52 protein-coding genes (1 of these 52 running past the window's edge) are annotated in these 57671 nt (G+C 61.8%); 23 read left to right on the plus strand and 29 right to left on the minus strand.

Annotated features, from left to right (window positions below; genetic code table 11):
- Positions 1-372 (minus strand): hypothetical protein (locus AB5Y64_RS16815; RefSeq protein WP_368204306.1); only part of this gene is annotated, 372 nt, incomplete at its 3' end.
- Positions 373-413: 41 nt separating this feature from the next.
- Here AB5Y64_RS16815 and AB5Y64_RS16820 point away from each other — a divergent pair.
- The 3 genes from AB5Y64_RS16820 to AB5Y64_RS16830 all read left to right on the plus strand — a co-directional run bounded on the left by AB5Y64_RS16820 (position 414) and on the right by AB5Y64_RS16830 (position 3203).
- Positions 414-995 (plus strand): TetR/AcrR family transcriptional regulator, encoded by a 582-nt coding sequence (locus AB5Y64_RS16820; RefSeq protein WP_042864251.1) that lies wholly within the window; start codon positions 414-416, stop codon positions 993-995.
- A gap of 72 nt (positions 996-1067) precedes the next feature.
- Entirely contained in the window at positions 1068-1925 is an 858-nt protein-coding gene (locus AB5Y64_RS16825) for an alpha/beta fold hydrolase (protein ID WP_326511018.1), read from the plus strand.
- 117 nt (positions 1926-2042) lie between these two features.
- Positions 2043-3203: a patatin-like phospholipase family protein gene (locus tag AB5Y64_RS16830; protein WP_113977725.1), complete on the plus strand. Its 1161-nt coding sequence runs from the start codon at positions 2043-2045 to the stop codon at positions 3201-3203.
- 27 nt (positions 3204-3230) lie between these two features.
- On the opposite strand, the gene AB5Y64_RS16835 is transcribed toward AB5Y64_RS16830, so the two are convergent.
- Positions 3231-4991, minus strand: a complete 1761-nt coding sequence (locus AB5Y64_RS16835; RefSeq protein WP_161470571.1) for a cation:proton antiporter — start codon at positions 4989-4991, stop codon at positions 3231-3233.
- Positions 4992-5184: 193 nt separating this feature from the next.
- Here AB5Y64_RS16835 and AB5Y64_RS16840 point away from each other — a divergent pair, with 193 nt between their 5' ends.
- The gene (locus tag AB5Y64_RS16840; protein WP_244812586.1) at positions 5185-6111 is read left to right on the plus strand and encodes a GGDEF domain-containing protein; all 927 of its coding nucleotides are present in this window, start codon (positions 5185-5187) and stop codon (positions 6109-6111) included.
- 30 nt (positions 6112-6141) lie between these two features.
- Here AB5Y64_RS16840 and tilS read toward each other — a convergent pair whose 3' ends face one another.
- Positions 6142-7488 (minus strand): tRNA lysidine(34) synthetase TilS, encoded by a 1347-nt coding sequence (gene tilS, locus AB5Y64_RS16845; protein WP_368204292.1) that lies wholly within the window; start codon positions 7486-7488, stop codon positions 6142-6144.
- Between the two features lie 129 nt (positions 7489-7617).
- Between tilS and AB5Y64_RS16850 the strand changes: the two genes are divergently transcribed.
- The 4 genes from AB5Y64_RS16850 to AB5Y64_RS16865 all read left to right on the plus strand — a co-directional run bounded on the left by AB5Y64_RS16850 (position 7618) and on the right by AB5Y64_RS16865 (position 12884).
- The gene (locus tag AB5Y64_RS16850; RefSeq protein WP_279976616.1) at positions 7618-9648 is read left to right on the plus strand and encodes a M13 family metallopeptidase; all 2031 of its coding nucleotides are present in this window, start codon (positions 7618-7620) and stop codon (positions 9646-9648) included.
- 112 nt (positions 9649-9760) lie between these two features.
- Positions 9761-10198 carry a PliI family lysozyme inhibitor of I-type lysozyme gene (locus AB5Y64_RS16855; protein WP_010673427.1) on the plus strand — a complete coding sequence of 146 codons (438 nt, stop codon included), beginning with the start codon at positions 9761-9763 and terminating at the stop codon, positions 10196-10198.
- A 349-nt stretch (positions 10199-10547) separates the two neighbouring features.
- Positions 10548-12275 carry an ABC-F family ATP-binding cassette domain-containing protein gene (locus tag AB5Y64_RS16860; RefSeq protein WP_368204294.1) on the plus strand — a complete coding sequence of 576 codons (1728 nt, stop codon included), beginning with the start codon at positions 10548-10550 and terminating at the stop codon, positions 12273-12275.
- A 72-nt stretch (positions 12276-12347) separates the two neighbouring features.
- Positions 12348-12884 carry a GNAT family N-acetyltransferase gene (locus AB5Y64_RS16865; protein ID WP_113069825.1) on the plus strand — a complete coding sequence of 179 codons (537 nt, stop codon included), beginning with the start codon at positions 12348-12350 and terminating at the stop codon, positions 12882-12884.
- A 43-nt stretch (positions 12885-12927) separates the two neighbouring features.
- Here the strand turns inward: AB5Y64_RS16865 and yjeH are convergent, their stop codons facing one another.
- Both yjeH and AB5Y64_RS16875 read right to left on the minus strand, forming a co-directional pair.
- Complete coding sequence (gene yjeH / locus AB5Y64_RS16870; RefSeq protein WP_042015548.1) at positions 12928-14208, minus strand: L-methionine/branched-chain amino acid transporter; 1281 nt, start codon at positions 14206-14208, stop codon at positions 12928-12930.
- Positions 14209-14333: 125 nt separating this feature from the next.
- Positions 14334-15626 carry an HAAAP family serine/threonine permease gene (locus AB5Y64_RS16875; protein WP_049636279.1) on the minus strand — a complete coding sequence of 431 codons (1293 nt, stop codon included), beginning with the start codon at positions 15624-15626 and terminating at the stop codon, positions 14334-14336.
- Between the two features lie 495 nt (positions 15627-16121).
- Between AB5Y64_RS16875 and AB5Y64_RS16880 the strand changes: the two genes are divergently transcribed.
- A complete protein-coding gene (locus AB5Y64_RS16880) occupies positions 16122-17027 on the plus strand; it encodes a LysR family transcriptional regulator (protein ID WP_103244742.1) in 906 nt (301 codons plus the stop codon).
- Positions 17028-17133: 106 nt separating this feature from the next.
- Complete coding sequence (locus AB5Y64_RS16885; RefSeq protein WP_103244430.1) at positions 17134-18525, plus strand: MATE family efflux transporter; 1392 nt, start codon at positions 17134-17136, stop codon at positions 18523-18525.
- A gap of 81 nt (positions 18526-18606) precedes the next feature.
- On the opposite strand, the gene accA is transcribed toward AB5Y64_RS16885, so the two are convergent.
- From accA to rpsB, 17 genes are all read right to left on the minus strand, one after another.
- A complete protein-coding gene (gene accA, locus AB5Y64_RS16890) occupies positions 18607-19557 on the minus strand; it encodes an acetyl-CoA carboxylase carboxyl transferase subunit alpha (protein WP_010673419.1) in 951 nt (316 codons plus the stop codon).
- Between the two features lie 16 nt (positions 19558-19573).
- Positions 19574-23053, minus strand: coding sequence for a DNA polymerase III subunit alpha (gene dnaE, locus AB5Y64_RS16895; protein WP_201921522.1), 3480 nt, complete (start codon positions 23051-23053; stop codon positions 19574-19576).
- A gap of 53 nt (positions 23054-23106) precedes the next feature.
- Entirely contained in the window at positions 23107-23697 is a 591-nt protein-coding gene (gene rnhB, locus AB5Y64_RS16900) for a ribonuclease HII (RefSeq protein WP_039039433.1), read from the minus strand.
- A gap of 78 nt (positions 23698-23775) precedes the next feature.
- The gene (lpxB, locus tag AB5Y64_RS16905) at positions 23776-24915 is read right to left on the minus strand and encodes a lipid-A-disaccharide synthase (protein WP_039039432.1); all 1140 of its coding nucleotides are present in this window, start codon (positions 24913-24915) and stop codon (positions 23776-23778) included.
- Entirely contained in the window at positions 24908-25699 is a 792-nt protein-coding gene (gene lpxA / locus AB5Y64_RS16910; RefSeq protein ID WP_080988583.1) for an acyl-ACP--UDP-N-acetylglucosamine O-acyltransferase, read from the minus strand. Before lpxA ends, lpxB begins: the two co-directional genes overlap by 8 nt.
- 2 nt (positions 25700-25701) lie before the next feature.
- Positions 25702-26163 carry a 3-hydroxyacyl-ACP dehydratase FabZ gene (gene fabZ, locus AB5Y64_RS16915; protein WP_010673414.1) on the minus strand — a complete coding sequence of 154 codons (462 nt, stop codon included), beginning with the start codon at positions 26161-26163 and terminating at the stop codon, positions 25702-25704.
- Between the two features lie 24 nt (positions 26164-26187).
- Positions 26188-27207, minus strand: a complete 1020-nt coding sequence (gene lpxD / locus AB5Y64_RS16920) for a UDP-3-O-(3-hydroxymyristoyl)glucosamine N-acyltransferase (RefSeq protein ID WP_039039449.1) — start codon at positions 27205-27207, stop codon at positions 26188-26190.
- A 3-nt stretch (positions 27208-27210) separates the two neighbouring features.
- Complete coding sequence (locus AB5Y64_RS16925) at positions 27211-27723, minus strand: OmpH family outer membrane protein (RefSeq protein ID WP_102948817.1); 513 nt, start codon at positions 27721-27723, stop codon at positions 27211-27213.
- A 147-nt stretch (positions 27724-27870) separates the two neighbouring features.
- Positions 27871-30294 (minus strand): outer membrane protein assembly factor BamA, encoded by a 2424-nt coding sequence (gene bamA / locus AB5Y64_RS16930; RefSeq protein WP_049636276.1) that lies wholly within the window; start codon positions 30292-30294, stop codon positions 27871-27873.
- Between the two features lie 34 nt (positions 30295-30328).
- Positions 30329-31681 carry a sigma E protease regulator RseP gene (gene rseP, locus AB5Y64_RS16935; RefSeq protein ID WP_052815754.1) on the minus strand — a complete coding sequence of 451 codons (1353 nt, stop codon included), beginning with the start codon at positions 31679-31681 and terminating at the stop codon, positions 30329-30331.
- Between the two features lie 76 nt (positions 31682-31757).
- On the minus strand, positions 31758-32954 hold the full coding sequence (gene ispC / locus AB5Y64_RS16940) for a 1-deoxy-D-xylulose-5-phosphate reductoisomerase (RefSeq protein WP_113977718.1): 1197 nt from the start codon (positions 32952-32954) through the stop codon (positions 31758-31760).
- Between the two features lie 67 nt (positions 32955-33021).
- Entirely contained in the window at positions 33022-33879 is an 858-nt protein-coding gene (locus AB5Y64_RS16945; protein ID WP_029313939.1) for a phosphatidate cytidylyltransferase, read from the minus strand.
- Positions 33880-33906: 27 nt separating this feature from the next.
- Positions 33907-34683 carry a polyprenyl diphosphate synthase gene (gene uppS, locus AB5Y64_RS16950; RefSeq protein WP_039039427.1) on the minus strand — a complete coding sequence of 259 codons (777 nt, stop codon included), beginning with the start codon at positions 34681-34683 and terminating at the stop codon, positions 33907-33909.
- Positions 34684-34755: 72 nt separating this feature from the next.
- Positions 34756-35313, minus strand: coding sequence for a ribosome recycling factor (gene frr, locus AB5Y64_RS16955; protein WP_010673406.1), 558 nt, complete (start codon positions 35311-35313; stop codon positions 34756-34758).
- 95 nt (positions 35314-35408) lie between these two features.
- Entirely contained in the window at positions 35409-36143 is a 735-nt protein-coding gene (gene pyrH / locus AB5Y64_RS16960; protein WP_010673405.1) for a UMP kinase, read from the minus strand.
- 71 nt (positions 36144-36214) lie between these two features.
- Positions 36215-37096: a translation elongation factor Ts gene (gene tsf / locus AB5Y64_RS16965; protein ID WP_010673404.1), complete on the minus strand. Its 882-nt coding sequence runs from the start codon at positions 37094-37096 to the stop codon at positions 36215-36217.
- 104 nt (positions 37097-37200) lie between these two features.
- Positions 37201-37929, minus strand: a complete 729-nt coding sequence (gene rpsB, locus AB5Y64_RS16970; protein ID WP_010673403.1) for a 30S ribosomal protein S2 — start codon at positions 37927-37929, stop codon at positions 37201-37203.
- Positions 37930-38287: 358 nt separating this feature from the next.
- Here rpsB and map point away from each other — a divergent pair, with 358 nt between their 5' ends.
- From map to AB5Y64_RS16990, 4 genes are all read left to right on the plus strand, one after another.
- Positions 38288-39076 carry a type I methionyl aminopeptidase gene (gene map / locus AB5Y64_RS16975; protein WP_010673402.1) on the plus strand — a complete coding sequence of 263 codons (789 nt, stop codon included), beginning with the start codon at positions 38288-38290 and terminating at the stop codon, positions 39074-39076.
- A gap of 64 nt (positions 39077-39140) precedes the next feature.
- Positions 39141-41783 carry a bifunctional uridylyltransferase/uridylyl-removing protein GlnD gene (glnD, locus tag AB5Y64_RS16980; protein WP_323939444.1) on the plus strand — a complete coding sequence of 881 codons (2643 nt, stop codon included), beginning with the start codon at positions 39141-39143 and terminating at the stop codon, positions 41781-41783.
- 178 nt (positions 41784-41961) lie between these two features.
- Entirely contained in the window at positions 41962-42789 is an 828-nt protein-coding gene (dapD, locus tag AB5Y64_RS16985; protein WP_010673400.1) for a 2,3,4,5-tetrahydropyridine-2,6-dicarboxylate N-succinyltransferase, read from the plus strand.
- 275 nt (positions 42790-43064) lie between these two features.
- The gene (locus AB5Y64_RS16990) at positions 43065-43448 is read left to right on the plus strand and encodes a DUF3461 family protein (protein ID WP_039039426.1); all 384 of its coding nucleotides are present in this window, start codon (positions 43065-43067) and stop codon (positions 43446-43448) included.
- Positions 43449-43610: 162 nt separating this feature from the next.
- On the opposite strand, the gene ptsG is transcribed toward AB5Y64_RS16990, so the two are convergent.
- The 3 genes from ptsG to AB5Y64_RS17005 all read right to left on the minus strand — a co-directional run bounded on the left by ptsG (position 43611) and on the right by AB5Y64_RS17005 (position 47903).
- Positions 43611-45044, minus strand: coding sequence for a PTS glucose transporter subunit IIBC (ptsG, locus tag AB5Y64_RS16995; RefSeq protein ID WP_103858157.1), 1434 nt, complete (start codon positions 45042-45044; stop codon positions 43611-43613).
- Positions 45045-45473: 429 nt separating this feature from the next.
- Entirely contained in the window at positions 45474-46448 is a 975-nt protein-coding gene (locus AB5Y64_RS17000; RefSeq protein WP_161470696.1) for a MalM family protein, read from the minus strand.
- 90 nt (positions 46449-46538) lie between these two features.
- Complete coding sequence (locus tag AB5Y64_RS17005) at positions 46539-47903, minus strand: maltoporin (protein ID WP_043554772.1); 1365 nt, start codon at positions 47901-47903, stop codon at positions 46539-46541.
- A gap of 315 nt (positions 47904-48218) precedes the next feature.
- On the opposite strand from AB5Y64_RS17005, the gene AB5Y64_RS17010 reads away from it, so the two are divergent.
- Positions 48219-48359 (plus strand): hypothetical protein, encoded by a 141-nt coding sequence (locus tag AB5Y64_RS17010; RefSeq protein ID WP_154670447.1) that lies wholly within the window; start codon positions 48219-48221, stop codon positions 48357-48359.
- A gap of 71 nt (positions 48360-48430) precedes the next feature.
- On the opposite strand, the gene AB5Y64_RS17015 is transcribed toward AB5Y64_RS17010, so the two are convergent.
- The 3 genes from AB5Y64_RS17015 to AB5Y64_RS17025 all read right to left on the minus strand — a co-directional run bounded on the left by AB5Y64_RS17015 (position 48431) and on the right by AB5Y64_RS17025 (position 50167).
- Complete coding sequence (locus AB5Y64_RS17015) at positions 48431-48871, minus strand: flavodoxin (RefSeq protein ID WP_039039423.1); 441 nt, start codon at positions 48869-48871, stop codon at positions 48431-48433.
- 184 nt (positions 48872-49055) lie between these two features.
- Positions 49056-49835, minus strand: a complete 780-nt coding sequence (gene truC, locus AB5Y64_RS17020) for a tRNA pseudouridine(65) synthase TruC (protein WP_201955672.1) — start codon at positions 49833-49835, stop codon at positions 49056-49058.
- The gene (locus tag AB5Y64_RS17025) at positions 49832-50167 is read right to left on the minus strand and encodes a YqcC family protein (RefSeq protein ID WP_010673392.1); all 336 of its coding nucleotides are present in this window, start codon (positions 50165-50167) and stop codon (positions 49832-49834) included. Before AB5Y64_RS17025 ends, truC begins: the two co-directional genes overlap by 4 nt.
- Positions 50168-50364: 197 nt before the next feature.
- On the opposite strand from AB5Y64_RS17025, the gene AB5Y64_RS17030 reads away from it, so the two are divergent.
- The 5 genes from AB5Y64_RS17030 to AB5Y64_RS17050 all read left to right on the plus strand — a co-directional run bounded on the left by AB5Y64_RS17030 (position 50365) and on the right by AB5Y64_RS17050 (position 53313).
- Positions 50365-51393, plus strand: a complete 1029-nt coding sequence (locus AB5Y64_RS17030; RefSeq protein WP_049636270.1) for a DUF3549 family protein — start codon at positions 50365-50367, stop codon at positions 51391-51393.
- A gap of 68 nt (positions 51394-51461) precedes the next feature.
- Positions 51462-51758: a DUF3301 domain-containing protein gene (locus AB5Y64_RS17035; protein WP_039039421.1), complete on the plus strand. Its 297-nt coding sequence runs from the start codon at positions 51462-51464 to the stop codon at positions 51756-51758.
- A gap of 59 nt (positions 51759-51817) precedes the next feature.
- On the plus strand, positions 51818-52054 hold the full coding sequence (locus AB5Y64_RS17040) for a DUF2789 domain-containing protein (protein ID WP_039039420.1): 237 nt from the start codon (positions 51818-51820) through the stop codon (positions 52052-52054).
- Positions 52055-52212: 158 nt separating this feature from the next.
- On the plus strand, positions 52213-52518 hold the full coding sequence (locus AB5Y64_RS17045) for a DNA-binding protein (RefSeq protein WP_052816317.1): 306 nt from the start codon (positions 52213-52215) through the stop codon (positions 52516-52518).
- A 9-nt stretch (positions 52519-52527) separates the two neighbouring features.
- Positions 52528-53313, plus strand: coding sequence for a Zn-ribbon-containing protein (locus tag AB5Y64_RS17050; RefSeq protein ID WP_103858153.1), 786 nt, complete (start codon positions 52528-52530; stop codon positions 53311-53313).
- 86 nt (positions 53314-53399) lie between these two features.
- Here AB5Y64_RS17050 and syd read toward each other — a convergent pair whose 3' ends face one another.
- Positions 53400-53948: a SecY-interacting protein gene (gene syd / locus AB5Y64_RS17055; protein ID WP_010673386.1), complete on the minus strand. Its 549-nt coding sequence runs from the start codon at positions 53946-53948 to the stop codon at positions 53400-53402.
- Between the two features lie 105 nt (positions 53949-54053).
- On the opposite strand from syd, the gene queF reads away from it, so the two are divergent.
- From queF to AB5Y64_RS17070, 3 genes are all read left to right on the plus strand, one after another.
- Positions 54054-54902 (plus strand): NADPH-dependent 7-cyano-7-deazaguanine reductase QueF, encoded by an 849-nt coding sequence (gene queF, locus AB5Y64_RS17060; protein ID WP_042015869.1) that lies wholly within the window; start codon positions 54054-54056, stop codon positions 54900-54902.
- A 116-nt stretch (positions 54903-55018) separates the two neighbouring features.
- On the plus strand, positions 55019-57289 hold the full coding sequence (locus AB5Y64_RS17065; protein WP_103858152.1) for a hypothetical protein: 2271 nt from the start codon (positions 55019-55021) through the stop codon (positions 57287-57289).
- Positions 57290-57374: 85 nt separating this feature from the next.
- Positions 57375-57671: the 5' portion of a GGDEF domain-containing protein gene (locus tag AB5Y64_RS17070; RefSeq protein ID WP_368204296.1), read on the plus strand. The gene runs 1305 nt beyond the window's last position; only the first 297 of its 1602 coding nucleotides appear in the window; the start codon lies at positions 57375-57377; its stop codon lies beyond the right edge, outside the window.

Genomic DNA, 57671 nt, shown 5'->3' on the forward strand with positions numbered 1-57671 from the left:
ACCCAGGCGGTCATCGCCCTCCAGCAGATGGATATCAAGGACAGTTGAGCCCCTTGCCACCATCAGAGCCCATATCACTCCGCCTTCCGCAAACTCGGGGTCAAGCACCGCACCCAGGCGGTCATCGCCCTCCAGCAGATGGATATCAAGGACAGTTGAGCACCTTGTCACCATCAGAGCCCATATCACTCCGCCTTCCGCAAACTTGGGGTCAAGCACCGCACCCAGGCGGTCATCGCCCTGCAGCAAATGGGCATCAAGGACGACTGAGCTCGTCCCCGGCTGGCTTGTATCGAGCCAGCCCCCCTCTCTGGCACCCCGCGGCAGCCGGAAACGGCCTCCCTGCACCATTTGCGGCTCGACAATTAGCACGGTCGTACTTTATGCTGCCAGCCCAGAGAGAGGAGAGCCGGATGAGCAAGGGACGTCTGACCCGCGACACCATTTTGCAGACTGCATTCGAGCAGGCGAGCCAGCAGGGGCTGGAGAGCCTCACCATAGGCTCCCTCGCAACGGCTTGCGAGATGTCAAAAAGCGGTCTGTTCGCCCACTTCCAGTCCCGTGACAACCTGCAGATCGCCGTGCTCACCCATTCCGCCGAGGTATTTCGGGAGCGGGTGATCCAGCCGGTGCGCCAACAGGGACACGCCACCCAGCAGGAGAAACTGCTCGCCCTGTTGCAGGCCTGGCTGGCCTGGAACCAGAGTTTTGCCGGCCGCTGCATGTTCCTCGATGCCTGGACCTCCGCCCAGGAGGGTGAGGTCCAGCAGGCGGCACGCGAGCTGGTCCGTTTCTGGCTCGACTACCTGGCACGCCAGGTAGTGCAGGGGCAGGCCAGAGGGGAGTGGCGCAGCGATCTCGACCCCTGGCGCGCCGTCTATCGCCTCTATGGCCTCTATCTCGGGGATCAGGTGTTCCATGCCCTGGGGCTCAGCGAGGATCCGGCCCGCCACTTCTGGCCCGAGGTGGAACAATTGCTGGCCAGCTGGCGCTGACCCGACGGGCTCTTCCTTTTAAAAATTCGCAAAAAAGCACGACCGTTCGCACACAAAAGACACAGGATGACCATGAGCAGCAAGATCTACTTCAACACACGCCGCTTCAGCCCGAGCAAGTTGCTGCTGGGCCTCGGCACCCGCCTGCATCACGTGCTCGCGCCCACCCACGCCAAGCGCACCGCCAGCAAGCTGCTGCTCACCCCGCAGCGGGCGACCCGGGGCGTCGCAGCCCCGACCGGCCTGGTCGAGCAGGCCATCCACACCAGTGAAGGGACCCTGATGAGCTACCGGCTCGGGCAGGGGCCGGTCTGGCTGTTGATGCACGGCTGGTCAGGCAGTGCCAGCCAGTTCTATCCGTTGATGAGCCACATCGCCGCCCAGGGCTATACGGCCCTCGCCTACGATCACCCCGCCCACGGCCGGAGCGAAGGGAACAGGGGTCACCTGCCCCGCTTCGTGCGCGCTTTCGACGAGATCCTCGAGCGAGTCGGCCCCGTCCAGGGCGTCATCACCCACAGCATGGGGGGCGCCGTCACCCTCAGCAGCCGTCACCCGGCAATCGATACGCTGCCGCTGCTGCTCATCTCCCCGGTGCTCGACTACGTGCCCCAGCTCTACGGCATGGTGGCGCGCTCCGGCTACTCCATCCGGCTGTTCGATGCGGTGGTCAAGGAGATAGAACACGAATACCAGCACCCGCTCAGCACGGTTGACCCCCTTGGCCGGCTCGCCCGGCGCAGCGGCGCCGCCCTCATCGTTCACGATGAGGAAGACCGCTTCGCCCCCCACCGGGACTCCCTACGCGCGGCCCAGGATGGCAGAACCCGGCTGGTGAGCACCCGGGGGCTCGGCCATGGCCGTATTCTGGCAAGCCCTCCAGCCTTCGCCGCCTTCGATCAACTGAGCCAGACGCCCTTGGCAAACTGAAAATGAAACGGGCCGCAAAAATTGAGCGTGCGGCCCATTTTTATCCGGTATACAACGTCTTATAGTTGAATTGCGCGGTGGCAACCCGCCCTGGCGATCACGATAAGGCGCACCCTCATGGCCAGACCCAATACTGCTCTTCTGCTGACTGGTGGTGGTGCCCGCGCCGCCTATCAGGTCGGCGCACTCAAGGCGGTGGCCGAACTCTACCCCCGCAACATCGGCATCCCCTTCCCCATTTTGTGCGGCACCTCGGCGGGGGCTCTCAACATCACGGCGCTGGCGTGCTACGCCTCCTGTTTCCATCTGGGGGTGCGCAAGCTGGAGTGGGTCTGGCGACGATTCGAGACCCACCACATCTTCGACTTCCACCCTTGCCAACTGCTGTGGCGCACCCTCTATCAGGGCTCTGCCGGCCTCATCACCCCCCAGAGCAACCGAGCCTTTCACCTGTTTGACAACGCCCCCCTGCGCCGTCTGCTGGATCAGCTCATCGACTATCACCGCATCGATGACAACATTCTCTACGGCAGCCTGGAGGCCATCGCCATCACGGCCTCCGACTATGATGACGGCCTCTCCACCACCTTCTTCCAGGGGCGGGCCGAACATCAGCCCTGGGAGCGCGCCAGACGACGTGGCCTGCGTACCCTGCTCACCTCGGATCACCTGCTGGCCTCGTCGGCGCTGCCCTTTGTCTTTCCCGCCACCCCCATCGGCGATCGCATCTACGGGGATGGCTCCATCCACCAGCTGAGCCCGCTCAGTCCCGCCATCCACCTGGGGGCGGAGAGGATCCTGCTGGTGACCCTGGACTCCCCTCACAGGGAGAACCCGACTCCCCGCCAGGGGCACCTGACCAGCTCCAACATCGCGAGCCATCTGCTCAACACCGTCTTCTCCGACACCCTTAATTCGGATCTGGAGCGGCTCGGGCGCATCAACCAGACCCTTTCCCTCATTCCGGCACGGGAGCGCAGTCGACTGAAACTGCGCCAGGTGGAGACCTGCGTGATCCGCCCCAGCCAGGATCTCGACCTCATCGCCCTCGAATACCTCCCACGGTTGCCGACCCAGCTGCGCCGTCTGCTGCGAGTGCTCGGGGTCAACGGCGAAGAGAGCAGCAGCCTGGCCAGCTTCCTGATGTTTGACCCCGGCTATTGCCAGCGGCTCATCAAGCTGGGATACCAGGACGCGCTGGATCACCGCCAGCGCATCGAGGCCTTCCTCGACCTGCCGGGCAGCGGGAGGCAGGTGCAATTTCGCGAAGAGGCCTGAGGGGCCTTATCTCATGGGAAGGAGATCCTAGCGTCCCTCCAGCAGGCGCTGCTCGGCCTGTTCCATGGCCACGGCCGTGCCGAAGAGCACCAGGGTATCTCCCGCCGCCAGCACCAGCTCGCGCCTGGGATCCAGGCTGCGCTCCCCGCGATGAATCGCCTTGATGCGCACCTCTCCCAGGGCGAGATCCCGCACCCTGTGTCCCACCGCCCAGGCCTGGTCGTGCAGCAGCACGGGATGCAGCCGCTCGAGCAGTTGATCCGTCTCCAGATTGCCCGCACTCTTGCCGCCCCAGTAGAAACCGTGCAGAAAGCGATACTGGCTGCTGCGCTCGTGCTCCATGCGCCGGATCACCCGGCCGATGGGAATGTCGCAGTTGAGCAGCAGGTGGGAGACCAGCATCAGGGCTCCCTCCTGGGATTCGGGGATCACCTCGAAGGCGCCGGCCTGCTCCCCCGCGAGCTTCGCCTCACTCACCCGCTCGGGATCGAGATCCAGGGCCAGGAAAGGTATCTCTTCGAGCTTGAGAAAGCGGGCACAGGTTTGGCCGGTGCGTCCGAACCCGGCGATGATGACGTGCTGGTGTTTGCTCAGGCCCGACTGGGCCACCTCGGCGCGAGAGAGCAGGGCACTGTCGGTGAGGGAGTGGGCAAGCCCCAGCGCCCGCAACACCAGCCAGGGGGTGAGGGCGATGGAGATGACACCGATGCCGATGAGCAGAGAGACCAGCTGGTGATCCAGCAAGCCGTGATGACTCGCCAGCGCCAGCAGCACAAAACCGAACTCCCCGACCTGGCTCAACATGATGCCAGCGGCCATGGCGTCGCGCTTGCGCTCCCCCATCAGGCGGCCCGCCAGCAATATGAGCAGCGACTTGCACAGGATTAGCCCCGTCACACAGGCCAGCACCTGCCACCAGGCGCCCGCCACCAGCGCCCAGTCCATGGTCATGCCGATGGTAATGAAGAAGAGCCCCATCAACACGTCGCGAAACGGCTTGATGTCCACTTCGAGCTGATGACGATAGTGGGACTCCCCCAGCATCATGCCCGCCAGAAAGGCACCGAGCGCCATGGAGAGCCCCATCCACTGGGTCAGGGAGGCCGCCAGCAATGCCACCAGCAGGGCACTCAGTACGAAGAGTTCGTCTGAACGTGCGCGCGCCACCTCGAAAAACAGCATGGGCAGCAGCCACTTCCCCACCGCCAGCAGCACGGATAGCGCAAACAACCCCTTGAGGGAGGCCCAGGCGACCTCCGCCAGCAGGGCGCTGCCCTGCACCTCGGGCTGGGCCAGGATGGGGATCATCACCAGCAGGGGCACCACGGCGAGATCCTGGAACAGCAGCACGCTCACCCCGAGCTGGGCTCGCCGGGTATGGAGCTGCTTGAGCTCGCCGAGCTGCTTGATCACCACGGCGGTGGAGGAGAGCGCCAGGGTGCCTGATACCACCAGCGCCTGGGCCAGGCTCAGCCCCCACCACCAGCCGAGCCCGAAAAACAGCAGTGAGGTGAGCAGCACCTGCAGGCTGCCGACCCCCAACACCAGCTTGCGCATGGCGAGCAGACGCGGCAGGGAGAACTCGAGCCCGAGGGAGAACATCAGGAACACAATGCCAAGCTCTCCTATGGTCTGCATCATGGCCTGACCCGTGACGATGGCCACGCCATGGGGGCCGAGCAGCATGCCGGCAAACAGATAGGCAAGGATCACCGGCTGGCCGAGGCGCCGGAAAATGGCCACCAGCACAACGGCGAAGATCAGCAGGATCAACACATCGGCGTACACCCATCCCTCTCCTTCATCTGCCCGGCGCCCTCTTCCCTGACACAGCAAGTACAGCGCCCGCTCCCCATATGGCACGGCACTCGCTCAGCGGCAGGGATTTCCCCTCACGTTTCATCCCGTTAAGCCTAGCCAGCCCCCTTGTTTTTCATCGGACATATTTTAGGCACAGGGCTTGCAAGAGCCTGCGCAATGAATGGAGAGGTGTAAGGGCTGTAACGTGGAAAACACATCGTCATTGAACGGCTTCGGACATGGCATAGAGCAGTGGGTACAGCAGATGGAGCGGCTTGCGCCCTTGACCGGGCAGGACCGCTATCAGCAGATAGAGCAGTTGCTGGGGCAACGGGATCTTGACGCCCTGCTGGCAATCTTTGCCGAGCGGGTGGCAAACATTGTCCGGATCCACTCGCTCCAGTTCGACTGTGGCCAGCCCCATCCTCTCATCTCGCACCCGCCCCAGGCCAGGCTGACCCTGCATGCCTATCGCTTCGAGCTGCGGGGACGACACGAGCAGTTGCTCGGCCAGTTGCACTACGAGCTGGAGCACCCCCTGAGCGACGGCCAGAGGCGGTTGCTTGAGCAATATCATCAGCTGTTCAGTCTCCCCCTGCCCCTCTATCTGCGGCTGGATCGGCTGGAACAGCAGGTGCGGCTCGACCACCTGACCGGGCTTGGCAATCGCGCCTACTTCGATGAGGCCATCGGCCGGGCGGTGGAGCAACACAGCCGGGAACCCCACGGCCTGGTGTTGGTGCTGCTGGATCTCGACAGATTCAAGCAGGTCAATGACACCTGGGGCCACCCGGTGGGCGACCTGGTGCTAAGCCGCTTCGCCCAGTTGCTGCAGGGGTGCATTCGCGGGACGGATCAGGCGTTTCGCCTCGGCGGTGACGAGTTTGCCCTGCTGCTGCAGCCCGCGGACCCCGAGGCCTGGCGCCCGGTCTGGCTGCGGTTGCAACATGTGCTCCACAGCCACAAGGAGCTCAGCACCTTCTCTGTGGGGTGCAGCCTGGGAGCCGCCAGCTGGCAGTCTGGCATGGATGTGCAGCGCCTCTACGAGACGGCCGATACCCATCTCTACGCCCGCAAGAAAGCCGGGGGCTCCGGCCTGCCCGAATAGGGCATAACCCTTTCGCCTCCCGGCCCCCTGTCACTCTGCGATGTCAATTCGTATCCTGGGGGACGGGGGCCGCCACTCCCACGCCACCCCCTCTTCTGGCGCCAGAAATCCGTCGCAGACAAAGAGCCCGGCCACCAGTGCCACCTGTTCACCGTAGTAGAGGATGGGAATGCGCCCCCGCTGCCAGGAGGGCACCCCGTACTCTTGCAGCAGCTTCTTGAGCCGCCGGCTGCCCACCCGCCCCACCGGTTTCAGCATGACGCCGGGGGCGACCTGAAAACGCACCGAGAGCGGCTCGTCCCCCCTCGGTGTCCGCAACCCTTCGCCATCCGTTCTCCAGAGCCTGAACTGCCCGAGCCCGTCCGGCAGGGTGAGCGTCTCTTCCATCCCGATGGGCAGCACCTCCTCGCGGGGGGCGAGATCCGGCGCCACCAGGTACAGGCGCCCCTGATAGCGGCGGCACGCCAACCCTTGCAAGCTCAGCCTGGGGTTGGCGTCATCGCGCGCCAGCGCCACCTCCTGCCACAGCAGGCCCAGCAGCTCGCGGGAGGGCATCTCCCCCCCCTGGCGGCGGATCCAGTGGCGCAGCAGGTTGTTACGCCGCACGGGGGAGAGGGAGAGGAGTCCGTCAATGCGCAGCCCTTCTCCCTCACCCACCGCCTGCCAGTCCGCCTCGGCCAGCTCGCTGATAAGCGCCTCCTGCTCGGCGCACAGGGCCATGGTGCGCGCCGTCGTCCGGGCCATGGCGGGCCAGCGGTCCTTGAGCAGGGGAATGATCTGCTGGCGCAGGAAGTTGCGGTCATAGCTCGGGTCCTCGTTGCTCTCATCCTCAACCCAGCCATAAGGAAGTGACTGCGCGGCTTCCGCCAGCTCGGCCCGGCTCATGTCGAGCAAGGGGCGCAACAGATGGCCTGCGGCAAAAGGCTGGCTCGCCACCATGCCCGCCAGCCCGCGCAGACCGGCACCCCGCTTGAGCGCCAGCAGCAGGGTCTCCAGCTGATCGTCCTGATGGTGAGCGGTGAGCAGCCACTCCCCTTCCCCCAGGTGGGTGGCGAGTCGCTCATAACGCGCCGCCCGCGCCTGGGCCTCCAGGCTCTCCCCGTTGCCCCGACAGAGCTGCACCCGCTCCACGATGAGGGGCACCGCCAGTTGCCGGCACACCCCTTCGCAGTGAGCCACCCAGTCGTCGGCATGTGGGCTCAGGCCGTGATGAACGTGCAGGGCGTTCAGGGAGAGGCCGTGGGCGCGGGCAAAACGGACCGCCAGCACCAGCAAGACGGTGGAGTCGAGCCCGCCGCTGAAAGCCACCAGCAGACCGCGGGAACCTTCCGGCGTGGGCAGGGTCTGACAAAAACGAGAATAAATACGAGAAATCATAGGCTTCCCCAATACGACCAGGCCGATCTTAGCAGAGTCGGGCTTATCAAGCGCTAACCCGGCTGCTAGAGTGAATCGCTCCCTGCGTGGGCAAGGAAGCCATATAACCCGAATTGGAATAAAACCATAATGAACAACAAGAAACACATCCTGGCCACCCTCGTCGGGCTGGCCCTGCTGGCCGGTTGCAGTCAGGCACCGAGCCAACCGGACAAACACTCCGGCCTTGCGCTGGCCAACATGGACACCAGCGTCAAGCCTGGTGACGACTTCTTCCGCTACGTGAACGGCCACTGGCTCGCCACGGCCAAGATCCCCGATGACAGGCCCGCCGACGGCGCCTTCTACCTGCTGCGGGACAAATCCCTGGCGGACGTGCGAGTGCTGGTGGAGGGGCTGGATGGCAAAGCCGCCGCCGGCACCCCGGCCCAGCAGATCCACGACCTCTACCAGAGCTATCTGGATCAGGCCGCCCGCAACGCCAAGGGCACCACGCCCCTGCTGCCGATGCTGAGCGAGATAGAGCAGATCAGCACGCCGCAGGATCTCGCCCGCGCCTTCGCCCAGAGCGCCCGCACCGGTGGCGGCTCCCCCTTCGGTTTCTGGATTGACGCCGACGCCAAGGCCCCTGACAGCTATGCCGTCTACCTCTACCAGGCCGGCCTCGGCCTGCCGGATCGGGACTACTACCTCAAGCGCGACCCCAACAGCCAGGCGCTGCTGCACAAGTACGAGCAACACATCGCCGCCATGCTGACCCGCTTCGGTGAGACGGATGCCCAGGCCAAGGCGAAACGCATCCTGGCCCTCGAGACCAGGCTCGCCCAGATCCAGTGGGACAACGTGGCCCTGCGGGACAGAGAGAAGAACTACAACAAGGGACCGGTGAGCGAGCTGGGGCGCCTCGCCCCCGCCATCGACTGGGACGCCTACCTGGCCCAGGCCGGCCTTGCGGGGCAGCAGAGCCTGGTCATCGGCCAGCCCACCTATCTCTCGGCTCTGAACGAGGTGATGCAGCAGACCCCGGTTGCTGACTGGCAGGCCTACCTCAAGTGGCAGCTCATCACCGATTACGCCCCCTACCTCGACAGCCAGACCGATGCCCAGAATTTTGCCTTCTTCGGCACCGCCCTGAGCGGCACGCCCAAGCAGCGCGCCTCCTGGGAGCGGGCCCTCGGGGTACTGGACAACAATCTTGGGGAGGCGGTGGGCAAGCTCTATGTCGAGCGCTACTTCCCGCCAGCGGCCAAGGCCCGTATGGAGCAGCTGGTGGAGAACCTGCGCACCGCCTACGGCCAGAGCATCCAGGAGCTGGACTGGATGTCCCCGGCCACCAAGACCCAGGCCCTCGAGAAGCTCGCCAAGTTCAGACCCAAGATAGGCTACCCGGACAAGTGGAAGGACTACAGCGCCATCACCATTCGCCCCGACGATCTGGTGGGCAACCTGCAGCGGGCCCGCGCCTTCGAATACGCCGACAACCTGGCGCGCCTCGGCAAGCCGGTCGATCGGGACGAGTGGCACATGTCCCCCCAGACGGTGAACGCCTACTACAACCCGAGCAACAACGAGATCGTCTTCCCGGCCGCCATTTTGCAGCCCCCCTTCTTCGACATGACGGCGGACGATGCGGTCAACTACGGCGCCATCGGCGGGGTGATCGGCCACGAGATGGGCCACGGTTTTGATGATCAGGGGGCCAAATCCGACGGTGACGGCGTGATGCGCGACTGGTGGACGCCGGCGGATCTCAAGGAGTTTCGCTTCCGCACCAGCCGGCTGGTGGCCCAGTACAACCGCTTCGAGCCCATCAAGGGCCAGTACGTCAACGGCCAGTTTACCCTGGGGGAGAACATCGGCGATCTCGGCGGCCTCACCATCGCCCACAAGGCCTACCTGCTCTCCCTGGATGGCAAGGAGGCCCCGGTGCTGGACGGTTTTACCGGCGAGCAGCGCTTCTTCCTCGGCTGGGCCCAGGTGTGGAAGGGCATGTATCGCCCCGAGCTGATGCAGATGCTGCTCGCCTCGGATCCCCACTCGCCGCCGGAATACCGGGTCAACGGCGTGGTACCGAACATCCCCGCCTTCTACGAGGCGTTCAAGATCCAGCCCGGCGACAAGCTCTATCTGGACCCGGCCAAACGGGTCAAGATATGGTGATGACAACCCGGGCAGGGGGCGGCCGACCAGCGGCCCCCTGCCCGCTTCCGACGTGGCAGGGAAGCGTCCCCTGCCCGTCACAGACACATAAGCAGCAACAAGGGTCCTCTCCATGAAAGCCTTATTCCTTACTCTCGGCCTGCTCACCCTGCCCCTCGCCAGCCAGGCGGCGGATGGCTTCTTCAAGCAGCTGACGCTCCCCTCCGGCCAGGTGGTGACCGTCAGCGAAGGGCGCGGCGAGCCCGCCTCCACCGGCAGCTACGACGTGCGCCTCTACTCCGGTGCCAACCCCCAGTTTCCGCTGGATCAGTTCATCGACGGCAAGGTGCTGCCGCGCGATGGCAGCATCAAGGAGATCAAGTTGCTGGATCTCAACGGCGACAAGCAGCCTGAAGTCATCGTCGTGGTGGAGAGCGCCGGCAGCGGCAGCTACCTGAGCGCCGACGCCCTCACCATCAATCCCCAGGAGGGGCTGGAGAGCTTCAACCACGTGGAGGGACTGGCCCCCAGTGACGATGTGATTGAGGCCCTCAAGACCCCCCGCGACTGACCCCCCACGCCCCGTATCACGGGGCGTTTTTTACCCCGCACCTCCCGATGCGGTGCCCACGGCCCCCCACAGGGCGGATGGACGACTGTTTTTTTCTGTGCCTATAATCGCCGCACCCTGCCATAACGAAACACAAGGAGGTAAAAAATGGTTATCCAAGCGTGTCCGATGTTCTCGGCTCGCCTGTTCGGCACATTCAAGTGCTCTTGCCTGCATACCATCGCGCTGCGATAGCGGGTTCGAGCAAAGCCGACTCCCTTCCATACCGAGACCTTTCTCGACTCTACCGTTGTCGCCAGCGCTCCTGATGACAGGGATTTCCTATCCCGCGATTTAAGAGAGCAAGAGCATGACAACCCTGATGAGTACCCATTCCCTGCAGATGAGTGCGGGGCACCTTCCCTTATTTGATCACCTCGAACTCGGCATTCGCGCAGGCGACCGACTCGGCCTGATTGGCGCCAACGGCTGCGGCAAGAGCACATTGCTCGCGCTGCTGGCGGGCGAGCGCACGCCCCAGGCCGGCCGGGTCGTGCAGGCCGCCGCCTGCCGCTGCGAGTTCGTGGCCCAGCAACTGCCCGCCGGGCTTTCCACCCTCAGCACCCGCGCCGTGCTGCTGGATGCGCTCGGCAACGACCCCGCCGCCGAATGGCAGGTGGACAAGCTGCTGGCCGAACTGCAGCTGGAGGCCCAGGCCACATTGCAGGTCAGTGCACTGAGCGGTGGCCAGCACAGCCGGCTGCAGATAGGCCGCGCCCTGCTGCGCCAACCCAACCTGCTGCTGCTCGATGAGCCCAGCAACCACCTGGACTTGCCCGCCCTGCTCTGGCTCGAGCAGTTTCTGCTGGGCTGGCGCGGCGCCTTCGTGCTGGTCTCCCACGACGCTCGCCTGCTGGACCGCGTCACGGATCAGACCCTGATCCTGCGAGATGGCCAGTTGCACCGCTTCGCCCTGCCCTGCAGCCAGGCCAGGGCGGCGCTGGCTGCCGAGGATGAGCAGGCCCGCCTGCGCCGGGCGGATGAGCAAAAGGAGATAGACCGCCTGAGCGCCAGCAGCAAGCGCCTCGCCATCTGGGGGCGGGAGCATGACAACGAGAAGCTGGTGCGCCAGGCCAAGTCCATGGAAAAGCGCATCGCCCGCCTGCAGGAGGAGCAGAGCCAGGTGGCGGCGCTGGCCCCCTGGCGGCTCGAGCTGCGCGGAGTGAGCCTGCCTGCCGACACCCTGCTGCGACTGGAGGCCCTCGACGTATCGCCGGCACCGGCACTGCCGCCGCTGCTGCGTGCCGAGGGGCTCTGGCTGCGAGCGGGGGACAGGGTTGCCCTACTCGGTGCCAACGGCACCGGCAAGTCCTCCCTGCTGCGCCAGTGCTGGCGCGAACTGACCATGCAGAGTCCGCAGGCGGGCTGGTACTGCCACCCCGGCGCCAGCATCGCCTATTACGATCAGTCCCTGCAGCAGCTGGCTGACGACGCCACCCTGAGCGACGCGCTGTACCCCCTGGCCCCTCTGCCTGAGGTGACGCGGCGACAGGCGCTGATCCGGGCGGGCTTCCCCTATGCCCGCCACGGCCAGCAGGTGCACACCCTGAGCGGGGGCGAGCGGGCACGGTTGCTGTTCCTCGCCCTGTCCCTCGGCAGCCACCACATGCTCTGGCTCGACGAACCCACCAATCACCTGGATCTGGCGGGCAAGGAGGAGCTGGCCGAGGCGATTGCCGCCTTCCCCGGGGGCGTGCTGCTGGTCTCCCACGACCGGGAGCTGATCGAGCGCAGTTGCAACCGCTTCTGGCTGATACAGGACGGGCGCATCCAGGAGGCCCACAGTGCCGAGCGGGCCTATGCCGAGCTGCTGGGCGATGCCCCCTTGCCGCAGGCGGGCAGCCCGGCTCGATCAGGTGACCCGCAGACCGCGGCCGCCACGGGGGATGACGAAGAGGCGCTGCTGGCGCGCTGGTATGAGCTCGATGCCCTGCTCGCCGCCGATCTGGCCCGCAAGCCCAGGCACCAGACCCCGCGCCTGCAGCAGCAGTGGCGTGACGAGCTGGCGCGCCTTGCCGAGCGGCTCGGGTTTGCCTGACGCCAGCCCGGCTCATCCATCTCTTATGACGCAACACACGCGGCCAGCCACGGCTGGCCGCAAGGAGTCATCATGACATCAGCACCACCCCACATCAGGCTGGATCCCGTCACCGACACCGACCTGCCTCACATCTATCGCGGCCTCTCCGATCCCCGGGTCGTCGCCTACTACGGCGTCAGCTACGACAGCCTGGCGGCATGCCGGGCACAGATGGATTGGTATGCCGAGCTGACCCGTACCGGCCGTGGCGCCTGGCATCTCATTCGCGACCGGCACACGGGCGAGCCGCTGGGGGCCATCGGCTACAACGATGCCGACCCGACTCACCGGTGTGCCGAGCTGGGCTACTGGCTCTATCCCGAACACTGGGGCAAGGGGGTGATGAGCGCGGCGCTGCAACTCTGGCTCCCGCTCACTTACCGCACCACCGACCTGCACCGGCTGCTGGCGGTGGTGGAGGAGCCCAACCTCCCCTCCGCCCGCCTGCTGGAGCGGGCCGGTTTTCACTACGAGGGCACGGCGCGTGAGTGCGAGCGCAAGGGGGATGGCTTCATCTCCCTGCGCCACTACGCCATCTTGCGCAGCGACCTGCCCGCCAGCCTGTGACCCGCAACAACAAGCCCCGCACTGCGGGGCTTTTTTTCGGGAGTTACTTGATGGCGCAGACACCCTCATCGGACGCCGAGCGGCGGCGTCTGCGCCGCCACAGGGAGAAGCCGCCATACCCCAAGCTCAGCACGACGGCATAGAGCACCTGGGTGGCGAGGGCCAGCAGCACCAGGGCACAGAGCAGCACGCTGAGGCCCGCCAGCCCCTTGCCGGTCCCCGACAACAAGCGCCAGCCGGCCGCCATGCAGAGCAGATAGACCAGCACGAAGTTGCCGTTGGCGTAGCGGATCAGCGCATCGAGGGGCAGACGCAGCCAGAGGATCAGGGTGATGGAGACGAAACAGATGGCGAGCACCCAGGCAAGGGCATGCAGGGGAGCGCCCCGGGCCGAGAGGCGAGAGAGGGAGACCGGCAGTTTGCCCTCCCGCGCCATGCTCCAGATAAGGCGCGCAAAACCTTGCAGGTAGATGTTGATGCTGGCGAAGCAGGAGAGATAGCCCAGCACCGCCACCAGCCACTTGGCGGTGGGGCCGAACAACAGGGAGAGCAGGGCCGGAATGGCGGTGGCATTGGTCGCCTCGTCCCCGTAGAGGTCATATTTGAGCACCACCAGCGAGTGCACCCAGTAGATGAGCCCCGCCAGCAGCACGCCCCCCAGCAGGGCAAGGGGGTAGTCCCGCTCTGGCCGCTTGAACTCCTCCCCCATGTGGGCGAAGGCCTCGAGCCCCACGAAACACCAGAACATCACCGCCAGCGCCGAGCCCATGGCGGGCCATTCGCTCGCCGTTGGCAGAGGCTGGGCGGCATCGCGCCAGCTGAGATCCCCCTTGACCCAGATAAGCAGGGTGAGCCCCAGAATGGCCAGGGCGATCAGCAGTTGCAGGTTGCCGGAGGAGCGCGCTCCCCGCAGCCCCAGCAGAAAGACCCCGAGCAGGGTGAGCAGCTGGATGCCCCAGAGGGTCCACTCCCCCATGTCGAACAGGGCGTGCCAGAAACCGGCGGCGATGGTGAGGGCGGCAGGCAGGCCCACCGGCAGCACCGCCAGAAACAGGAAAGCGGAGAAGCGCTCGGCGCCGTTGCCAAAGGCGAGGCCAATCAGATGGGGCGCGCCACCCGCGTGGGGATAACGCCGCCCGAGGCGGGCGAAGGTAAAGGCGATGGGCAGCACCAGGGCAATCAGCAGCAACCAGGCCCACAGCGACGCCCCTCCCGCCAGCGAGGCGGCGGTGGCCGGTACCACGAAGATCCCGGTACCGAGCAGGGAGGTGGCGAGCAGCCCCATCCCCTGCCAGAGCCCGAGATCCTTTTTCAACCCAGACATATCCTGTTGTCCCGTCTAGAAAAACATCCCGCCATGTTAGGCCGCCACCACCGCTTTGTTAAGCATTTGTGCCCATAAAAAAACCGCCCCGGGGGGCGGCTTTCTCACAGGGATGAACGCTGTCATCAGGCAATCAGCTTGTAGATGATACCGGACATGGCGATGAGGCCGATGAGGGTGACGAAGCCGTTGCTGAGGTTGCCGGCATATTTGCGCATGGCCGGCACCTTGGCGATGGCGTACATCGGCATCAGGAAGAGCAGCATGGCGATGATGGGGCCGCCCAGATCTTCAATCATGCCGAGGATGCTCGGGTTGATGGTGGCCACGGCCCAGGTGGTCAGGATCATGAAGACCGCGGTCACCTTGTTCAGCTGCTTGACGTCGACGTTCTTGCCCTTCTCGCGCAGGGACTTGGCCATCAGGCCGTTCATGCCCTCTTGCGCACCCAGGTAGTGACCCAGGAAGGACTTGCTGATGGCAACCATGGCGATGAGCGGTGCCACGGTGGCGATCACCGGGTTGTCGAAGTGGTTGGCCAGGTAGGAGAGGATGGAGATGTTCTGCTCCTTGGCCGCCGCCAGGTCAGCCGGGGAGAGGCTCAGCACGCAGCTGAACACGAAGAACATTACCGTCATCACCATCATGACGTGGGCGCCCAGCAGGATGTTGCTGCACTTCTTCTCGGCGTTGGCGCCGTAGCGGCCTTTGTTGTCCACCGCGAAGGAGGAGATGATCGGGGAGTGGTTGAAGGAGAACACCATCACCGGGATGGCCAGCCACAGGGTCTTGATGAAGTCGCCGTTGAAGGCCTCACCCAGCGCCGGGGCTTCGGTGATGATGGCACCGTTCCAGTGCGGGATCAGGTAGAGCGCCAGGCCCATCAGAGTGACCACGAACGGGAAGACCAGCACGCTCATCGCCTTGACGATGACCTGGCCGCCCAGGCGAACGATTGCCATCAGACCCAGGATCAGCACCAGGGAGAGGATGGCACGGGGAGGTGCCGTCATACCCAGTTGGTGCACCATCAGGCTCTCGACGGTGTTGGTGATGGCCACGGAGTACATCAGCAGGATGGGGTAGATGGCGAAGAAGTAGAGCAGGGTGATGAACTTGCCTGCGGTCTTGCCGAAGTGCTCTTCCACCACCTCGGTGATGTCGCCGTCACGGGTGGAGCCGGACAGCACGAAGCGGGTCAGGCCACGGTGGGCGAAGAAGGTCAGCGGCAGGGCCAGGATCAGCATGGCGACCAGCGGCCACAGGCCACCGACACCGGCATTGATCGGCAGGAAGAGGACACCGGCGCCGATGGCGGTACCGTACAGACCCAGCATCCAGACCACGTCGGCCTTGTTGATGCCACGGGAGGAGGCTTTGCTCAAGCTGCCTTCAACTGCAATGTTCATGTCAGACATAGGGGTGTTCCTGTCATCAAGGAAAGTGGGATCTTAACTTGTCAGTGGGCCTGGGCCCGGTTCCTTTCCCTGGAACTCCAGCTATTCGTCCTGTTTGTTCCTCCGCCCCGGCCATCCGGCCGCCACTCCCTGTGGCAACCTGATTGCAACAAACACGGGCGGGGAGTCGTAATACAGAGGGGATCGTGCTCGCTCGTTAACAACGGGATAACGCTCACCTCATCCGATGAGATGACTCTAGTTAAAAGGCCCTATTAATCACAGCGTTTTTTTGAATTAATCAACCAAAGTTTGATTGGAATCGCCTTTCCGTCGCTTCAGATCACACTTGAATCGCCATATTGCGATTTTTTTTTAACATATAAGCTTTTTGGTGTGATCCACCTCACCCTTGAAACGCGCAACAATTTCGTCACAACCCCCTCGTTGCCCCCGATTGTCTCCCGTCGCCCCATGGCGTACCCTTTGTGTCCGCCCTTTTTCTGCGTACCGACCATGACCCTCTCCCGCACCGATCTCTCCGAGCTGGCCGTGTTTGCCGCCGTCGCCCGTCACCGCAGTTTCAGCAAGGCCGCCCTCGAGCTCGGGGTCTCCGCCTCGGCCCTGAGTCATGCCCTCAAAGGGCTGGAGAGTCGCCTGGCCGTCAGGCTGCTCAATCGCAGCACCCGGGCCGTGGTGCCGACCGAAGCGGGCGAACGGCTGCTGGCCCAGGTGCTGCCAACCCTGGGGCAACTGGAGGCGGCGCTGGCGGAGCTGACGCGCCACGCGGGCGAACCCGTGGGCAGGCTCAGGCTCTGTGCCCCGCGAGCCGCCATCCAGGAGGTGCTGGCCCCGGTGCTCATCGACTATCTGGTGCGCTACCCGCGCATGCAGGTGGAGGTGGAAGAGCTGGAGCTGATGCCCCGCCTCATCGAGGATGGCTACGACGCCGCCCTCTTTTACGGCGACCTGCTGCCCCAGGAGATGATCTCGGTTCCCCTGGGCCCGCAGCAGCGCTATCTGGTGGTGGGCTCCCCCGACTATCTGGCGCGGCGTGGCACCCCTCGCCACCCCTCGGATCTGCGCCAGCACGACTGCATCGGTTATCGGCTCACGCCCCATCACCACTATCGCTGGGCCTTTGCCGCCGAGGGGGAACTGCTTGAGATCGAAGTGACGGGCCCGCTCACCACCAGCACGCCCGCGCTCTACCTGGGGGCGGCCGAGGCGGGGCTCGGGCTCGCCTACTGCCATGAAGGGGAGGTGTTCGACGCCCTGGCATCGGGGCGGCTGGTAAGCGTGCTGGATGACTGGAGCCCCAGCTTTGCCGGGTTCAACCTCTTCTATCCGGGCCGGCACCAGCTGGGGCAAGGGCTGCGAGCCCTGATCGACATGCTGAAGGAGTATCACAGGATCCGTTGATTGATGAAATTTATTCAGCAATCCATCAAATTAAAGCCTGATTATCAATTAAACCATAATAAACTAGACTGTCTGCTCGATTCCGGCCCTTTTCCCGAGTACAGATATGTCCGCCTACTTCCGTCTGCGTCAACGGGCCATGGCCCGCCGTTTCTGGGGCTATGCCCTCCCCTCCGTCATGGCCATGCTGGTCTCCGGCGCCTACTACCTGGTAGACGGCATCTTCGTCGGCCACTACGTGGGGGCCGCCGGCCTTGCCGGCATCAACCTGGTCTATCCGGTCATCATGGTGCTCATCGGCCTTGCCGCCATGATCGCCATGGGGGCCGCCACCGCCATCTCCTTCCAGCAGGGCGCCAGGAACCTCGCTCTGGCCCGCCAGGCTCTGGTCAGCGCCCTCTGGCTGCTGCTGATCCTGGGCACGGTAGCGCCGCTGCTGCTGCACCACTGGCACACCGATATCCTGCAGGCCCTGGGAATGGCCCCCGGCACCGACACCTGGCAGCAGGCCAGCGACTACCTCACCTGGATTGGCGGTGGCACCCTGCTGCTCGCCAGCAACCTGGCGGTGCCCTACCTGCTTCGCAACGACGGCCGCCCTCGCCTCGCCATGGTACTGGTGAGCGGCGGCGCCCTCCTCAACATCCTGCTCAACTACATCATGGTGGGCCGGCTCGGGCTCGGCCTCACCGGCACAGCCCAGGCCACCCTCCTCTCGGAGGCCATGGTCAGCCTGCTCGGCCTGGGGTACTTCTTCACCCGCCACGCCCGGTTGCGGCTGACCTGGCGCCAGCTGGTGCCCCGCTTCCCGGCCATGCCGAACCTGCTCTTCACCGGGCTGCCGAGCCTCATCGCCCAGTTCAATCTGGGGCTGCTGTTGCTGCTGCACAACAGCCAGCTGATGGTGCACGGTACGGTCAAGGATCTGGCGGGCTTCACCGTGGCGGGATACACGGAGGCGGTCTTCATCGTCATCCTGCAGGGACTGGCGTTTGGCATCCAGCCCCTGGTGAGCCAGGCAGCCGGGGCCGGGCGCCATCGCGACCTCCAGTTCCTGATGGCGATGGGGCTCAAGATCACCCTGGTCTATGGCCTGGGGGTCTGGCTGATTGTCCAGCTGCTGCCGCAGCCGGTCGCCATGCTCTACACCGGTGATCAGGACGCAGAGCTGCTCGCCGCCGCCATCAGCAGCCTGACCCTCAACCTCGCTGCCCTGCCCCTGGAGGGGATCGTCATGTTCGGCATCGTGCTGTTGCAGGCCATGGCCCGCACCCGCCAGGCCCTCGTCATCTCCGTGGCCAAGACGGTGCTGCTGCTGCCCCTCATCTTCCTGCTGCCCCTCTGGTGGGGGCGCGACGGGGTCTTGATGGCACAGCCCGCCACCGTGCTGCTGCTGACGCCCCCCCTGTGCTGGCTGCTGTGGCGGGAGTGGCGGGCCCTGAGCCCTGCCGGAGGGCGTGCTTCCGCCCCCATGCACCGGGCGCTGACCGCCCCCTGAGACCCGCCCCGGCGTCCCCCCACAAACGTCGCCCATAAAAAAAGTCCCCGCATGCGGGGACTTTTTATTGGAAGCAGCAGATCAGCAGTAGCCGTAACCCAGCAGACGCTGGTAGCGCTGCTCCAGCAGTTGCTCGCTGTCGAGGGGGCGCAGGGCATCCAGATCCTGCTTGATGCGCGCTTTCAGGTGCTTGGCCATCTTCTCCACGTCGCGGTGGGCACCGCCGAGGGGCTCCTCGACGATGTTGTCGATGAGCTTCAGCTCCTTCAGGCGCTGGGCGGTGATGCCCATGGCATCCGCCGCCACCGAGGCCTTCTCGGCGCTCTTCCAGAGGATGGAGGCGCACCCTTCCGGGGAGATGACGGAGTAGGTGGAGTACTGCAGCATGTTGACCCGATCACCCACGCCGATGGCGAGAGCGCCGCCGGAACCGCCTTCACCGATCACGGTGCAGACCACCGGCACGGTCAGGCCGGCCATGACTTTCAGGTTGCGGGCGATGGCTTCGGACTGGCCACGCTCCTCGGCACCCACGCCGGGGTAGGCACCCGGGGTGTCGATGAAGGTGATGATCGGCATCTTGAAGCGCTCGGCCATCTCCATCAGGCGCAGGGCCTTGCGGTACCCTTCCGGGCGCGGCATGCCGAAGTTGCGCTTGATCTTCTCCTTGGTCTCGCGACCCTTCTGGTGACCGATGATCATCACGGGCTCGCCGTCGAGACGGGCGATGCCGCCGACAATGGCCTTGTCATCGGCATAGGCGCGATCCCCGGCCAGCTCGTCGAAATCGGTGAATATCTGCTCGATGTAGTCGAGGGTGTAGGGGCGCTGGGGATGACGTGCCATCTGGGATACCTGCCAGGCACCCAGATCGCCGAAGATCTTCTTGGTCAGCTCTTCGTTTTTCTTCTCCAGCCGGCGAATGTCTTCGCTGAGATCCACGGCACTGTTGTGCTCGCTCACATGGCGCAGCTCATCGATCTGTGCCTGCAACTCGGCGATCGGCTGTTCAAAATCCAGAAAAAGACTCATAGGGACAATAGATCCTCTAATCAAAAACCAATTCAACCCGCTCTCGTCCAAGCAGGACTCGCAAGTCATCTATCAGTTGATCGGTGGGCGTCACCCGCCACTCGGTACCGAGCGTCAATCGCACCCGGGAACCGGGGCGACGATAGTTTACCTGAACCGGACAGACTCCGGCACGGGCGGGCTCCAAAATCTCGCACAAACGCGGGAAAAAGCGCTCGTCAATGCGTTGTTCATCGAGGGAGATGCGGATTGCCCTGGCAAAACGCTCCCTCGCATCGTTGATATCCAGCAACTCGCGGGCCGACATTTTAAGGCCACCGGAGAAGTCATCAAAGCTGACCTGTCCAGAAACCACTAAAATACGGTCTTTTTGCATCAATTCTTCGTATTTTTCCAGCGCTTCACTGAAAAGGGTCACATCCAGACGGCCGGATCTGTCGTCCAGAGTGAAGATCCCCATCTTGTTGCCGCGCTTGGTCACCATGCTGCGCGCCGCGATCACCAACCCCGCCGCCGTGGTCACCGTATCCCGGGAGGTGGGATGCAGATCGCACAGTCGGCCCGAGGTGTAGCGCCGCAGCTCGCTGCTGTACTGGTTGATGGGGTGACCGGTGAGGTAGAGCCCGAGGGTCTCGCGCTCCCCTTCCAGCCACACCTTGTCAGGCCAGTGCGGCACGTTGGCGAACGCCTTCTTGACGTCGTCGATCTCTTCGGTGAGCACGCCGAACATGTCGACCTGCCCCACCGCCTGGGCCTTGGCGTGCTGCTCGGCGGCGCGCATCGCCTCCTCCAGGGTCGCCATCAGGGCGGCGCGGTGGGGGCCGAGCCTGTCCATGGCGCCGGAGAGGATGAGCTTCTCCATCACCCGCTTGTTGAGCTTCTTGATGTCGACCCGGTTGCAGAAATCGAACAGGTCGCGGAACGGACCGTCCCGATCCCGCGCGTCCAGGATCGCCTCGATGGGCCCTTCCCCTACTCCCTTCACCGCGCCGATGCCGTAGACGATGTGGCCGTCCTCGTTGACGCTGAAGCGGTAGCGACCGGTGTTGACGTCCGGCGGGATCACGGTCAGCCCCATGCGCTGACACTCGTCCACCAGGGTCACTATCTTGTCGGTGTTGTCCATGTCCGCGGTCATCACCGCCGCCATGAACTCCGCCGGGAAATGGGTCTTGAGCCAGAGGGTCTGGTAAGAGACCAGCGCATAGGCAGCGGAGTGGGACTTGTTGAAGCCGTAGCCCGCAAACTTCTCCACCAGATCGAAGATCTTCATCGCCAGTTCGCCGTCGACGCCGTTCTTGACCGCCCCCTCCTCGAAGCCCGCCCGCTGCTTGGCCATCTCTTCGGGTTTTTTCTTGCCCATGGCCCGGCGCAGCATGTCCGCGCCACCCAGGGTATACCCCGCCAGGGTCTGGGCGATCTGCATCACCTGCTCCTGGTAGAGGATGATGCCGTAGGTGGGCTCGAGTATGGGTTTGAGGCTTTCGTGCTGCCACTTCTCGTCCGGGTAGGAGATGGCCTCCTTGCCGTGCTTGCGCTCGATGAAGTTGTCCACCATGCCCGACTGAAGCGGGCCCGGACGGAACAGGGCCACCAGCGCGATCATGTCTTCGAAGCAGTCGGGCTGCAGCCGCTTGATGAGGTCCTTCATGCCGCGGGATTCGAGCTGGAACACCGCCGTGGTCTCGAAACGCTGCAAGAGGGCGAACGACTTCTTGTCGTCGATGGGGATGGCGGCGATGTCCACCGGCGGCTTGCCCTCTTTGGCAAGACGGGGGTTTATCATGCCAAGGGCCCAGTCGATGATGGTGAGCGTTCGCAGCCCCAGGAAGTCGAACTTCACCAGGCCCGCGTACTCCACGTCGTTCTTGTCGAACTGGGTGACCGGATGATGCCCCTCGTCGTCGCAATAGAGCGGCGCGAAGTCGGTGATCTTGGTAGGCGCGATCACCACGCCACCGGCGTGCTTGCCGGCGTTGCGCACCACCCCTTCCAGGCGGCGGGCCATGTCGATGAGGTCCTTGACCTCCTCGTCTTGCTCGTAGAGCTCCGGCAACTTGGGCTCGGCTTCGAACGCCTTGGCCAGGGTCATGCCCGGATCCGGCGGGATCAGCTTGGAGATGCGATCCACAAAACCGTAGGCGTGGCCCAGCACCCGGCCGACGTCCCGCACCACCGCCTTGGCCGCCATGCTGCCGAAGGTGATGATCTGGGATACCGCCTCCCGGCCGTACATCTCGGAGACGTGATCGATCACCTCGTCGCGCCTGTCCATGCAGAAGTCGACGTCGAAGTCGGGCATGGAGACCCGCTCGGGGTTCAGGAAACGTTCGAACAGCAGGTCAAATTCCAGCGGATCCAGGTCGGTGATCTTGAGGGCATAGGCCACCAGCGACCCCGCCCCCGAGCCCCGGCCCGGACCGACGGGGATGCCGTTGTCCTTGGACCACTGGATAAACTCCATCACGATGAGGAAGTAACCCGGGAAGCCCATCTGGTTGATCACTTTGAGCTCGATGTCGAGACGCTCGTCATACTCGGGACGACGCTCGGCCCGCACCGCCGGATCCGGGAACAGGAAGGCCAGCCGCTCCTCCAGCCCTTCCTTCGACTTCATGACCAGGAAGTCTTCGGTGGTCATGTCGCCGGTGGGGAAGTTGGGCAGGAAATACTCGCCAAGGCGCACCGTCACGTTGCAGCGCTTGGCGATCTCCACCGTGTTTTCCAGGGCTTCCGGGATGTCGGCAAACAGCTCCGCCATCTCCTCCTGACTGCGCAGGTACTGCTGGGGGCTGTAGCGGCGCGGTCGGCGCTTGTCCATCAGGGTGTAGCCGTCGTGGATGGCGACCCGGATCTCGTGGGCATCGAAGTCATCGGCGGTGAGGAACACCACCTCGTTGGTGGCCACCACCGGCAGTTCGAACTCGCTGGCAATGGCCACCGCCATGTGCAGGTAGACCTCCTCGTCCGGGCGGCCGGTACGCAGCAGCTCCAGGTAGTAGGCATCCGGGAAATGGGTCTGGTAGAAGGCGAGGCAATGCTCCACCATCTGGCGGTTGCCCTTGAGCAGGAACTTGCCCACATCCCCCTCGCGCCCGCCGGAGAGGACGATCACCCCCTTGGCATGTTCGCCAAGCCAGGCCTTGTCGATGACGGGGCGCCCCTGCACATGACCGCGCTGATAGCCGCGGGAGATGAGCAGGGTGATGTTCTGGTAGCCGTCGTTGTCCATGGCGAGCAGGGTGAGGCGGAACTGCTCGTCCCCAAGCTCGTCGCTCTGCACCCAGAAATCCGCCCCGACCAGGGGCTTGATCCCCTTGCCGTGGGCAGAGCCGTAGAAGCGCACCAGGCCGCACATGTTCATCTGGTCCGTCAGGGCCAGGGCCGGCATGTTGTTGGCGGCGGCTGCGGAGACGATGGGACCGATCTTCTGCAGGCCGTCGACCATGGAGAAGTCGGAGTGCACCCTCAGGTGGATGAAGCGGGGATCAGCCATGGTCACGCCCTCTCATTGCGCAAGCAGAAATCGTTCAGACAGATCGGCATCGGTTATTCGATCCCCAGGGCGCGGCGCACCGGCTTGAAGCTCTGACGGTATTCGGGCAGCGGGCCCCGTTCGGCCAGAATGGCGAGGTGCTCCGCCGTCGGGTAGCCCTTGTGGCGGGCGAAACCGTACTCGGGATGGCGGCTGTCCAGCTCGGTCATCTCGGCGTCCCGGGTCACCTTGGCGAGGATGGAGGCGGCGCTGATGGCGGCCACCAGGCTGTCACCCTTGACCACGGCGCGGGCCTCCATCGGCAATCTGGGGCAGCGGTTGCCGTCGATGAAGACCAGCTCGGGCGTCACCTTGAGCCCCGCCACGGCGCGCTGCATCGCCAGCATGGTGGCGTGCAGGATGTTGAGCTCGTCGATTTCCGCCGGGCTGGCGCGGCCGATGGCATAGGCCAGCGCCTTCTCTTTGATCTCGCCAAACAGGGCGAGCCGCTTCTTCTCGGAGAGCTTCTTGGAATCGGCGAGGCCAAGGATGGGATTGGCAGGATCCAGGATCACCGCGGCGGTGACCACGTCACCCACCAGGGGGCCGCGACCCACTTCGTCCACCCCGGCAATCAGCTTGTCTTCGGGAATATCGATCGTCATCTCATAGCCTTGAATCAAAACCGGCCCCGCAGGGCCAGTATCAGCACAACATCACGCCTGACACACAGGCAGAGCCCACTAGCGTTCCAGCAGCGCGGCAACCGCTTCCGCTGCCTGCACATCCGCATTGCAGCGGATCTTCTCGTGCAACCGGGTGAAGGTGGCGATGAGCTCGCTGTTGTCATGGTCCAGCAGCTTGCTCACCTCTTCCACCAGGTTGGCCGGGGTGCACTCGTGCTGGATGAGCTCGGGCACCAGCATCTTGTCCGCCAGCAGGTTCGGCAGGGAGACATAATCCGTCTTCACCAGCCACTGGGCCAGCAAGTAGCTGAAGGGTTTGAGCTTGTAACCCACCACCATGGGCTTTTTCACCAGCATGGCCTCGAGGGCCGCGGTGCCGGAGGCGAGCATCACCACGTCGGCGGCAATCATGGCCTCGCGGCCCTGGCCGTCCAGCAGCACCATGTCGAGCTCCGGGGCCACCTCGGCCTTGATGGCGAGGAACTGCTCGCGCCGTTTCTGGTTGACCAGAGGCACGATGAAACCGAGATCCGGGTTGTGAACCGTCAGGTGCTTGCACGCCTCGAGGAAGACCGGCGCCATGAAGCCCACTTCCGCCGTGCGGCTCCCCGGCAGCACCGCCAGCCAGCGACGGGCGGGATCGATGCCGAGGGCCTCGCGCACCGCCCCTTGATCCGGGACCAGGGGAATGTCGTCCGCCATGGTGTGGCCGACGAAGCGACAGGGGGCATCGAAACGGTCGTAGAAGGCTTTCTCGAATGGCAGGAAGGCGAGCACCATGTCGGTGGCGGCCTTGATCTTGTGAATGCGGCCCTGACGCCAGGCCCAGACGGAGGGGCTGACATAGTGGACCGTCTTGATACCGGCGCGGCGCAGTTTCAGCTCCACCCCGATATTGAAATCCGGTGCATCCACACCGACGAAGATGTCGGGGGGATTGGCGATGAAGTGGCGCAGCAGTTCGCGGCGTACCTGGAGGATGCGGGGCAGACGGCCCAGCACCTCGGTGATGCCCATGACGGAGAGCTCCTCCATCTCGAACAGCGCCTTCACGCCGAGAGCCTGCATCCGCGGCCCGGCGATCCCTTCGAACTGCGCATCCGGGTAGCGGGCTTGCAGTTCGCGCACCAGCCCTGCGGCCAGGATGTCGCCGGAGGTCTCTCCGGCGACGATGCCGATGCGAATGGGATCAGGCACGGATGATCCCGCGCTCGTTGTCCTTGAGGAAATCCACATAGAGCTGGATGGCAGGTTCGCTCTGGGCCATCTCGCTCAGCACGGGCATCACCTCTTCAATGGTCTTGCCGGAGCGGAAGATCTCCTTGTAGGCGCGCTTGACGGCAGAGATCGCCTCGGCGCTGAAGCCACGACGACGCAGGCCTTCGGAGTTGACCCCGAACGGCTTGGCGTAGTTGCCGGCAGCCATCACGTAGGGCGGCACGTCCTTGTTCAGGGCAGCGCAGCCGCCGACGAAGGCGTGGGAGCCGACGCGGCCGAACTGGTGAATGGCAGACAGACCGCCGAAGATCACGAAGTCACCGATGTGCACATGGCCCGCCAGGGTGGCGTTGTTGGCGAAGATGCAGTTGTCACCGATGATGCAGTCGTGGGCAACGTGAACGTTGACCATGAACAGGTTGCCGCTACCCACCTTGGTCAGGCTCTGGTCCTGGGTGGTGCCGCGGTGCACGGTGCAGTTCTCGCGAAACACGTTGTTGTCGCCGATCTCGAGGAAGGTGCGCTCGCCGGCGTACTTCTTGTCCTGGCAATCCTCACCGATGGAGGTGTGCTGGAAGATCTTGTTGCCGCGACCGATCTTGGTCGGGCCCTTGATCACCACGTGGGAGCTCACCCAGGTGTTGTCACCGATTTCCACCTCGGCACCGATGACGGTGAAGGGGCCGATTTCAACCCCTTTGCCGATGACGGCAGACTCATGGACGATGGCGGTGTCGTGGATGATGGCAGTCTGATCGATCACGGTTATACCTCGCGCTTGGCGCACATCAGTTCGGCAGTACAGACCACTTCACCGTCGACGGTGGCGACACCGGTGAACTTGGCGATGCCGCGACGCTCCTTCAGGAACTCCACATCCAGCACCAGCTGATCGCCGGGGCCCACCGGGCGCTTGAAGCGGGCATTGTCGATGGAGGCAAAGTAATAGAGCTCGTTGGGGGACGGCTTGCCCACCATGGTGAAGGCCAGGATACCGGTGGCCTGGGCCATGGCTTCCAGGATCAGCACGCCGGGGAAGACCGGCTTGGCCGGGAAGTGGCCCTGGAAGATCGGCTCGTTGAACGAGACGTTCTTGATGGCGCGCAGGGTCTTGCGCTCATCGCTGATCTCGTAGTTTTCCACCTTGTCCACCATCAGGAACGGATAACGGTGGGGCAGCAGATCCATGATTTCCTGGATGCCCAGGCTCTTCTTTTCAGTAGTCAAAACAGTACCCTATACCAATCGTGATTATTCTTGATCCAGCTTTTTCTCAAGCTTGCTCAACCGCTTGTGCATCTCTTCGATACGCATCACCCGGGCGGCGGTCTTGCGCCACTCTTTATTGGTTTGCAGGGGGATGCCGGAAGAGTAGATACCGGGCTCGGTGATGGGACGCATCACCATGGCCATGCCGGTGACGGTGGCCTGGTCGCAGATCTCCATGTGCCCGTTAAAGACGGAGGCACCACCAATGATACAGTATTTGCCGACCTTGAGACTACCGGCCATCACGGTGGAGCCCGCCACGGCAGTGCCGTAGCCGATCTCGACGTTGTGGGCGATCTGGCACTGGTTGTCGATGATGACGTTGTCAGCGATGCGGGTATCTTCCAGCGCACCGCGGTCGATGGTGGTGCAGGCACCGATCTCGACCCGGTTGCCGATGGTCACGCCGCCGAGCTGGGGGATCTTGATCCACTCGCCGCGCTCGTTGGCATAACCGAAACCGTCTGCCCCGATCACGGTGCCGGCCTGTACCAGACAGTCCGTGCCCAGGGTCACGTTGTGATAGAGGGTGACGTTGGCCCACAACCGGGAGCGCGCTCCCAGTCGGGTATCCTTGCCAACGAAACAGCCCGGGCCGATGCGCACATCGTCACCCAGCACGACGCCGGATTCGATCACCGCATTGGCACCGATGGCCACTCTCTCGCCCAGTTGCACGTCCGCCGCGATGACGGCGCTCGGATGGATATCCATGGCCGGCTGCGGGGTGGTGTCCAGCAGTTGGGCAACCCGGGCAAAGCCCACATAGGGGTCTTTGAGCACCAGGGCGTTGGTGGGGCAAAACGGCAGGTCTGCCTCGGTGATGAGCACGGCAGTGGCCTTGCTCTGCTCCAGAAAATGCCGGTACTTCTTGTTGGACAGGAAGGCTATCTCCCCCTCCCCGGCTTTTTCCAGTGTCGCGACCTTGCGAATTTCCCGGGTCCCATCCCCATGGACCTCGGCCCCCAGTTGCTGGGCCAGCTGTGCGAGAGTGAATGCCATCAATTAGTTGCTCTTGCTAACCTGAGAAATAACCTGGCCGGAGATGTCCAGCTTGCTGGCTGCATACGGGGCGGCGTTGCGCTCCAGCACCAGATCGTAGCCATTGCTCTTGGCGATGGCGTCGATGGCAGCCTGCACTTTGGTCAGGATCTTGTTGCGCTCTTCGGACTGACGGCGACCGTTGTCCTGTTCAAACGCCTGACGCTTCTGGTTGAATTCCATTTGCAGCTTGGCCAGCTTCTCCTGGCTCTGCTTCTTCTGTTCGGCGCTCATGAAGGCTTCGTCCTTCTTGAACTTCTCGACCAGTGCCTGACCGTCGGACTCCAGCTTCTGCAGTTCACGCATGCGCGGCTCGAACTCGCCCTTCAGCTTCTTGGCAACGGCTTCACGCTGGGGCAGCTTTTGGAAGACTTCGCCCATGTCGACCACGGCAATCTTGGTCTCAGCGAAGGCAGAACCCATGCCGGCAGCCATCAGTGCAAAGCTCAAACCAGCTACTTTCAACACTTTATTCACACTTACTCCTTGGTCCCTCGGTCGAGGGCTACCTGATTTACCTGATTGTGCAAGCGATCCACGAGATCGTCTTGTTACCTGGTGAGGCACGCAAACGCGCGACCCATCATGCTTCCCCCCGCCATGGCGGGGGGGCGTCCGCTCCCCTTAGAAGGTACGGCCGATGTTGAAGGAGAAGACTTGGGTGTCGTCCCCTTCGTATTTCTTGATTGGTCTTGCCAGCACGAACACCAGCGGGCCCATGGGAGAGAGCCACTGCAGCGACAGGCCGGTCGACATCCGGATGTTGCTCGGGTCGGAGTAGTCCATCAGATAGTTGCAACCACTGAAGCAACGGTTCTGATACTGGCTGTAGTCGAAGTGGGTATCCCACACGGAACCGGCGTCGATGAAGAAACTGGTCCGCAGCTGGGGCTGATAGGTCTCGGAGGCAAAGGGCGTCGGCACGATCATTTCCAGCGAGGCCACCGCCAGGGCGTTGCCCCCGACCGAGCTGTCAGTGCCCTGGATGACGTCGTTACCACTCAGGTTGTAGTAGTAGAGCGCCTTCGGACCGACTGTGTTGCTCTTGAAACCGCGCAGGGTATCGAAACCACCGGCGTAGTAGTTCTCGAAGAACGGCAGGACGTGCTCGTAATCGCCATTGGTGCCGTAGCCATCGCCGTAGGAGGCACGGGCCTTGGCCAGCATGACCCATTTGTGATCGGCATCAAACGGGAAGTAGTGGGCATCTTCTGCGTTGAGCTTGAAGTACTGCAGATCCATGCCGGGCACCGTCACCTTGGCGTTCACCCGCTGGCGGTCACCGGAGGTCGGGAACTGACCCTTGTTGAGGGTGGAGCGGGTCCAGCCGGCGGTGACGTCCACGGTGTTGAACACCATGCGGTTGTCGCCATCCAGATTGCCGTTGTAGACCTTCCAGAACTCGTCCACCTGTACATAGGGGTTGGGCTGGGACAGTTTGTTGTTTTCGTAGCCCAGGCTGAAGTCGAGACGGTTGTTCTCGTTGACCGGGAAGCCGCTGGAGAGACGGAAACCGACGGTGGTGTTCTCGTAGTCCACGATGTTGGCGTCGGCCGCACTGAACTTGTTGTAGTAGAGACGGCCGCCCAGGCTCACCCCGTCCACGGTGAAGTAGGGGTCGTTATAGCTCAGGTCGACGCTCTTGGAGTAGTCGTTGGTGCTGGCGTTGATGCCGATCTTCTTGCCGGTCCCCATGAAGTTGTCCTGCTGCAGACCCGCCTGCAGGCTCAGACCCGACTCGGTGCCGTAGCCGATACCGGCGTTGATGGACCCCGCCGGCTGCTCCTTGACCTTGAAGTCCAGATCGACCTGGTCATCGCTGCCCGGCACCCGCTTGGTGTCCACTTCCGCGGTCTCGAAGAAGCCGAGGCGGTTGAGACGGGTCTTGGACTGCTCGACGTTGTCGGAGGAGAGCCAGGTGCCCTCCATCTGGCGCATCTCGCGACGCAGCACTTCGTCCTTGGTGGTGACGTTGCCGCTGAAGTTGATGTTGCGCACATAGACCCGGGGACCCGGCTCCACGTTGACGATGAGCTCCACTTCCTTGGTCTGGTCGTTGATCTGGGGGAAGGTGACCACTTTCGGATAGGCGTAGCCGTAACGGCCGAGGAACTTGGAGAGCACCTCTTCGGTATGGGTTACCTGGCTGGCGGAGTAGACGCTACCCGCCTCGATGGGGATGAGGCCCTTCATTTCGCCGCCGCGGTCGATGAGGTCGCCCTTGAGCTGGATGCCGGAAACCTTGTACTGCTCCCCTTCCTTGACGTTGAGGGTGACGTAAACGCCCTTCTTGTCCGGGGTCATGGAGACCTGGGTGGACTCCTGGGTGAAGCGGATGTAGCCGCGGTCCATGTAGTAGGAGCGCAGCACTTCGATGTCACCGGCCAGCTTCTGCTTCTGGTAGCGCTGATCGCCGGTGAAGTTCCACCAGGGCACGTCGTCCTTGAGGGAGAGCTGGGCCAGCAGCTTCTCTTCCGGGAAAACGTTGTTGCCGACGATGTTGATCTGCTGGATCTTGGCCGCTTCCCCTTCCACGAAGGTGAACTTGAGGTCAACCCGGTTGCGCGGCAGCGGGGTGACGATGGCCTTGACCTTGGCGGAGTACTTGCCCACGCCGTAGTAGAAATCTTCCAGCCCTTTCTCGAGGGAGCTGAGCACGGTGCGATCCAGCGGATCACCCACGCGTATCCCGGAGGATTCCAGGCTCTGGGTCAGTTGCTCTTCCTTGATGTCCTTGTTGCCGGAGAACTCGATGCTGGAGATGGTCGGGCGCTCCTTGACCACCACTTGCAGCACCTGACCGTCGCGATAGACCTTGACGTCCTCGAAGTTGCCGGAGGCATAGAGCTTCTTGATAGCGTTCGCCAGGGATACGGAGTCGACGGAATCACCGACCCGCACCGGCAGATTCAACAGGGCGGCACCCAGGGTCACCCGCTGCAGGCCCTCGACCTGAATGTCTTGCACCACAAAAGAGGCCGGGGCAGCCTGAGCCAGGAAGCTAGCCCCCAGCAGGCAACTCAACACCAATGCTTTTTTAACAGCCATTTTGTTCTTATGTGTCCTTGTTGATGCTCTGGCCTCAGAGGCGAGCGAAATCATTAAACAGCGCAATGCCCATCAGTAACATCAGAATGGCGGCGCCTATCCTGAACCCAACTTCCTGAATTTTTTCCGATACCGGCTTGCCGGTGATCGCCTCGATGAGGAAATAGACCAGATGGCCACCATCGAGCACCGGCAGGGGGAACAGGTTGATGATCCCCAGGTTGACACTGATGAGCGCCAGGAATCCGAGGAAATAGACCAACCCGTAATCGGCGCTGCTGCCGGCCCCCTTGGCGATGGAGATGGGGCCGCTCAGGTTGTCCAAAGAGACGATGCCACCGATCAGCTTGCCTATCATGTCGAAGGTCAGGGTGATCAGGCTCCAGGTCTTCTGGACCCCATGCCACAGGGCTTGCAAAGGCCCATACTGTAACAGAGTTCGATACTCATCCGGTAATGGAACCAGTTGCGGCGACAAGCCCACAAAACCGACCAGCTGGCCCTTCACTTTCTTCCCGTCCGGGGTCAGGATCAGGATCATCTCGCTGCCCCCGCGCTCCACCGTCACCTGCAGCGGCTGCGCCGGTGACTGCTGGACACGCTCGACAAACTGGGTCCATTCGGTGATGGCATCTCCATCGACCCCCTTGATGCGATCCCCTATCTGAAGGCCGGCCTTCTCGCTGGCGCTCGATGGCACCACGGCCTCCACCACGGGCAGCACCTTGCCACCGAGGGGCACTATCCCGAGGCTCCCGATGGGTGACTCTTTGTCCGGATCGAATTTCCAACCTGCCAGCTGCAGGGTCTTGTCCACTGCATAGCTGGTGTTGGCCGCCTTGAGCTTGAGCTGGACCGAGTCATCGCCAAGGTGGCTGATGAGGGCGTAGGTGACGCTCTCCCAGTCACCGGTCTCCTCGCCGCCGACGCCGACGATCTCCATGCCTGGCAGGATGCCGGCCTCTGCCACGATGGAGGCGGGACGCACCTCGCCCACCACGGGTTTGACGCTCGGCACCCCTATCATGAACATCAGCCAGAAGGCGAACAGGGCGAACACGAAGTTCGCCATGGGGCCGGCCGCGACGATGGCCATCCGGGCCCAGACGCTCTTGTGGTTGAAGGCCTGCGCCTCCTCCCCCGGTTTGAGTTCGTCGACCCGGCCATCCAGCATCTTGACGTAACCGCCAAGGGGGATCAGGGCCAGCACGTATTCGGTGCCATCCTTGCCAAGGCGACGCCAGATGGCCTTGCCAAAGCCGATGGAGAAGCGCTCCACCTTGACGCCGCAACGACGAGCCACCCAGAAGTGGCCAAATTCATGCACCGCCACCAGCAGCCCGAGAGCCACGATGAAGGCGCCGATATTCCACAGAACCCCGCCCATCAGCCGCGTACCTCGCGGTCATGTCCAGTCCTGCGCTCGAGAGCATGGAGAGGGGCTGGCTGCCACCACAGTCCGTTCATACGGCAAGCTCCTTTATCAGTTGCTGGGCACGGGCTCGGGCCGTACCGTCCAGGGCGATGAGATCCGCCAGAGAGCCGGCAGCACTGCTGCCCAGCTCGGCCATGACGGATTCGTTGACTCTGGCAATATCCATAAATCCGATCCGCTCTGCAAGAAAAGCCGCGACGGCCTCCTCGTTGGCGGCATTGAGGGAGGTGGTCGCCCCCTGCCCCTGCTGGCACGCGCTCATGGCCAGCGCCAGACAGGGATAGCGCTCATAGTCGGGCCGGATAAAGCTGAACTCTCCGACACTGAAGAAATCCAAAGGTTCCACACCGGACTCGATCCGTTCCGGATAGGCCAGAGCGTGGGCAATGGGGGTGCACATGTCCGGGTTGCCGAGCTGGGCCAGCACGGAGCCATCCTTGTACTGCACCATGGAGTGAATGACGGACTGGGGGTGGATCACCACCTGGATCTGCTCGGGGGCCGCATTGAACAGCCAGCGCGCCTCGATGTACTCCAGCCCCTTGTTCATCATGGTGGCGGAGTCCACCGAGATCTTGGCCCCCATGGACCAGTTGGGATGGGCAATGGCTTGCGCCGGGGTGACATGGTGCAATTCACCCACATCGGCATAGCGGAAAGGTCCGCCGGAGCCGGTCAGCAGGATCTTGCTGATCCCCGCCCCGGCCAGATCGCAGAAACCGGGCTGGCGCTGCACGTCGACCGGCAGGCACTGGAAGATGGCGTTGTGTTCGCTGTCGATGGGCAGCAGCTCGGCGCCGTGCTCTCGCACCGCCTCCATGAAGAAGGCTCCGGACATCACCAGCGCCTCCTTGTTGGCCAGCAGAATGCGCTTGCCGGCGCGCACGGCAGCCATGGTGGGTGCCAGACCCGCCGCACCGACAATGGCCGCCATCACGCTGTGGGCCTCGGGGTGAGCAGCCACGTCGCACAGGGCTGCCTGACCGGACAACACCCAGGTGGTGCTGCCGTGAGCCTTGAGCCGACCCGCCAGATCGCTGGCGGCGCCTTCGTCCACCATGACAGCGAACCGGGGGGAGAATTCGAGACAGTCGCGCAGCATGGCATCCACGCTGCGGGCAGCGGTCAGCGCCAGCACCTGCCAGCGCCCGGGGTTGTGGCGCAGTACCTTGAGGGTGCTCTGACCGATGGAGCCTGACGCTCCCAGGATCACCAGGTTTTGCATCAAGACTCCTGATTGGGTAACAGACTGATGGAGCGGGACGCTCCCGGGATCATCAGTGCGCGAAACATCAAAACTCCGGACCGAGCAACAGGTAGCTGAGCAGGAAGACGGGCAGCGCCGCCGTCAGGCTGTCGATGCGATCGAGAATGCCCCCATGGCCCGGCAACAGGGTGCCGGAATCCTTGATGCCGGCTTCCCGCTTGAACATGCTCTCGGCCAGATCGCCGAGCACGGAGGCCAGCACCGCCAGCAGAGAACAGAGCAGCACGGTGCCCATCTTGGCAGGCACGAAGCCCATGAACCAGGTCACGCCGATGGCCAGCAGGCTGGCGGTAAACAGCCCACCCAGCATGCCTTCGATGGTTTTACCCGGGCTCACGGCCGGTGCCAGCTTGTGTTTGCCGAACGCCTTGCCGAAAAAATACGCGCCAGAATCTGCCGCCCAGACCAGTCCCATCACGAACAGCAGGATCCAGGCTCCCATCATGGGGTCGTGGTAGAAGTTGTAACCGCGAATGGCCACCAGGGACCAGAAGAAGGGAACCAGGGTCACCAGACCGAACAGGGATTTGAGCCAGATGGATTCACGCCACAGCCTGGCGCTTTGCGGGTAGCGCAGCACCAGCACCAGCCCCAGCAGCCACCAGCTGACAGCGGTCCAGAGCACGCCCATCACCAGCGGATGCAGTTGGGGGATCCAGAGTTGCTCCACGGGCACCCAAAACAGGCTGGCCCCCAGCAGCAGACAGAACACCAGCGGCAACCACTGTTGCGGCTGGGCAGTGACGAAGGCACTCCACTCACGGCTGGCCAGCAGAAAGACCAGGGCGGCGAGCAGGGCAAAGAATTTCAACGGCAGAAAAAACAGCGCCCCCAACACCAGGGGTACTAACAGTAATGCGGTAATAATTCGTTGTTTTAGCAAAAGAAACCTCTCTCTTGGGAGCGGGGTTTAGCCGGTCTGTTGCGCGGCGATCAATTCCCGGATCTGTTCACCCGTACACCCGAAGCGACGCTCGCGAGCAACGAAGGAGGCAACTGCCCCACTGAACTCGGCCTCGTCAAAATCGGGCCACAGGACCGGGGTAAAATAGAGTTCGGCATAGGCGAGCTGCCACAGGACAAAGTTGCTGATGCGATGATCCCCGCCGGTGCGGATCAACAGATCCACGGGGGGCAGATCAGCCATGCAGACATGACGACCCAATGCCGCCTCGTCGACCGCCTCGGCATCCAATTCACCCGCCGCCACGGCCCGTGCCAGGGTCCGGGCCGCCTGGGCGATGTCCCACTGACCGCCATAGTTGGCGGCGATATTGAGGGTCAATCCCTGATTGTTGGCGGTCAGGGCCTCGGCCTTGGCGATCTTGGCCTGCAGCCGCTCGCTGAAGCGGGCAGTGTCGCCAATCACCCGAAGGCGAATGCCGTTGCTGTGCAACTTGCTCACCTCGCGACCCAGCACCGTCATGAACAATTCCATCAGGGCGTTGACTTCCCCTTCCGGACGGCGCCAGTTCTCGCTGGAAAACGCAAACAGGGTCAGCGCCTCCATCTTGGCACGGGCGGCAAAGGCCACGGCCTCACGCACGGATTTCACGCCCGCCTTGTGCCCGGAAACCCGCATCTTGCCGCGGTTCTGGGCCCAGCGACCATTGCCATCCATGATGATGGCGACGTGACGGGGCAAGGACGAGCTGGCGCTATCGCCTAGCGCTGCCAAAAGCGACATTCATTTCTCCCACAAAGACAAAAGCGCCGTGCAGGGGCACTACACGGCGCTCGTAATATACCTGTCGGAGGCTTAGATTTCCATTAGCTCCTTTTCCTTCACAACCAGGGCGTCATCCACCAGCTTGATGAAGGTATCGGTCAGCTTCTGGATCTCTTCCTGGGCGCGACGGTCGTCGTCTTCGGAGATCTCTTTCTCTTTCAGCAGGGCTTTCAGATCGGCGTTGGCATCGCGACGGATGTTGCGAATGGCAACCCGGGCACCTTCGGCTTCGGCACGGACGATCTTGGTCAGATCACGGCGACGCTCTTCGGTCAGCGGCGGCAGCGGCACGCGCAGAGTCTGGCCGTTGCTGGACGGGTTCAGGCCCAGATCGGAGGTCAGGATGGCTTTTTCCACCGCCTGGATCATGGAGCGATCGAAGATGGAGATGGAGAGAGTACGGGCATCTTCTGCCACCACGTTGGCCAACTGCTTCAGAGGAGTGGCAGCACCGTAATACTCCACCTGGATGCCGTCGAGCAGGCTCGGGTGAGCACGGCCGGTACGGATCTTGGACATCTGGGTCTTCAGCGACTCTACGCTTTTGCCCATGCGGTCCTTGGCGTCGTTTTTAATCTCGTTGATCACAGTGGTTTTCCTTTTGGCGAACGAGCCGACAGGCGGCTCGTATCTATCTTGTTGACTGGCGTAATGGACAAGCGAGCCTGGGGCTCACACTTGCCTTACTTGCTGGCCTGGTGGATCAGGGTACCTTCCGGCTCACCCATGATCACGCGGCGCAGCGCGCCCGGTTTGTTCATGTTGAACACCCGGATCGGCAGATCGTGGTCGCGGGCCAGGGTAAAAGCAGCAAGATCCATCACTTTGAGTTCTTTTTCAAGAACTTCATCATAACTCAGTTCCTGATAGAGCACGGCATCCGGGTTCTTGACCGGGTCATCGGTGAACACGCCATCGACTTTGGTGGCTTTCAGCACGACGTCGGCTTCGATCTCGATACCGCGCAGGCAGGCTGCCGAGTCGGTGGTAAAGAAGGGGTTGCCGGTACCGGCAGAGAAGATCACCACCTTGCCGGCACGCAGCTGGCTGATTGCTTCGGCCCAGCTGTAGGAGTCGCAGACCCCTTGCAGGGAGATGGCCGACATCAGGCGGGCATTCACATAAGCACGATGCAGGGCATCACGCATGGCCAGGCCGTTCATGACGGTCGCCAGCATGCCCATGTGGTCACCCACCACGCGATTCATGCCTGCCTTGGCAAGGCCGGCACCACGGAACAGGTTGCCGCCACCGATGACCAGACCGACCTGAACACCCAGCTCAACCAGCTCTTTGATCTCTTGGGCCATCCGTTCCAGCACCGCCGGATCAATGCCGAAACCCTCGGATCCTTGCAGGGCTTCACCACTCAACTTCAGAAGAACACGTCTGTATGCAGGCTTGGGATTGGTACTCATGTCACTGATTCCTGGTCATATAAAGACCGCGACATAAGTCGCGGTCTGGGGAAACGGAAAAACCGGTTCGATTAGGCCTTCTGAGCGGCCGCGATCTGGGCTGCTACTTCAGCAGCAAAGTCGGTCTCTTGCTTCTCGATGCCTTCGCCCACTTCGAAACGGGTGAAGGAAACAACGTCAGCGCCTTCTTTCTTCAGCAGCTCGGCAACGGTCATGGAAGGATCTTTCACGAACGGTTGACCAGTCAGGGAAACCTCACCGGTGAACTTCTTCATGCGGCCTTCAACCATCTTCTCGGCGATCTCTTTCGGCTTGCCGGAGTTGATGGCGATGTCGATCTGGATTTCGCGCTCTTTGGCAACGACTTCGGCAGACACGTCTTCCGGTTTGACGAATTGCGGGCTGTTGGCAGCAACGTGCATGGCCAGATCTTTGGCCAGCTCGTCGGTACCGCCAACCAGCTTGGTGATAACACCGATGCGGGAGCCGTGAACGTAGGTGCCCAGGTTGTCACCTTCAACCAGCATCACGCGACGCAGGTTCATGTTCTCACCGATCTTGGCGATCAGGTTGGTGATGGTCAGCTCGACGGACTCGCCGTTGCCGAAGTCGGCGGCTTTCAGCGCGTCAACGTCAGCGATTTTCTGGGTAGCAGCGATCTCGACGATCTTCTGACCCATGGCCAGGAAACCGGCATCCTTGGAAACGAAGTCAGTCTCGCAGTTCAGCTCGATCATGACGGCAACGTTGCCTTCGGTACGGGCGAAGATCACACCTTCAGCGGCGATACGGCCAGCTTTCTTGGCGGCCTTGGCCTGACCGGATTTACGCATGTTCTCGATAGCCAGCTCGATATCACCGTTGGCTTCTTCCAGCGCTTTTTTGCAATCCATCATGCCAGCGGCGGTGCGCTCGCGCAGTTCTTTTACCAGGGCGGCAGAAATGTTTGCCATGTCCAGTATCCTCGGTCTTGAATTGACAAGAAACAGGGGCCACAAGGGCCCCTGCTAACCAATTACATCAGCTTGGTTAATAAGGGCTTTTCAGTCCTTATCAATTACTCAGCTTCAACGAAGCCATCTTGTTCGGCTTGAACAACGATGTCCTGCTCGCGGGCTTCCAGAACGGTGTCAGCAGCAGCGTTCAGGTACAGCTGTACGGCACGGATAGCGTCGTCGTTACCCGGGATGACATAGTCAACGCCGTCCGGGTTGGAGTTGGTATCAACGATGGAAACTACCGGGATACCCAGGTTGTTGGCTTCTTTGATAGCGATGTGCTCGTGGTCGGCATCGACAACGAACAGAACGTCAGGCAGGCCGCCCATGTTCTTGATACCACCCAGGCTCTTCTCCAGCTTTTCCATTTCGCGAGTACGCATCAGCGCCTCTTTCTTGGTCAGCTTGTCGAAGGTACCGTCTTCGCTCTGGGTTTCCAGATCTTTCAGGCGCTTGATGGACTGACGAACGGTTTTCCAGTTGGTCAGCATGCCGCCCAGCCAGCGGTGGTTAACATAGAACTGGTCGCAACGCTCAGCGGCTTCTTTGACGGCTTCAGACGCGGCACGCTTGGTACCTACGAACAGTACCTTGCCTTTCTTGGCAGCTACGGAGCTGATGAAGTTCATGGCATCGTCAAACATCGGAACGGTTTTTTCCAGGTTGATGATGTGAACTTTGCTGCGGGCGCCGAAGATGTAGGACTTCATTTTCGGGTTCCAGTAACGAGTCTGGTGACCGAAGTGAACGCCGGCTTGCAGCATGTCGCGCATAGAAACTTTAGCCATTTTATACCTCTGTATTGGGGTTAGGCCTCCACACATCCCATATAACCGACCCGTTAAGGCACCCCGGCATATGTGTCGATGTGTGTGTGTTGTTGAGTAAGGGTGATGGCATGAGGACACGAGTTCCCCATTCCGGCGCGCTTTATACCATAACTTTGGTCATGACACCACCAGCCCGGGTGCTAAAAATGGATCCCGAACCATGGTGCGACCGCCTGATGACGTTGCGATGACGATCACACTGGAAGTAAACGGGGGTTGGGGATAAAATTTCGCCCTGATTGCAAACGCATCTATTTTTCATTACCTGGTTGTTGGGCATCGGCAGGATGCGCAATCAGGCCCCAAGAGAGATCCCATGTCCATTAAAATCAAGACACCGGAAGAGATTGAGAAAATGCGTGTCGCCGGCCAGCTGGCCGCCGACGTGCTGGTCATGATCGCCCCCCACGTCAAGGCGGGCGTCACCACAGACGAACTGAATACCCTCTGCCACGACTACATCGTCGACGTGCAGCAGGCCATCCCCGCGCCGCTCAATTACCACGGCTTCCCTAAGTCCATCTGTACTTCGGTGAACGATGTCATCTGCCATGGCATCCCGAACCACAAGAAACTGCGGGAAGGGGACATCATCAATCTGGATATCACCGTCATCAAGGATGGTTATCACGGCGATACCTCCGCCATGTTCATCGTGGGCCAGACCACCCCCCTGCGCCGCCAGCTCTGCAAGGTGGCCCAGGATAGCCTCTATGCCGCCATCAAGCGGGTGCGCCCGGGCATGTGCATCACCGAGATCGGCGCCGTCATCCAGCCCATCGTCGAGCAGGCCGGCTTCTCCGTGGTACGCGACTACTGCGGCCATGGCATCGGTGCCGAGTTCCACGAAGAGCCGCAGATCCTCCACTACCGCAACGGCGGCAAGCTGGAGCTGAAAGCGGGCATGTGCTTCACCATCGAGCCCATGGTCAACAGCAAGAAGTACCACTGCAAGGTCAATCCGAAGGATGGCTGGACCGTGACCACCAAGGACGGCGGCGACTCCGCCCAGTGGGAGCACACCCTGCTGGTGACCGAGGATGGCTGCGAGGTCCTGACCCTGCGCCCCGACGACACTATCGAGCGTTTTATCCGCCACGTTTGACATTCAACCCCGGCCGCGCGCCGGGGTTGCTCTTTACCCGGCCCGACCGAGAGTGTGACATGCCATGGATGCCAGCCTGCTTTCTCCCCATCTGCTCCCAGACGATCAGCTCACCCGTGACAACTGCAAGGAGTACCTGAGCCGCTTTCTCGCCTGGCTGCATGAGCGCTTCGACGCCGGTGACAACATCATCGAACTGGTAGCCACCCGCTCCGAATACATGGACGCGCTGCTGACTAGGCTCTGGCACAAGTTCGGCTTCGACAGGACCGAGCTCACCCTGATCGCGGTAGGCGGCTATGGCCGCGGCGAACTCCATCCCCACTCCGATATCGACCTGCTGATCCTCTACGAAGGAGATGAACTGGACGAGGTGCTGGGGCTTCGCATCGGCGAGTTCATCACCCTCTTGTGGGATCTCAAGCTGGAGGTGGGCCAGTCGGTGCGCAACGTGGCCGAGTGCATCGAGCAGGGTCGCAACGACATCACGGTTGCCACCAACCTCATCGAGGCCCGTTACATCACGGGTCGCCTGGCGGGATTCGAGCAGTTGCAGGCGGCCACCCAGCCCCAGCACTTCTGGCCGAGCGAAGCCTTCTTTCGTGCCAAACGCGAAGAGCAGGCCCTGCGCCACCAGCAGTTTCTCGGCACCGCCTACAAGCTGGAGCCGGATCTCAAGAACAATCCCGGGGGCCTTCGCGACATCCAGACCCTGGCCTGGGTCGCCCGCCGCCACTTCGGCGCCACCACCCTGTTCGAGATGACCAGCCACGGTTTTCTCAACCGGGCCGAGTACCGGGAGCTGCTCGACTGTCAGAACTTCCTGTGGAAGGTGCGCTTCGCCCTGCACATGGCCATCAACAAGGGGGACAACCGCCTCTTGTTCGACCGCCAGCGCACCGTGGCCCAGATGCTGGGGTTCGAGGGGGAAGGAAACGGCCCGGTCGAGCAGATGATGAAGCGCTTCTACCAGACGGTGCGACGGGTGGCCGAACTCAACGAGATGCTGCTGCAACTGTTTGACGAGGCAATTCTTGGCAACACCGCCATGGACGTGCGCCGCATCAGCGACGAATTCCAGCTGCGCGGCCGCCTCATCGATGCGGTGGACTCCGAGCTGTTCGGCCGGGATCCTGCCGCCATCCTGCGACTCTTCTACCAGATAGCCCAGCACCCGGAGATCGCCGGCATCCACTCCGCCACCTTGCGCCAGTTGCGCGAGGCCAGACGCACCCTCAACTGCTGGCTGCAAGATCTACCCGAGTGTCGCCGTCTCTTCATGGCGCTCCTGCGCCACCCCAACGGCATCGGCCAGCCGCTCACCCTGATGCACAAGTACGGGATCCTCGCGGCCTACCTGCCCCAGTGGAACCTTATCGTCGGCCAGATGCAGTTCGACATGTTCCACGCCTACACGGTGGACGAGCACACCCATCGGCTGCTGCAGAACATCCATCGCTTCCCGAATACGGCCAGCCGCCAGACTCACCCGCTCTGCCACGAGGTGTTCACCCAGTTGCGCAAGCCCGAGCTGCTCAGCATCGCCGCCCTCTTCCACGACATCGCCAAGGGCAGGCGCGGCGATCATTCCGAACTCGGGGCCGTGGATGCGCTGGAGTTCTGCCAGTTGCACGGGCTGGATCGCTATGAGAGCCGGCTGGTCGCCTGGCTGGTGCGCCACCATCTGCTGATGTCGGTCACCGCCCAGCGCCGCGACATCTACGACCCGGACGTGGTCACCGACTTCGCCCAGAAGGTGCGGGATGAATTGCACCTCGACCTGCTCTATTGCCTGACCGTGGCCGACATCTGTGCCACCAACGACAGTCTGTGGAACGACTGGAAGGGCACCCTGCTGCGCGAACTCTACTTCGCCACCCAGAAGGCCCTGCGCCAGGGGTTGGAAAACCCGCCGGACATGCGCCTCAAGATCCGTGAAAACCAGCGCCAGGCCAGGCAGATCCTGACCCAGCGCGAGGTGCCACAGGAGGCGGTCACCGCCCTCTGGAACGACTTCAAGGCCGATTACTTCCTGCGCCACAGCCCGGAGCAGATCGCCTGGCACTGCCGCAAGATCATCGCCCACGGTGACAACCCGGCCCCCCTGGTGCTCATCGGCAAGCATCCCATACGGGGCGGTAGCGAGGTGTTCATCTATTGTCGCGATACCCCTAACCTCTTTGCCACCGTGGCCTCGGCGCTGGATCAGAAGAACCTCAGCATCCACGACGCCCAGATCATGAATTCGCGCAACGACTACGTGCTCGATACCTTCATCGTGCTGGAACCGAACGGCGAGCCCATCAGCCCCAACCGTACCGCCACCATCAAGAAGGCGCTGGAGAAAGCCCTTCAGGAGCCGGGCAAGCTGGTGCTGCGCAGCAAGCCCCTGTCCAGACGCCACCGCCAGTTCAGCGTGCCGACCAGGGTGGTCTTCCTGCCCCACAAGGGGGAAAACCGCCACACCCTGCTGGAGCTGACGGCCCTGGACACTCCGGGCCTATTGGCCCGTATCGGTGCCGTGTTCCAGCAGTGCGGCCTCTCCCTCCATGCCGCCAAGATCACCACCATCGGTGAGCGGGTGGAGGACTTCTTCAGCCTCACCACCCTGGCCGGAGAGCCGCTGAACCCGGAGGAGCAGCAAGCCCTCGAGGAGAGGCTGGTCAATCAGCTCAACCCCCAGGAACCGGTTGGCGAGAGTGCCTGACACGCTCGGATGAAGCCTCGAAAGAGGCTTTTTGACATATTGATTCCTCAATCAGAACAAATGGTTGGACCACTCAAGTACAATAAATCGCCCTGATTCTGAAGAAATCGGCGAGAGCCCTTAAAAACGATTGGAAAAGTGTGATACAACAAACAGAATTTTATAAAGGAAACCTGTCATGACCCAGTTGCAACAGACCATCGAAGCGGCCTTCGAGCGCCGTGACTCCATCACCCCCGGCTCCGTCGATGCCGCCACCAAGGCCGCCATTCTGGAAGCCATCGACCTGCTGGACTCCGGCAAAGCACGGGTTGCCGAGAAGATTGCCGGCGAGTGGGTCGTCCACCAGTGGCTGAAGAAGGCCGTGCTGCTCTCCTTCCGCATCAACGACAACGGCATCATCAAGGGCGACGATGCCCAGTACTACGACAAGGTTCCCCTGAAGTTCTCCAACTACACCGAAGAGCAGTTCAAGGCTGCCGGTGTACGCGTCGTGCCGCCCGCGACCGCGCGCAAAGGCTCCTTCATCGCCCCGAACACCGTGCTGATGCCCTCCTACGTCAACATCGGCGCCTTCGTCGATGAAGGCACCATGGTCGACACCTGGGCCACCGTGGGCTCCTGCGCCCAGATCGGCAAGAACGTGCACCTCTCCGGCGGCGTCGGCATCGGCGGCGTACTGGAGCCACTGCAGGCCAACCCGACCATCATCGAAGACAACTGCTTCATCGGTGCCCGTTCCGAAGTGGTGGAAGGGGTGATCGTCGAGGAAGGCTCCGTCATCTCCATGGGGGTCTTCATCGGCCAGTCCACCCGCATCTATGACCGCGAAACCGGCGAAATCCACTACGGCCGAGTCCCGGCCGGCTCCGTGGTCGTTTCCGGCTCCCTGCCCTCCAAGTGCGGCAAGTACAGCCTCTACGCCGCCGTCATCGTCAAGAAGGTGGATGCCAAGACCCGCGCCAAGGTCGGCATCAACGCCCTGCTGCGCTCCATCGACGAGTAATCCACGCCGATGTCATCAAGGGCACCTCTGGTGCCCTTTTTCATGCCCGCTCTCATGGGTGGACGCCAACTCCCCTGCCCCACCAGCACTGCACACCCCCATGAGACGATACCGCTTATGGCAGTGCTGGCAAGGCGTTCACCCCTCCCCCTTGGCTCGTTGATTAAAAAAGACCTTTTTGACACCAGTTTGAATTTGGCGCGCCTGTCACAGGCAAGGCGTCCGGACTCGGGTAAGATAGAGGGGTCAGGATCGTTTCAAACCAAGGAAGCCCGATGTACGAGAATCTCAAGAGCCTGGGGATCCAGGAACCCACCTCGGTGGACAGCTACACCCTGCGCCAGGAAGCCAACCACGACATCCTCAAGATCTATTTCAAGAAGCAGAAGGGTGAATTCTTCGCCAAGAGCGTCAAATTCAAATACCCCCGCCAGCGCAAGACCATGCTGGTCGACTCGGGGACCCATGAGTACAAAGATGTCACCGAGATCAACGCCAACCTCAAATACGTGGTGGATGAGCTGGACAATCTGACCCAGGGCGGCCAGCCTTCCGCCGATCCGGACATCAAGCAGAAGATACTGCGCGACTTGCGTCATCTGGAAAAAGTGGTGCAGAACAAGATCAGCGAGATAGAACGGGATCTCGAAAAGCTTTAAGCCGGTCTGATGCAGCAAAGGCGCCCAGGGGCGCCTTTTTCATTGGGTCACACCATGCTGGCGCCGTCAGGAAAGCCCCCGCACATGTCCCGCCACCAAACGCAACCCAGCAAAAAGGGAGGCTTGCGCCTCCCTTTTCGGAACTCGGATATCGGAGCGCAATCAGTTGCTCTTCATCCAGATGTCCATTTCAGTTTTCAGGTTGTCGGACTTGGTGCCGAAGATGGCTTGTACACCGGAACCCGCCACCACCACACCGGCGGCGCCCAGCTTCTTCAGACCAGCCTGGTCAACCTTGGCCACATCCTTCACACCGACACGCAGACGGGTGATGCAGGCGTCCAGAGAGGCGATGTTCTCTTTGCCACCGAAGGCGGAGACCAGTGCAGCAGACATCTCGTCCTTGCTTTGACCGGCAGAGGACTCTTGGGCAGCTTCGTGTTCACGACCCGGGGTTTTCAGGTTCATGGCACGGATGACCACGGTGAAGACCACGTAGTAGATGACCGCGTAGACCAGACCCAGACCCACCAGCAGCAGCATGTTGTCGGCACGCGGGGATTGCACCACGAAGTCGATGAAGCCGTTGGAGAAGGTGTGACCGTGCACGACACCCAGCATGTTGGTCAGGACGTAAGCCAGACCAGCCAGCAGCGCGTGAATCGCATACAGCACAGGCGCCACGAACAGGAAGGAGAATTCGATAGGTTCGGTGATACCGGTCAGGAAGGAGGTCAGGGCAGCGGAGGCCATGATACCAACAATCTTTGCGCGGTTTTCCGGCTTGGCAGCGTGAGCGATGGCAAACGCAGCAGCAGGCAGACCGAACATCTTGAACAGGTAACCACCGGCCAGTTGACCGAAGCCGTTACCGGCAGCACGGGAAGCGTCATCAGCAGTCAGGAAGCAGGTCATGATGCCGTGTACGGTTTCGCCAGCGGCGTTGACACAGGTACCCGCCTGATAGAAGAAGGGGACGTTCCAGATGTGGTGCAGACCGAACGGGATCAGGGAGCGCTCAACCACGCCGTAGATACCGAAGGCCAGTACCGGGTTCTGGTTGGCAGCCCAGTCGGAGAAGGCACCGATGGCACCACCGATCGGCGGCCAGATGAAGGAGAGCACAACACCCAGGCCGATGGAGACGAAGCCGGTGATGATGGGCACGGCACGCTTACCGGCGAAGAAGCCAAGGTACTCGGGCAGCTGGATCTTGTAGAAGCGGTTGAACGCCCAGGCAGCAACACCACCGGCGAGGATACCCCCCAGCACACCGGTATCGATGCTCTCGACCCCCATCACAGGTGCCATGACCTTCAGGGTGGCGACCATGATGCCGTAGCCAACGATGGCTGACAGACCGGATACGCCGTCGTTATTGGTAAAGCCGAGGGCCACACCCACTGCGAACAGCAGGGCCATCTGACCAAATACGGAACCACCGGCCTGCTCCATCAGCTGGGAGACAATTTCCGGCAACCAGCTGAAGTGGGCAGCACCCACCCCCAGCAGAATACCTGCAACGGGCAAGACCGATACGGGCAGCATCAGCGCCTTACCGACCTTTTGCAGATTAGAGAAAGCATTTTTTAACATGTGTGCGCTCCTGAATGGATTTTTTTCCGACAACGACTCAGTGCAGTTTATTGATGACGGTGTACTTCATCCATGGCTGCATCGAATGCGTTTTCCGGGGTGTTTATTTTGACCTACAGAATATAACCCAGCAGGGTCGGAAATACCTCCATCGAGGCCAAGGGAATAATAAATTTGGAGGAGAGATCACAAGATAATAAATAAGCAGGAAGGGGGCTATCTTGAATATTATTTCGTATTGTTATAGCTTTGCCGCAAAAAGAAAAAAAACACTTCATGATAATTCAAAAGGAAACCAATAAATACCCAAGGAAACCAATTGTAACGATATGTAACTCATTGCAGCTTTATATTATCCAGTCTACCGATTAAAAAGGCCTCCAACAAGGGAGGCCTGCAATAAATATTACGTTGAATAAATCCGCTTATTCAGTTCTTTTGTGAACGTTTAATCGCATCAATAAAGACGGATTTCGCCTTGGTTGAACCTGCACGTTCGGCTTCATTCACCAACTGCATCGCCTTGTCGATATCCCCGGCCTTGACCGCCTTCTCGATCTGGCTGCTGTAGAAGGTCTCTGTTTCGCTCAACATCGCGGGGGCAGGTGTACTGGGGGTTGCTGCCACCGCAGCAGTGGTCGCTGCCGTCGCCGCCACGGCCGTCGTAGCCGGTTTGGCCTGACTCATCGCCACCTTGTCCGAATATTCGGGCTTGAACACGGCTTCCAGGCCTTGCCCCTTGGCCATGTCAACGACCTTTATTTGTAGCAGACCCCAAGGAGAATGGGGGATCACGGGGTCCTTGATATCCGGCTCAACCGTGCCATTGGCACGGGCGAACGCCTTGGCAGGATGCAGTATGGTGGTGCTGCCAGACAGCTCGTCGGCCGGGGCGTAGACCACCATGTAAGTTTCGGTCGCCGGGTTGCCCGGCATGCTGCGATCCACGAACACCTTGCCTTCAATCCTGTCATTGTCGAGCAGGTGGGCGGGTTGATACGTGAAGACAGATTCACCCAGCACACGGGTTACCTTGAACTGGGCATCCAGCATGACTACCTTGGGCACGAGCACCGTCTTGCTCACCTGAGAGGCCAGGGTGATGGCCAGGTTGCCGGTATTGACCGGCAGGCGATAGGCGGCGAAATAACTCATCCCCTCGTCAAATTGATAACTGGGCTGCTTGCCATCGATGGTCAGCAGCGTCTCACCTTCCGGCAAGGAAACATAATTGAATTCGTTGAACCCTGCGCAGCAACTGGTGGCCTGGGAGAGCGCCTGCTTGGCCTGGTCGGCATTACTCAGGATGGAGGCGTGTTCCTGTACGGGCACCACCATGCTACCGGAACAACCGGCCAACAGCGCGGTAACCACGGCCGCGATAGACATCTTTACCAGTTTCATTCTTCTTATCTCCATAACCCGGTTGCCAAATCCTGCTAAACAAAACTGCCCCCATACGGGGGCAGTGACTAACTTAACTGAAAGAAGTGCTTACCACCAAGCTTCCGCTTGCACACCCACTTGGTAGGTGTCTTTGGAGGTGCCGCTTTCGAAGACTTTCTGATCTTCGTCGTTGGCCAGGTAGGAGGCGAACACACGGATTTCAGGACGGGCCCAGAAGCTGGAGCCGGCAGACCAGGCTTGAGCCAGGGTCAGCTTGTAACCGGAGTCATCAACAGAGGTACCGTTGGTGGACTTGGTCTTGTCCTTGAAGTAGCCGCCTTCGAAGATGGTCTTGTTGAAGTCATCCCACTTGTACATGGGGCGAACAACGGCGGACATGGCTTCAACCTTGTCGTTGCCATCCCACATCTCGTTGCCTACACCGTAGACCAGCTGGTGACCCATCTCGAAGTTGTTGCCCATGGGAACAACACCCCAGTTGATGATGCGGAAACCATCAGCACCGTCTTTGGCTTCGGCACCGTACCAGGAGCCGTCACCGTAGAAGGCCATGGTCTTGGAGTAACCTTCAGTACCGTACTGCAGCACAGTCTTGTTGAAGCCACCCAGGATGCCTTGGGTCAGTTCGGCAGTCAGCATGACGCCGTCTTTCATGTTGTTGTTTTTCAGCGGTTTCTGCGCTTCAGTCTCGTTAACCAGTGCGTAGTCTACGCCCAGTTCCAGAGACGCTTCGCTCCACAGCGGGATACCGGCATAACGCAGGTCCAGTGTGTTGACGTTAACATCTTCGTTCTTGGTGTAAGTAGGATCTTCTACATAGTTACCAGTCGGGTTGCCGTTTGCATCCAAAACAGGTTTTTTATTTACACCGGTCTTAGTGTACTGACCGAACACATCGGCCGCGCTGCGGTCGTTGCGAACCCAGGCGAAGGAGATCTTGCCAGGACCGGCCTGGATGCCTTCGATACCGGCACCAGCACCGGAGATGTTCCAGTAGTAGAAGTCGGAGATGTGGATATCGTGACGTTGGTAGTAACGCTTACCGGCCCACAGGGTGGCTTCCGGCGCGAAGCCCAGCAGGCCCTTGGCTTGCACGTTGAACTGACGCAGGGCGAAGTCGGAGTCGCCGTTGCACTGCTTGGCATCGAAGTTACAGACGGTGCCGGTACCTTCCCAATCGTTGGAGCCGTTGGACGCCATGGCGAACATGGAGTCTACGTAGAAAGTCTTGCCATCTTTGTTGAAGACTTCCTGACCCAGCTGGACTTCGCCGTAGGTATCATTTTCGTTACCCAGACGACCAACCTTGTTGACGTTGTATTTGACCATGTCCCCGTCACCGGAAACACCGACACCGGAACGGAAGTAGCCGTGGAAATCAACGGCGAAGGCGGCTTGGGAAGCCAGGGCTGCGGTTACTGCTGCAGCGATCGGGAGCCACTTTGCTTTCATTTTCATTTTCCTTATTCCCGCTGAGAGGAGTGTGATCCTGATATTCAAGTTCTTATCACCGGAAAAACGTTTTGGTGATAACCGAGGTCGATTATAGGTACCCAAATTCCCTGCAAACATGAGCTGATTCACAAAACGATGACAAATCGCACGCCACAGACAGCCACAGCAACAAAATGTCAATAAATTTTCATTTTTTGGCACCAACCACCCTAGATAAGCACAAAAAATAAAAACAACAACCAAAGAAAGCGCTTTCAAATATTAATTCGCGACGAGAGTTAAGTGATAAATCCGTGTCGCAGTAGCAAAAACATGACTGAAATCGCTTTCAATGCGGAACTTTTAATTTTTCAATTTGTCGTGGGTGATGATGAATATGGCCAACCGGTTATCATGATTGGCGAGAAAAATAACCGGACGAAAGAGAGGATATATTTGGGGGCTGAGGCGTGACGCCCCAAAAATAAAACACCCCCGTCAGCACACTCACGGAGGTGAATTTATTCTCGGGGAGAAGGGTCTGGCTACAGTCTATTTTCCCAGGTTTTCAACCAGGCCAGCGCCGCCACTTCAGGCTCATCTTCTACCGTCGCATCGATTTCCAGACGCACAACCAGTGGCTCGGCAGCCAGCTCCTGCAACAGAGCATCCAGCGTTCGCCCCGCTCCGCAGAAGTGTTCATAGCTGCTGTCTCCCATGGCGATGAGGGCATAGCGCCATCCCTTCATATAAGGAGCACGATCGGCCAGGGCACTGGCAAAGGGCTGCAAATTGGGCGGTATATCCCCCTGCCCCGTGGTGGCGGTCACGATGAGCAGAAAGCGGGAGGCATCGATGTCGGTCAGCGCCGCGTCATCGAAGATCTGGCAGACATGGCCATTGGCTTGCAGGTGGTCACAGAGGGTCTCGGCCACCAGCATGGCCGAGCCGTAGACGGTGCCGACCAGGATGTCGATCTCGGCCATCAGCGACTCCTCAGGGACAGATATTGGACCCGGCAAGACCGGGATGGGTAGGAAGAGCCCCCCTGAACAGGCGGGGGGCACGCGATTGCGCAGGCGATATCTCGTTGAGCCATAAGTCATTCCTCTGACGTACCTGGGCTACAGCATGCCACAGCCCGGTCAGAGGCAACAGATGGAAAGAGGCTCAGGCGCCGTAGTCTTGCTCGCTGGCAGGCCAGCCCAGACGGGCGAACAGACCCAGCACCTCGGGGCCCAGGGGCGCCTGGATCCGCATCGGCACCTTGAGCACCGGATGCTCGAAGCTCAGACGGTGCGCGATCAGCAGTAGGCGGTCGCACCCGTAATGCTCGCGAAAGAAGCGGTTGTGCCGGCCATCCCCGTAGGTGGTATCACCGACGATGGGGTGGAACAGGTGATCCAGATGGCGGCGCAGCTGGTGCTTGCGCCCCGTCTTGGGAAAGAGGCGGACCAGGCTGTAGCGACTGGTGGGATGTTTCTTGGAGACGGCGAAGGGCAGCTCGACCTGATGCAGACGACGAAACGCGGTCACCGCCTCCTGGGCGGGGCGATCCGGGTCGCTGAAGGCATCGGCAATCTTGTCCAGCTGCTCCTTGAGCGGATAGTCGATGAGCCCCTCTTCGGGGGCCCATCCCCGCACCAGTGCCAGGTACTCCTTGTGGACCTGACGGGCAGCAAAGGCCTCGGTCAGGGTACGGGCCACGGCAGGATCGAGAGCAAACAGCAGCACACCCGAAGTGGGCCTGTCCAGTCGGTGCACGGGGTAGACATGACGACCCCCGATCAGATCCCGGGTCATCTGCATGGCGAAACGGGTCTCGGCCTTGTCGAGCCAACTGCGGTGCACCAGGAGACCGGACGGTTTGTTCACCGCCACCAGCCAGTCATCCTGATAGAGCAGAGTCGGCTGCAAGGCATCCGCTGTCCGGGTCTGCTCGTCCATCATTGTTCGACCACTTTGCCGGAAAGCAGCAGATCGAAACGGGCGATCAGACGAAGCAGGGCCTCGACCTCCGCCAGCTCCTCTTTATAGACCTCACTCGCCATGGGATAGAGGGAGACGCTGGTCGGCAGCGGAGCCTGCAGCAGCACCAGCTGCTCCATGCGCGGGATCAGCACGAACTGCAGCCACTGATCGAAACTCAGGGTATCGACACAAAACGGCAGCTCGCTTGCCAGCGCCTCGCTCCCCGGATGGTCGGCTTGCCAGCGTTCCAGACGTTGCAACTCGGCAGTCAGCTCTCCCAGCAGACCGGCAACCAGCAGATATTGATTCATCTCGCTCACTTCCTCATCGCGGGCCCGGTCTGCGACGGGGCCCCACTCAATACGGCCATCAAAAAGGGGCGCTACTATACACCGACCCCGCAATGGCTGCCATGTTACCGTCACCTTCATCCCCTGCATCACCGCCTCTGGCTATCTGGTGCAGCCCCCTTATAATCGCCCGCATTATCTTCAAGCGGGATCTCTTCATGTCTTCCATCAACACCCTGACCGAGTTTCTGACCCAGGCCGATACCCAGTTCCAGCTGTTCGATCTGGGCCGCCAGGTGCGCCCGCTCCCCAGCGACCTCTTCGTGCGCATCGAGCAGCAGCAGGAGCCCTACCCCTGGCCGTTGCAGCAGCACGCCTGGCTCGGCGTGCACTTCTTCCAGCCGACCGAATCCAGGCACTACCTCTGGTTCCTCAAGTTCGCCCTTGATGAACGCGGCCTGCTCATCTCCAGCGGCCCCAAGCATTTCATGGATCAGGTGGTAGAGACTCTGGGCTACAAGCTCACCGGTGAACTGGACGAAGAGAAGGCCCAGCGTCTGGCGGACAACCCCTACACCTTCCGTCCGGCCGAGGCCAAGATGGCCAGTGTGCACGCCAAGCTGGCCCGCCAGCTGGAACAAGCCCCTTCCGCTTACTACGAGGCCCTCTGCCACTATCTGGCGGCGCCGGGGGAAGAGGGGTGGCAGGCCCTGGGACTGCAAGGGTTTGCAGATCTCGCGGAGCAGCTGCAGGTTGAACGCAACCTGGCACTGGTCTGCAAGGCCTTGCCCGTACTGCCGCAGGCCCCCCTCTACGCCCTGTGCCAGAGCCTGGAGAACGCCCCCCTGCCTCCTGCCCTGCAAGGCGCATTGCTGGAGCGCATCGGCAAGGAGCAGGAGTGCGCCGAGCCTGACCCCGAAACCCTGGCCTATCTGTGCCGGGCACTGGCCTCCTGCCCGGGCAACGGACTGCGCACCAACAAGCTGCTGACCCTGCTGCAAACCCGGCCAAGCCCCTCCCTGCTCCTCGCCATCGCTGGCCGCCTCTGGCCCGATCTGAAACACCCCGAACTGCTCGGCCTGTTTCTGGAGCAGCTCGCCCTGCAACCCACCCAGTTCTTCAACCAGGTATTTGCCGAGCTCGTCACGCTACCGGCATTGCGCAATGATATGCTGGCAAAACTGCGTGACCCCGAACGCAGCGAGGCCCTGGGTCTGGCCATCGGTCGCCTGTTCGCTGCCACCTAGGCCCGACACAACGGCCCTGTTGCCTGAGATGAACAGGGCCCCACACACATCACAGAAGGAACCCGCTGATGGGAGAAATGCTTGGGATCTTGCTGCTCGGCCTCGTTGGCTGGGCCTTCTGGCAACAGCGCCGCCAGGCGGAGTTGGCTTGGCAATACATGCGCCGCTACTGCCAGCACCACGACCTGCAACTGCTGTCGCTGGCGCGGACACACCGTGCCCTGGGGCACAAGCCCCTGCGCCTGCTCACCTACTACCAGTTCGAGTTCTCCAGCGACGGAGAGAGCCATTATCAGGGGCAGCTCTGCATGCAGGGGCTGCATGTCGCCGGTGTCGAACTGCCACCCCATCGTCTCCCCTCCTAGATTTGAGAGCACGGGGGCTGGCTATACTCTTCCACAGCCCCCTTCCAAGGAGTACCGACATGGAATTGCTCACCCATGACATGGCCGCCCTGTTTGCCCAGCTGGGGCTGGCCAGTGACGACATCAGCCAGCAGCGTTTTATCCGCGACCATCCCATCGATCGCCATACCCAGTTGCCCGACGCGCCGTTCTGGACGCCTTCCCAGGCAGGCTTTCTGCGCGATGCCCTCAGCCACGACGCCGACTGGGCGGAAGCCATCGACCAGCTGGATGTGATGCTGCGCCAGGGGACCTGATCCCCGCACTCCCGGCGGCCAGCGTTGGGTAGACGCGGAGCCGCCAATCCCCTCCCTCTCGCCACCCACGCCCTTCGCTCCGCTTTCCTGATGGACAGGCTTTGATTAAGCTCTGTGCCACTATCCACCCGCAGCAAGACGGCCGTGCAGGAGCCAAGATGTCAGCCCAAGAGATCATCCAGATAGCCAACGAACTCAGTGCCAGGGGGATCACCCCCTCTACCGCCATGGTCAAGGCCCGCCTCAGCCATCCCGTGCCCATGGCCGAGCTGCTCAAGGTGTTGAGCCAGTGGAAGCAGCAACCCCAGCCCGCGTCGACAGCGCCCGCCCCCGCCAGTGCCCCCGAGGCGTCCCCCCTGGCCACGGAAAGCGTCACTCTTCAGCAGCTGAGCGAGCAGCTCGCCCGGCTGGAGCAGAAGGTCGATCGCCTCACCGATCTGCTGCTCAACCAGAAGCCGGATTGACCCATCGCCATGTATATCCTCGAACTCACCTTTGAGTGCTACCGCGATACCTCCCTCGGGGAAGCCGAACGGGCCATCGTCCACTACCTCGACATGTTGCGCTATCAGGGGCAGATCCTGGGGCGGGAGTTTCCCACCAGCATGCACGAAGGCTATTTCGTCAGCCGGGTGGTCTGCCCGGAGCAGGACAGCCTGCACCCTGACAACCAGAGCGAGCTGGTCGCCCTTGCCGAGCAAGGTCTGCACCAGGCGGGCCTGCTCGCCCCCAAACTCCACCTGCAAGGGGCGGATCTGCTCTCGGACAGTACGGACCCGTGCGCAGAGCAGGGGGAGCGTCCCAGCTGGATGCTGCTCTACACCAGCTTCCTGCACAGTTGCTCTCCCCTGCGCTGTGGCGATCACTTCGCCCCCATCCCGCTCTATCGGCTGCCCGCCGTCGCCAACGGTGATCACAAGCAGATCATCAAGTGGCAGGAAGATTGGGAAGCCTGCGATCAGTTGCAGATGAACGGCTCCATCGCCGAGCACTCCGCCCTGCACGAAATCGGCGAGGTGGGCAGCCGCCTTCATCGTCGGGGCAGCGATCTCGCCAGACGGCTGGAGCTCCTGAGCGGCATTCCCACCTATTACTATCTCTACCGGGTAGGCGGCCTGAGCGCCGCCGAAGAGCGGGCTCGCCCCTGCCCTGGCTGTGGTGGTCCATGGGCGCTGGCCGCCCCCCTGCATGAGATCTTCGACTTCAGGTGCGAGCCTTGCAGGCTGGTGTCCAACCTCTCCTGGGACTTCAAGGAGTAGGAGCCTACCGCGCACAATGGCGCAATAAAATGGCGCCATAAAAAGAGAGGGCCTTGCCAGGTGGCAAGGCCCTCTCTTTTGGGGCATCACTGGGGCAAGGTTTCCAGTCGCGCCAGAAAGGCCGGCAACGAGGGGGCCAGCGTCAGGCGCCGTCCGGAGTCCAGCCACTCCAGCCACACCTGGCCGCTCTCGTTATCGAGGGACACCAGCGTCATCTCGTTGCGGGTCGTGGCAATGAAGAGTGAAGGGGATCGCTTCAACTTGCGCAGCATCAGCAGGTGGCCGATGAGGTTCTCCTTGAGCAGATCCAGATCGGCGTCGTTCCACGGCAGGATGAGTTCGATGCGCAGCCCCTTGAAAGAGCAGGGCAGAGGGCGGCTGAACCAGTGGCCAAACAGGGCGATGGCGCTGGGATGCAGGGTCAGCTCCAGGGCGTTCGCCATGGCCGTGAAGTCGGCTGCCTGCTCCCGCTGGAACGGACGCCAGGCTACCCGCCCCTCCCTGGGTTCATCCAGCTCGCAAGGAGAGCGCCAGTCGGCCTCCCAGTCACACAGGGGCAGCCCCCGCCTTCCTTCACCATCGCGCTGCCAGCGTAAAAAGAACTGCTCCAGGGCAGACAGGACTTGATCCGACATCGATATTCCCCACAATAGCGGCCTCTGATGGCCGCAAGTACCTGATCGAAAAATCGGGCCATTGCACCATCAAACCCCTTATCAGACAAGCGTGAGCAAACCAGCATGAGCAAACAAGAGAGATACGCCGGCGCCAGTGCGCTGCAAGGCCTGAGCCTGGGGCAGCAGTCCGCCTACATCAGCCAGTACACCCCGAGTCTGCTGCAGCCCGTGCCACGCAGTCTGAACCGCGACGATCTTGGCCTGAGAGGTGAACTGCCGTTCCAGGGGTGCGACGTCTGGACCCTGTATGAACTCTCCTGGCTCAATGCCAAAGGCAAGCCCGTGGTTGCCATCGGGGAGGTCTTTGTGCCTGCTACCAGCCCGAATCTCATCGAGTCCAAGTCGTTCAAGCTTTACCTGAACTCCTTCAACCAGACCCGCTGCGACTCCCTGGAGGCAGTGCAAGCGCTGCTGGTTCAGGATCTGAGTGGCTGCGCTGGTGCCCCGGTGAGCGTCACCCTCTTCACCCTCGACCAGGCCCCCCACCAGATAGCCCAGCTGCCCGGTGAGTGCATCGACAACCTGGATATCGAGGTGGACGGCTACGAGTTTGACGAAACCCTGCTGCAAGGGGCCGCCGGTCGCGAGATCGTGGAGGAGACCCTGCACAGCCACCTGCTCAAGTCCAACTGCCTGGTGACCAGCCAGCCGGACTGGGGATCCGTGGTGATCCACTATCGCGGCCCGCGTCTCGACCGGGAGAAGCTGTTGCGCTACCTCATCTCGTTCCGCCAGCACAACGAGTTCCACGAGCAGTGCATCGAGCGCATCTTTACCGATCTCAAGCACTTCTGCGCCCCGGAAAAACTGACCGTCCATGCCCGTTACACCCGCCGCGGCGGCCTGGACATCAACCCCTTCCGCAGCGACTGGGAGCCGGTTCCGGCGAACCTGCGCCTCATTCGCCAGTAATCACCGGCGCCGCCATCCTGCGGGCTGCGGCCGGCTGCGCATCACCTCAGTAAACTCTGGACGGGCGGGGGTGGGCTTGGATAACATGCCTGCACCTCCGTGCCGTTCTTAATCCAATGAATCAACTGTTTTTTCTGGCAATGATGATGTCCTCCCTGTCGGCTCCTGATCTGGATCTGGCCAAGGAGCAGTTGTCCATCGACCTGCAGCAGGCCCAGACCCTGGTGCTGACCGATCCCGCCAGATGTGCCCAGATTGCCACCTCCTTCCTCGAACGCACGGCTAACAATCCCAAGCAGATCATCAGCAACCGTCAGGAATACGGCTATCGCGAGCCGATGCTGAACTACGGTACCGCCACCCAGACCACGGGCGCCTATCTGCTCAAGGGGGAGTGTCTGCAGCAGCTAGGGCAGTTCGCCCAGGCACAGGAGTCCTTTGAGCAGGGCATCGCCATGGCCGAGAAAGAGCAGCAGTTCGAGCTGCAGGCCCATGGGCTCTATCTGCTGGTTAGAAGCCGCAACCTGCAACAGCATACCCATGGCGCCGCGGCCCCCCTGCTCGACAAACTCGACAAACTGCTGGCCAATCCCGACCTCAAGGAGAGCCAGTTGCAGGTCTACAGCCGCCTGCTGCGCGTCAACGCCAGCATAGAGGAGCGGCAATTCGATCTCGCCAAACAGCAGCTGGCCGAGACCCGCAAATGGGCGGATCACGCCAAACAGCCTCTGGCCAGGGCCTGGACCAGCGCCGTGGGCGGGGATCTCTATCAGGCTCTGGGTCAGCCCCAGCTTGCACTGGGGGAGTACATCGAAGCACAACAGCAAGCCAAGCCCCTGCAGGATCCCCTCTTCCTCGGCCTGCTCTCGAACCAGATGGTCAGCCTCTATCAGGAAGAGCAGGAGCCACAAAAAGCGCTGCAATACGCCAGCGAGGCGGCCAACTATTTTCATGCCCTCGGCAATTCCTCCATGCTGAGCGACGCCCTGATCGTGCTCGCCCGCCTCAACCGGGATCAGGGCGAGATGAACATGGCGCTGGTCTATTTCTTCAATGCCCTCGACCTGCTGGACGAGAGCAGCAACCGTACCCGCATCGCCCACCTCAAGTTCGAGATAGGCAAAACCTACCTGCAGACCGGCAATCTCAACCTGGCGCGAAACTACCTGAACGCCGCACGCCAGTCCCATGAGCTGGGGGATGACAAGGAGTCGCTCATCGACACCCTGCTGTTGCTGGGAGAGCTGCACCTCAAGCAGCAGGAGGCGGGCATCGCCATCCTGCAGTTGGAGAACGCTCTCACCCTGGCCAACCGGATTGGGGACATCCGGCGCCAATTCGAGATCTTCCGCCTGCTCTCCGTCGCCTATGAGCAGAAGGGTTACCTCCAGCAGGCCCTGGAGAGCTACAAGAATTACCACCAGCGCAGCGAACTGGTTCGCCAGCAACAGCTGGCGCTGGAGCAGGAGGCGGTGCGCGACAACTACGCCCAGGTGGAGCGGGTGCAACAGGTCAAGGAGCTGGAACAGCAACTCGACGCCAGCCAGCACCAGCAGGAGCGATACCTCTGGACCAGCGTCAGCACCGGGCTGCTGCTGGCACTCTTCATCTATCTGTTCTTCACCCTCTGGCTGAAACTGCGGGTCGCACGCCTTCATGCCAAACAGCTGGGAGAAGCCCTGCTGGTAGAGCCGCGCAGCGGCCTGGCCAACTGGCAGCGACTGATGAGTCGCTGGCCGCGGGAGATGGCCAAGCGCCAGCAAAAATCCGAGCGCTGGTACCTGAGCGAACGCCCCACCAGCGAATTTGACGACAAGCTGCACTACCTGCTGTTCCGGGTTCCCTTCCTGATCAACAGTCTGGAACAGCACGGCTATCAGGTCAGCCGCGAGATAGAGCAGGCCTTCGGCCGCTACGTCAACGAACTGACCCCGCAGGATGGCCGCATCTACGACCTGCGCGAAGGCCACCTGCTCTATGTGGTGCCCCAGCGCCACGTGGCCCAGTTGCATCAGCTGGCCCAGACCCTGCTCGACACCCTGGCAGCCTTCCCCTGCGAGCACCCGCTGGACAGGCGCATCAGCCTCGGCATCGTCAGTCATCCCTTCCTGCCCAAGGCGGCCATGGCCCTCGATCACCACGGCCTGTTCGATCTCTGCTACCTGGCCCTCTCGGGTGCCATTCAGCTCAGCGAAAAATGCCAGCAGAGCGTCTGGCTTGAGCTGGCCGCCATCGATTGCCAGCAGGCCGCATTTTTTAACGGAGATGTGTGGCAATGCTGCTTGATGGCAATTGACAAGGGACTGGTAAAAGTAAATTCTTCTCATGAAAAGCAATGGGTTAACTGGCTTGCGCTTTCACGGACGAAGGTTGCGGACAATCCGTGACAAAAAGGTACTCAACGGGGTCCTAGATTGGCTTTCTGTTGCTGGACGAAACAAAAACGATAATGACAACAGGGCGACCTGAAGAATGAATGATATGGCTGCCGTAACAGGACAACTGGCAAGACTCAGGGAATCCCTCCAGCAGAAACAGCAGGAGCTTGACGGCATGGCGAGCTTCTCCGATGCCGAACGCACCCGCAGTATCCAGTTCATCGGCAAGTTGATGCAAGCCTGTCGTGGCCACGATCGCGAGCTCGACAACCGGCTCGCCAAGCTCAAGCAGAAACTTGAAGGCAACCCTCCGCTCACCTCCATCGATGCGGATCTGATCGCCATCGAGAAGCTGTTGCAGCAGCACAGCCACACCATGGAAGAGTCCATC

Origin of the sequence: Aeromonas sp. R5-1, from assembly GCF_040908265.1 — a bacterium.
Classification (GTDB): Bacteria; Pseudomonadota; Gammaproteobacteria; order Enterobacterales; family Aeromonadaceae; genus Aeromonas; species Aeromonas caviae.

Excerpts from the sequence above, each read along its gene's own strand:
- AB5Y64_RS17050 (WP_103858153.1), top strand. The coding sequence starts at position 52,528 with ATGTATATCCTCGAACTCACCTTTGAGTGCTACCGCGATACCTCCCTC.
- rseP (WP_052815754.1), bottom strand. The coding sequence starts at position 31,681 with ATGGGCGGGGTTCTGTGGAATATCGGCGCCTTCATCGTGGCTCTCGGG.
- AB5Y64_RS17045 (WP_052816317.1), top strand. The coding sequence starts at position 52,213 with ATGTCAGCCCAAGAGATCATCCAGATAGCCAACGAACTCAGTGCCAGG.
- glnD (WP_323939444.1), top strand. The coding sequence starts at position 39,141 with ATGGATGCCAGCCTGCTTTCTCCCCATCTGCTCCCAGACGATCAGCTC.
- dapD (WP_010673400.1), top strand. The coding sequence starts at position 41,962 with ATGACCCAGTTGCAACAGACCATCGAAGCGGCCTTCGAGCGCCGTGAC.
- AB5Y64_RS17000 (WP_161470696.1), bottom strand. The coding sequence starts at position 46,448 with ATGAAACTGGTAAAGATGTCTATCGCGGCCGTGGTTACCGCGCTGTTG.
- AB5Y64_RS17035 (WP_039039421.1), top strand. The coding sequence starts at position 51,462 with ATGGGAGAAATGCTTGGGATCTTGCTGCTCGGCCTCGTTGGCTGGGCC.
- pyrH (WP_010673405.1), bottom strand. The coding sequence starts at position 36,143 with ATGAGTACCAATCCCAAGCCTGCATACAGACGTGTTCTTCTGAAGTTG.
- AB5Y64_RS16855 (WP_010673427.1), top strand. The coding sequence starts at position 9,761 with ATGAAAGCCTTATTCCTTACTCTCGGCCTGCTCACCCTGCCCCTCGCC.
- AB5Y64_RS16865 (WP_113069825.1), top strand. The coding sequence starts at position 12,348 with ATGACATCAGCACCACCCCACATCAGGCTGGATCCCGTCACCGACACC.
- dnaE (WP_201921522.1), bottom strand. The coding sequence starts at position 23,053 with ATGGCTGATCCCCGCTTCATCCACCTGAGGGTGCACTCCGACTTCTCC.
- AB5Y64_RS17030 (WP_049636270.1), top strand. The coding sequence starts at position 50,365 with ATGTCTTCCATCAACACCCTGACCGAGTTTCTGACCCAGGCCGATACC.
- AB5Y64_RS17065 (WP_103858152.1), top strand. The coding sequence starts at position 55,019 with ATGAATCAACTGTTTTTTCTGGCAATGATGATGTCCTCCCTGTCGGCT.
- AB5Y64_RS16860 (WP_368204294.1), top strand. The coding sequence starts at position 10,548 with ATGACAACCCTGATGAGTACCCATTCCCTGCAGATGAGTGCGGGGCAC.
- AB5Y64_RS17025 (WP_010673392.1), bottom strand. The coding sequence starts at position 50,167 with ATGAATCAATATCTGCTGGTTGCCGGTCTGCTGGGAGAGCTGACTGCC.
- bamA (WP_049636276.1), bottom strand. The coding sequence starts at position 30,294 with ATGGCTGTTAAAAAAGCATTGGTGTTGAGTTGCCTGCTGGGGGCTAGC.
- AB5Y64_RS16885 (WP_103244430.1), top strand. The coding sequence starts at position 17,134 with ATGTCCGCCTACTTCCGTCTGCGTCAACGGGCCATGGCCCGCCGTTTC.
- tilS (WP_368204292.1), bottom strand. The coding sequence starts at position 7,488 with ATGATTTCTCGTATTTATTCTCGTTTTTGTCAGACCCTGCCCACGCCG.
- AB5Y64_RS16825 (WP_326511018.1), top strand. The coding sequence starts at position 1,068 with ATGAGCAGCAAGATCTACTTCAACACACGCCGCTTCAGCCCGAGCAAG.
- yjeH (WP_042015548.1), bottom strand. The coding sequence starts at position 14,208 with ATGTCTGGGTTGAAAAAGGATCTCGGGCTCTGGCAGGGGATGGGGCTG.
- map (WP_010673402.1), top strand. The coding sequence starts at position 38,288 with ATGTCCATTAAAATCAAGACACCGGAAGAGATTGAGAAAATGCGTGTC.
- AB5Y64_RS16880 (WP_103244742.1), top strand. The coding sequence starts at position 16,122 with ATGACCCTCTCCCGCACCGATCTCTCCGAGCTGGCCGTGTTTGCCGCC.
- AB5Y64_RS17010 (WP_154670447.1), top strand. The coding sequence starts at position 48,219 with ATGACTGAAATCGCTTTCAATGCGGAACTTTTAATTTTTCAATTTGTC.
- AB5Y64_RS16990 (WP_039039426.1), top strand. The coding sequence starts at position 43,065 with ATGTACGAGAATCTCAAGAGCCTGGGGATCCAGGAACCCACCTCGGTG.
- queF (WP_042015869.1), top strand. The coding sequence starts at position 54,054 with ATGAGCAAACAAGAGAGATACGCCGGCGCCAGTGCGCTGCAAGGCCTG.
- AB5Y64_RS16850 (WP_279976616.1), top strand. The coding sequence starts at position 7,618 with ATGAACAACAAGAAACACATCCTGGCCACCCTCGTCGGGCTGGCCCTG.
- AB5Y64_RS16830 (WP_113977725.1), top strand. The coding sequence starts at position 2,043 with ATGGCCAGACCCAATACTGCTCTTCTGCTGACTGGTGGTGGTGCCCGC.
- uppS (WP_039039427.1), bottom strand. The coding sequence starts at position 34,683 with ATGTCGCTTTTGGCAGCGCTAGGCGATAGCGCCAGCTCGTCCTTGCCC.
- accA (WP_010673419.1), bottom strand. The coding sequence starts at position 19,557 with ATGAGTCTTTTTCTGGATTTTGAACAGCCGATCGCCGAGTTGCAGGCA.
- rpsB (WP_010673403.1), bottom strand. The coding sequence starts at position 37,929 with ATGGCTAAAGTTTCTATGCGCGACATGCTGCAAGCCGGCGTTCACTTC.
- rnhB (WP_039039433.1), bottom strand. The coding sequence starts at position 23,697 with ATGACGATCGATATTCCCGAAGACAAGCTGATTGCCGGGGTGGACGAA.
- AB5Y64_RS17015 (WP_039039423.1), bottom strand. The coding sequence starts at position 48,871 with ATGGCCGAGATCGACATCCTGGTCGGCACCGTCTACGGCTCGGCCATG.
- syd (WP_010673386.1), bottom strand. The coding sequence starts at position 53,948 with ATGTCGGATCAAGTCCTGTCTGCCCTGGAGCAGTTCTTTTTACGCTGG.
- AB5Y64_RS17040 (WP_039039420.1), top strand. The coding sequence starts at position 51,818 with ATGGAATTGCTCACCCATGACATGGCCGCCCTGTTTGCCCAGCTGGGG.
- truC (WP_201955672.1), bottom strand. The coding sequence starts at position 49,835 with ATGATGGACGAGCAGACCCGGACAGCGGATGCCTTGCAGCCGACTCTG.
- AB5Y64_RS16875 (WP_049636279.1), bottom strand. The coding sequence starts at position 15,626 with ATGTCTGACATGAACATTGCAGTTGAAGGCAGCTTGAGCAAAGCCTCC.
- ptsG (WP_103858157.1), bottom strand. The coding sequence starts at position 45,044 with ATGTTAAAAAATGCTTTCTCTAATCTGCAAAAGGTCGGTAAGGCGCTG.
- AB5Y64_RS17005 (WP_043554772.1), bottom strand. The coding sequence starts at position 47,903 with ATGAAAGCAAAGTGGCTCCCGATCGCTGCAGCAGTAACCGCAGCCCTG.
- ispC (WP_113977718.1), bottom strand. The coding sequence starts at position 32,954 with ATGCAAAACCTGGTGATCCTGGGAGCGTCAGGCTCCATCGGTCAGAGC.
- tsf (WP_010673404.1), bottom strand. The coding sequence starts at position 37,096 with ATGGCAAACATTTCTGCCGCCCTGGTAAAAGAACTGCGCGAGCGCACC.
- AB5Y64_RS16820 (WP_042864251.1), top strand. The coding sequence starts at position 414 with ATGAGCAAGGGACGTCTGACCCGCGACACCATTTTGCAGACTGCATTC.
- lpxD (WP_039039449.1), bottom strand. The coding sequence starts at position 27,207 with ATGGCATTCACTCTCGCACAGCTGGCCCAGCAACTGGGGGCCGAGGTC.
- AB5Y64_RS16840 (WP_244812586.1), top strand. The coding sequence starts at position 5,185 with ATGGAGAGGTGTAAGGGCTGTAACGTGGAAAACACATCGTCATTGAAC.